Genomic DNA, 57,439 nt, shown 5'->3' with positions numbered 1-57,439 from the left:
TCCGCCGTGCTCGTCATGTTCGAGGGCGTACAGGTCGACAGCTGCAAGCGGGTCGCACAGCATTCCCATATGTCGCCGCCAGTGCACGACGTCGCGCTCGCCGAAGTGGCAGGTGAGCTCGGCGTCCGGTACCGCGGCGCTCACTGGTCTTCCTCCTCGTCGTCGTCGAAGTCGGCGACGACGGCGCCGCGGCGGGTCTGGGCAATGAACTGGCCCCGCTGCAGCAGCGTGACGACCTTCCTTGCCTGCTTGAGCAGGGCGGTGGTGTACGCGTCGGGCAGCCCAGCTTCCACGAAACGCTGCCCGATATCGCCAGCGTCGAGGAACGGTGCGGTGTTTGCGGCTGCAGCGGCCACGGCTTCGGAGAGTTGGGCGAGCGCTCGGTCAAAGGGGTCGCCGGCCGGTGGTGGGGGGGTGTCTCCCCCGCCGCGTGCGGTCCACCCCATCGCCTCGGAGCGCAAGAACCGCTCGGTGACTGTCTTGCGAGTGCGCTCGATCGGCTGCCCTTTGTCGTCATGCTCGACGTAGTCGGGGTCGATCGTGTTGCGGGGAATCTCGCTCGCCAGCGCCGCCCGCGCCATTTCGGCGATCTGGGTCGCGCCATCCTTCTTGTGGTGGGCGAGCACTTGCCGCATGACCAAGTCCGGCGTCGTCATCGTGTTACCGCGGGTGCCGCCCAGGGCGTTGATGGTGAGTTGCCACGGCGTGGCCTGCTCCCCGGGCAGGGTGTCCCGGAAGGCCGGGTTGGTCGCCTGGCCGATGGTGGCCAAGAACAGGAGAGCCCTGCTTGCAGGCCCGAACGTCCCCACGGACTTATCATCTGGGCTGTCATCGGCGCCCATGCCCTCGTCAAACTCCCGGTCGGCCAGCGCGAGCAACTCATCCACGGACCGGTCTAGGTAAGACCACCACGGGTCGGTCGCGCCGTTGGGATGCTTCTTGACCGCCACGAACATGGGGTGGCGGCTGGCCCGGTCGACAGCCGCCCGCGCCCGGTTGTAGTCGCCCTTGTCGTTGACGTTAAGACCGAGGATGGGCATGGCTACCGACGCGGCCACCGATGCCCGGTTCTCTCGGATCTTGGTGGCGTGGGTAGACAGCGAGTGGGCAGTAAGCGAGCGCTTCACATCGCCTTCAGCAGTGGTGTCGTTGCAAACGAACGTGGCGATGGCCTTGGCCGCAAGCCGCAGCGGGTGGCGCGGGTCGTCGCCGTCGGTGCCCAGCCAGTCGGTGACCGTGTTGGCGTAGACCACGTCGAGCTCGGCGCGGCTCAGCGCCATCTTGTAGCCACGCGTCAGGTCGTAGCGCACCTTGATACGCCTGATGCTGTCGAGCGCGACCTGCATGGCTTGCGTTGCTGTCGACCAGTCCCGCTGGGCAGCGGTCTTGATATGGGTGCGGCGGATGTAGCGGTGCACCGCCTCCTTCGCAGCCGAGCGTTCTCCTACAACTCCTTTTAGGTTGAGATTGCGGTAGCCCACCACGAGCCGGGCCGGGATGACGCTGTTGCGGATGACTGTGCGCTGGGCCTTATTCGATGCGTTCAACCAGCCTGCGATGGCCTCACGTGTTGCGCTAGAGGGCCGCCAGTACTTGCCATCCTTGTACAGGGATTTGCGCCTGACAGCGTCGACGTCTTTCGCCGTCCAGTGCCGCAACACTTTGGTGGCGTCGGGTTGGTAGAGGTGATCCGCCCACGCTTCAAGCTCGGATATCGCCAGGCCAGTCGCTTCGCGCAGGCAGCGCCGCTGCATGGCTAGGCGGCGATTACCGTCATCGTCCTCGAGGATCCACGTAGCGTTGCCGTGGTGGTCCTCAACGAGGGTCGGCACAATCAGTGTGGGCTCGTGGACACCCTGCAGCCCAATCCAGTTGATGTCCTGAAGGTCTTTTCCGTCGGTGATGTTCGCCAGGAACCCCAGCGCACCAGCTGTCTCCTCGACGCCGGTGATAAGTTCGACGGCGTCCTTCACGCGCATCACAGGGGCGCCTGTCGGCGGGTCATCACGGACAGCCTCAAGGTAGGGGAATCCTTTGGCCCGGGCATCGGCGATGGTGCGGCCGTTATTTGGGTCGTGGACGAGAGCCAGGGGATTGGCCCAGAAGTCGACGAACACGATCTCGCCGACCTCAGTGGAAATCGAGCGCATCCGGCCACTGGCGAAGTTCTTCACATTCTCGTCCGGCCAGGCATCGGCCGCCTCGACCGCGCGCAGGAGCCCCACCGGAACCTGCTTTGGATCGGCGCCGGTGGCCTCGGCGATGCGGTCGCGCAGCAGCAGCGCCGGCTTGCTCAGCGTGTCCTCGTCCAGCTTCGATTTAGGCACCGTGAACGGGAATCGGTCTGACCCGTAAGTCGGCCGGATTTCGTCCGGGTACTCCGACGGGTCGACCGTCTCCTCGACGAAGGCGAAATCGGTGTGTCGCACTGGCATTTGCGTTTGTCCTTCTGCTCAGGCCAAGCCGGCGGCGGCGGCATCAGCACGACCCTTGCATGGGCAGTGCGTCAGCTCATCGACGGCGACGTGGGCCGATCCGGTTCCGGTGTCCCACATCAGGTTTGCCGCCAGTCGCTGTCGCGACCGGCTGCAGGGCCTCACCGCGGCCCGTGGCTCAAAGGTGGTGGTCACTGCTCGAGGTCCTCCGGGTAGAGAAGTGCAAGAGCATCGCGGAGTTCGCCGTTGCGGCGGTCGTTGAGGCGTTGGTCGACCACGTGCAGGGGCGCATCTGGAGGCAGACCGACAGCAAAAGCCAGTGCGCCGGCGAGCTCAGAGTCGCTGACTGGCTGCCCAGCCCCGTCATACAGACCGGCGCGGGTGATCAGCGTCCGGTAAGGGCTTTCGGGGTTGCGGTTCACGGGCATTGGCGCGATGTGCAATTCCCCAGGCCCGACGACCACGAATCGCACCAGATCCCCATCGGCGAAGCCCAGGTCGTCGAGGACTGGGCGCAATTCCCGGCTGAACAGATACGGCAAATGCAACCAGGTGGCGTGGACGGTGGCTCGACCGACGTTGATCGGCACCCGGCGTGATCCGGGTCCAATCTCCAGCAGCTCGGCCAACGGCGTCGGAATCTGGAGCGATCCGCGGTACAGGCGGTCGTGGTTCACGACCACCATGCATGACCACGAGCCGCGGTGTGGACCCGCCACCACCTGGTAGCAGGCGTCATCGAGGCCAGGTTCGGGCACCGCCGGCGGGTCGTCGGCGCGGCGTCGGCGCAATACGCCCGCGTCTTCGATGATGTCGGGCAGCGCACTGTAGAACCCGATCGAATTGCGGCTGTAGCCGTGCCTCTCGGCAAGGTCCTGCAAGTAGGACACCGCCACCTGTCCGTATAGTTCGATCTCCCTGTACACCAGGTCGCGCAGGAGCGGACGCGCTTCCGCACCCGACTCCGTTAGGTCGAATTCCTCGCGATCGACGCGGACGAACCGCGAGTCACACAGCAGCGCGTTGGCGACGGTCCCTACAGACCGGTCGGGGAAATATTGCACAAGCACCTCGCGCTTCATCGGCGCCTCGTTCGCCCGCAGGATCCGGACCAAACCTTCCACTACACCCGCGCCGCCAAGAAGGGCGTACTGGCCACCGATCTCGGCCAGGCCGAGACCTTCCATCACATCGGCGGCCAGGGCTGCGGCTTCGTCGTCGGACCCGACATGCGCTCGCAGTGCTTCTTCAATGCCGCCCCAAAACTCGATGAGGTCACTGACCACGCCGGCGTTGCGTGCCCCCTCAGTGAGGTTGTGCACAAGCCTTTCCGGCGTGCGGTTCCCGGCGATCAACCATTGCCGGTCACCATGGCGCATAACGCGGGGCCTGCCGCTGCCGAACGCGCCCAACCTCTTCGCGACGGCGAGTAACAATCGCGTGGTTGGGCAGTCAAGCGGCTCAAACCCCACCTCAATGAACCCGGCTTCGGTGATCGGCAGCTCAATCCGCGCCAAACTCGCGACGGCCTCACTCACCGGGTCTGTATCGGCGCTATCCGCGTCGGCGGTTCCCCTGTCGGACGAAACGCTCGGCCGCGACCGGCGGCGACCGGCAGCGCGCTTTCCAACCAAGCTATCGAGAGCCTGCGCTTCGATTTGCCGTACCCGTTCACGGGTCAACCCGTGATCGCTACCCACCTTGTCGAGCGTGGCGGGTTCGGCGTCACAGAAGCGGCGGCGCAGGATGTCCTGCTGCTTGACGCTGAGTTCGCTGAAGCGCGCTTCGACAACGCGGGCGTATGGCGGGCGCGCCGAAACGCCATCGTCGTCATCCTGAGGGGTCGACTCTGCAGGCGCTTCCCGCACTGTTCCTCCTCGCTGAGGCGACCGGAGGAACGACAAGTGCGGATACGACCCGACGGGACCCAAGCAACAGGGACCGCCTAGTCGCCTACCGCCTCGACGTCCAGTTCGCGATGGCTTTGGCCGCTGCCATTGGCTTGGCCGTGCCATACACGCCCGGGCACCTCGGTGATGGGCATCACTTCCGCGTTAAGAGTAGCAGCCCGCAGCGACATGGCGTCGGGCCCGGATCTTTGCTGCCGCGCGGGACGCGTTTCACGCACGGCGGATCGTGCCGTCGCCGACCGCCTCGTACATGTCGAAATTCCGCTCTGCGGTGAGGTCAACTAATTCGTCGAACGCGTCCGCCAGTGGGACGGTAGCGTGCGGATTATTGACCTCGTAACCGGTGACGGCGGGCGCAAATTGATTCGGGTCGACGAGCAGCACGTAGAGCCGTTCGAACTGTTCCTCGCGCCCGGCAGGATCATCGCGCCTGGTGAATAAGCGAAATCGCGGAAATACGTTCTCAAAGGTGCTGTTTCGCTTAGTCGTGCCGTCGGTGGCCGCCGCGGCGTCGAGGAACAAGAATCCGGCGACGACCGCATATGGGAAGCGGCGATGAAGGGTTGTTGATTCGAAAAGCAGGTCACCGCGGCGGTTGGTCAGGTTCTTTTGGAAGTGCCCCTTGGCGTCGCGGAAGAAGATCGTCTTGACCGAGCAAGCCAGCAGAAGGCCAGATTCTTCGGTCGCCCAAGTGACATCGACTTTCTTGGCTCCAATACCGCCAGCCAATCGCCGCTCAGCGCCCGACAATCCCAATTCGCCCGGGAGGCCGGGCCGTGCACCCGCCATGCCTCTCTCTCGAAGCTCCTGCGCGATGGCTCGGGCCAGATTGGCACTTATCGCGTTGGCCCACGGGTTCTTTTGCCCTTGCGGGGCGGAGTCGGGAGGCTTGACCCCGGCCGCCTTTATCGCCGCGATGAGCAGGTCGTCAATACGAGCCACGGCCCCTCGCAGTCCGGCGTGCGGTCAATTCTGCGTGCGCTTCGCGCAGCACACGAACATCGGCGCGCGACATGCCCAGCTCGCCGACAAGGAGGACATCGTCGATCAGCTTTGCAGCGTCCAGCAGACGACCGCCGCGCAGCATTCCGGCCACCTGGGGCCGCACTGAGGTCAGGTGCTCGGCGGCCGACTCAACAATCGGTGGCGCGGGCACGGGGAGCCGATCAGCTTCTCGCGGTTCAAGTTTCAGCATTCCGCCGCCATATGCGCGGCCGACCGTCTCTGCCCCCAGCAGTGTCATCGACGTGAGCGACGCGAGTGGCAACAACCGCTTACCGAGGTGTCGCCGCCCCTTGTGCAGATAAACACCGTGGACGGAATTTAGGTGAAGGGCGCGCGCGACGTTAGTAGACAGGCGGGGGGTGTCGGCATTCATGTAGGTGAGAAGCAAGTCAGCAGGCGGCAGGAGAGGAACCCTCCACCACGGCTTACGGACCCGACACTTATAGGCTGCGTCCACTTTCATCTTCTCGCCAGCTCGAATATAGGCCCACGCTGCGCGCGACGGCTCCCCTGCAGGCCTAAACAACCATGTCGCGGCTCCGTTGCACCCCAATTCATTTAGCGCACCGATGTTGAACGCGAGCCCTCGCAAATGCCTACTACCAGGCGGTGACAGTCGCAACAAATCCGTCGGTGCTAGGCCGAGTTCCGTTGCCCGGGCAGGGGATAGCGCAAAGTACTTGTTGTTGCCGGTAACCATGCCGAGTGTTGTCTCGCCCCAGTTCTGCAATACCGTAAATCCACCCGTTTCGAGTAGGCCGGTGTAGGCATCGAGCGCCTCAGCAGACAGCAGCGACGGAGTCCATTTCTCCTCTGGCCGCGCGGGGCGCCACGTGCGGCTTGCCGCGATGGTGGGCAGCTCGGCAGCGTTGTGCGATTGATAAATGGACGCATGGTCTGTCGGACCCTGCCGGTAGCCGTCGGCGAGCAGTAGTAGTACTTCCTCTTGGACCCCCGGAAACACCCGCTCGGTGAACAGCACTAAGTCAATCTTTGCGAATGATTCCAGCAGAAAGCGGCGCACGTCTGCGGCGTAATTGACGCTCAATAATTCCGCGGGCAGGACGAGACCCATTCGGCCGCCGGGGCGTAGGAACAACGAGGCATGGACGGTGAATGCCGCCCAGCTTGAAGCGAGGTTGGTCAGACCGACGCCTGCGCGAAGCGCCGCTGCGCGCGACCGTGCTCGTGAAGCGCCCGAAAAGTCCTGGTACCTGACATACGGAGGGTTGCCGATGACGACGTCGTAAGAGCCGGTTGGCTCGACGTCGAAGAAGTCCCCCACGGTGATGCGCGCCGATACCCCGGCGGCATGGATGAGTCGACCCGCGGCATCGGCCGACGGCTGGTGCAACTCCACTCCGTCGAGGACGCCGGTATCGCGCGGCGCGGTTGGGTCGTCGCCGCGCAGTGCGGCGAGCCGGTCGACAGCGGCGAGAATGAACGACGCCTCACCGCAGGACGGCTCTAGAACCCGATCAGCAGTGCTGCGGACAGCCCAATCAGTGATGAAGCGGGCGACAAGTTCAGGGGTGAAGAATGCGCCGCGCGATTTACGGCACTCCGCCGAGTCGATTTGGGAGGTGGGCGCCGCCATGTTGAGCATCTTGCCTGGCAACACCGACATTGTGTGTGTGCCACACCGATTCGTGGCGCCCCAGTGCCCTGGGCCCGAGTCCGCCGCGGCAAATCCGTCAGGAATGACGCGGTCGAGTTTGGCAGGTCCCACGGCCGCGCCGTGCGGTTGGAGGAAGTCGAAGGCGGGATGCGCAGCGAAGTCGGAGGCGGGCGCTAGGAACTGTATCGGCTCAGTTAGGAAGAACGCGGGGTGCGACAACTGTCGGCCTGACCAACCTCGCTTCAAGCTGGGCCGCTTTCACCATCCAGGCCCACGGTTGCTTCCTTCACTGTGAGGTGACAGTTGGGCCGGTCGGCGGACACATCTCAGTGGGGGCGATGCCACGTTCCTATCAAGTCACGCCGGGCCGGTCCTTCACACCTGATGCCGGCAAAACTCATGAACGCCAACCCGAAGGCGGCAACGACGCTATGAGCTAAACATCAGGTGATCAGGATCCAACCACCGCACCACGCGGCAACCTCACCCTGACACTGACCGCGACGCTAGCGGAACACCGCGTCTCTGAAAGTAGTACCGCGCAGACGCGCGGCAGCAGCCCCTGCAGCCACGTCGAGGCGCTCCGGTTACAGATAACAGCGCAGTAACGGGCCGCACGCCTACGCCACCGTCACCGCTGCCTGTACTTGCGTTCGATCTCACTGCCCTTCGCGACTAGCGCCCGCAGTCCGGTCAACCAGGTTCTCTCGGCTGCTGGCGTTTTGCGGCGGCGCCGAAAACTGTCGGTCAGCTGGTCGGCTTCGGCGACGAGCGCCCGGGCTTGCGCGGCATCGGCTGCGGTCAGGCCCGGGATCGAGTGGATACTCGCCAGGGCTGATCGGGCTTGTCTGGCGACGGCGACCACGGCTTGTGAGGTCATGAATACCATTCTCGCAGTGCGTGAGCCGCGCTCCTGCATGAATTTTCGCCGCTAGTCCACGTCGCTCGCCAGCCGGCGTTGCGTCAGGGCGCCACGATGTTCAGCGCGGCGAGGACATCGGTGATCGCGCCGTCGATATCGTTTCGGGTGATCGTCCTGATTTTGCCCTCGTCAGCGGTGAGTAGATCGACCGTAGGGTCTGCGGCCATGCGCGCCTTAGCTTTCCGCGTGGCCGCTTCGATCACCGTTCGCACGAAGCGCCCGTTACCGGCGACGTCGATCAGCTTGTTGGGCTCACCGTCGCCCGTGTTTGGCGTGGTGCACAACCATTCCGCTGTCGTGCTGAAGCTGGTCAGGGCGACGGGCTCGATGACGATGTGGAACCGTCTGGCGAACAGCTGGGCAATCTCGACCAGATCTGGCGGCTCGCAGGAACTGAATTCGAGTTGGAACGGAAACCGTGATCGCAGACCAGGATTGGCTCCGAACATTCGGGTCATGGGGGTGGCGTAGCCGGCCATGGCGATCATCGTGTCGTGGCGGTGGTCCTCGGCGAACTTCATGATCGTGTCGAGCGCGATACGGCCGAAATCGCGCTCATTATCGGCGATGTAGAGTTCTGGGGCCTCGTCGACGAATAGTGCGCGGCCGCGCGCGGATTCCAAGACCATCGAGGTTTTGCTCTCTGTGTCTCCGATGTGCGCGCCGACGAGGTCTTTGCGGGACACCTCGATGAATTCTGGGGACTCCAGAATGCCTAAGCCGAAATACATTTCGCAGATCAGCCGTGCGATCGACGTTTTGGCGCTACCGGGGGGGCCGACCAGAGTCATGTGTAGGGTGTCGCGCTCGCCGACCTGCAGTCCGCGTTCGGCCATCTTCTGGTCGTAGATCTTGACGTTTTTGAGTTCGTTGACGTGCTCTTTGACTCGCCGCAGACCGATGAATTCGTCCAGTTCGCGCTCGGCCCGTTCCAGGACCTTGCCAGCCTGTTGCCGCTGTTGGGCTTTGCGTAGATCCGCCACGCTGGGCCCAGATTCTGGATCCCAGCGATCACGGCGCGCGCTGATCGCCTCGGCGGTCGTCACGGTGGCGCCGTAGGTGGGATCGTCAAGTGCGGCGGCGGCATCAGGGCGTAGTTGGCCGTCAATGCTGGCGGCGCTGAATTCCTTGCGGGCCGCCGCCTCGTTGCCAAGCGCTCGCTGGCACAGCCCCCGATAAAGCGCCGCCTCGGCTAATAGCTGCGCGGTGTCGGAGGTCTGGCGATCCAGCATGGCTTGTTCGGCCAGCGTCGAGACGGTGTCCAGGGTGGCCAAAGCCGCGTCGAATTGCCCCAGCCCGGTCTGGGCGATCCCTTTCAGCAGCCGGGTGGCCGCCTCGACGACGGCGTTGTTGGTCGCGGCGGGCCGGGCCGTCCAGGCAAGTACGTCAGGCCAGCGTCTGGTGATGAAATGCAGTGTGGCACCGACGAATCGATGGATCTGTGCTTGCGCGGGTTCATCGTTGGCGTTGATGTCGTCGAGGATGAGCCCGGCTTCGTCGTAGTTGCCCTCCCCGATGAGGGCCGCGGCGTAGGCCAGCGCGATCCCGACCGGGGTGTGCGGGTAGAGGTCGATCAAGAACGGGGTGTGCACGGTCGGCGCCAGCGCAGAATCACTTAGTCCAATGCGTCGGGTTTCACGGTGCAGTGTCGACAATGCGCGGTAGGCCCCGCCGAGGGTTGCCGCGCTCACTTCGCCGGATACCGCCAGCCCCATCCACGCATCGCACATGCCGGGTTCTGCTTCGGTGGCCCGCGTGAAGGCGTCGCGCGCCGACCACTGGTCGCCGGCGGCTCCGCCGCCGCCGAGGTGGTTGATTCCCTGGTCGAAATACTCGCGGGCGGCGGTCACCGGCGGTCATCCCCTCGTGGTCGTGGCGGTGTCTGTAATTCTAGGGCCGCTTCGGCGGGCGGCTGGTCGCTGTCTGCGGTCGCGGCAGCTAGGGCGGGGTCCTGGTCGGGTGACGCGCCCGTGGTGGGCGGGCTTGAGCGCTGTGGGCGCGCAGGGCGTCGCGCCATGCTGGGCAACGCCAGCGGAGCATCCGGTTCTGCGGGCTGGCCAGCGGGGTGGTCGAGCGGTTGTGGTCGCGACGCTTCGTTGCCTGGCTCGCGATCGCGGCTTGTGCGTTGACCGTTGGATGCGCCGTTGGCGTGGTGTCTGCCTAGGTGCTTGGCGCCCTCGCCGACAATGACGGCCGGAATGACCACTTCGGGGGCTGCGACCGCGGCAGCGCCCTCTACGGCTACTGCTGCGCCTCCTTCGGCGCCGACCTCGGCCGCCGTGGCGACGGCCTCGCCCGCTTGTGCGCTGCGAGCGGCCTTCCCGGCGGTCTGTGTCGCTGCGGTGGGCACGCTCTCGGGGCGCATCCGGCTGGGGCGCGGCTTAACGACATCAAACCCGGGCGCGGACTCGCTCGTAGCGTCTTCGCCCGCGTCCCCTCCGGCCTGGGTGTTCGGGTCCTCACCAGCGCCGCGCCGAAAGCGGGCGAACACGTTGCGGGCCTTGCGCCCGGCATCGGCGTAGTTGTTGTATTCATCACGCACCCCGTCACGCGCCGAACCCCATGCGATGGCGAGGTGGTGGCCGATGGTGCCGAAACCGTCGGTGTAGAAGTGCTTGTCGATGTAGCGGAACAACATGATGCCGATCGCGGACCCGATGCTGGCCATCAACAGCCGCGCGACCACGAACGCGCCACCACGTCCCAGTTGCGGTGTCGTCAGTGTCCAGCCCATACCTTCGGCGGCCAACGCCAAGAACACGGTGAAGATGATCATCTCCACACCGTGCAGCAACACTTGTGAGCCGCAGCGGATCGCAAATGCCTTGCCGCGTTGCCATCCGGTCATGCCCATCATGGCCGCGGGAACCACGATGATGCAGTAGTAGGTGGCCTTGGCTCCGACCAGCAGCGTGCTCAGTCCTACGTACCAGACGAACAGCCCAATCCAGAAGGCGGCGAACAGAAATACCAAACCGAGAACGAAGTCGTTGGCGCCCAGTTGTTGTGCGTGGGCCAGGGCTTGAGGTGCCCCGCAGGTCGCCATCGCGTGCGCGGGCCCGTCCCCTGTTCCACGTGCCGCGAGGATGGCCTGGCTCCAGGCGTGCCGGCAGCTGCCGATGTCGTCGACCACCATGCCGAAGTTCTGCAGCTGCAGGGCGGGCCGCGCCGTGGCCGAGATCAGCTGCGCGATCAGCGCGTCGAGCTGCGCGTCGAGCGATCCGCCCGGGGCGTACGATCCCTGCCGGGCGTCCTGGGCAATCTGGAAGCCAGTAGCGCGGGCCATCCCCAACAGTCCATGATCGCTGACCATATCGTCGATCGGGTTGCGAAATACCGTCCACACCAACGCAGTCAGCACTCCAGCGGTACCCAGCAGATTCAGACCCCGCGCAGGTTGCCCAGAGCGGTAGTAGTGGCCCGCCATGATTACGCACACGGCGATCGCCAGTGGCCCCAACCACATCTGGCTGACCAGCAGGTGCACTGCTGCGAAAATGGGGCGGCCGATCTGCGCCAACGCCAGCAGCCACGAGCTTGACAGCGCAAACTTCAACAGCCAGAACGCAATTCCGAGACCGGACACGATCAGCGCGGCCTCGTTGGTCAGCCACCAGGCCACCGTGCCGTGGGTGATCGCGGCGTTGGTCGCCTTGATGACCCACGCCGCCCACGACGCCGGATTCCAGCCGACTCCCTGTCCGTTGTTCAGGGTCGCCTCGGTGGTGTCGACCACCGACAAGAAGTAATCCGCGAGTGGGACACCGTCGCTGTCGTGCAATCCCGTCCAGCCCAGCGCGGCCGACCCGACCGCCGCGCAGGCTCGCGGTGCGGCCACGACGGCCCACAAGCACAGCACATACACCCCGGTCATCGCGCCCACTGCCAGCCGCAGACGAGGGTGGTAGGCCAGCCAGGCCGCTGCGGTGTCCGAGCGTCTCACCTGGCCGCCGCCGTCGAATCGAAGGCGCGGGCCTGCTCTGGGGTCGGGGCGCCGAAGAACTGAACGCGGGCGGGCCGCCCCAGTTCGTCGACCGTGAACCCTTCACCAAGCCGGTGAGGATCCACAGCGCCCGCCTCGATCACGTGGTGGCCCCACTCGTCGCCGGACAACACATCCTCGTCGGCGGTATTACCAGGGCTGGTGTCCTCGCTGAGCGTGCTGACCAGCTGTGGATACATATCGGGGTCGATGCGTGCCCACTTCAACGTGGCATAAGCCAGCTCGGGGTCCTGGACACGGAAGATCCACTTCTGGGTGATGAACTTGTCGCCCATCGGCGCCAGGTCCCGGAAATCCTGTGTAATGAGCCATATTCCGGTGGCATGCTTGCGGCCCCGTCGGGTGATCTTGTGCGCGATGCGCGCAGTGGTGGTGAAGGCACACAGCTCGGCGCACTCCTCGAAAATCATCACGTCGAACACGTCGAGACGGTCGAACATATAACGCTGTTCGAGTTCGATGAGCAGCCCGTAGATGGCCATTCCGGCGCGTTGCGGGCCCGACAGCTTGTGGTACAGCTCCGTGTTGGTCAGGTCATCGGCATCGGGCAGCGCCAGATTCCCGGTCAGATACACCGTGGCTGGGGAGTCCTGCGGGCGATAGGGCTCAAGGGTGTCGTCGAACAGCCCTGGGAAGTCCTCTTCGGCCGTCTCCAGGCGCAGCAGCAGCTCGTCATCGTCGGCACCGGGCTGGGTTCGCAGATAGTCCATCAGCGCCCGGTGGCTGGTGATGCCGTGCGCGGTGCGGGTATCGGATCGCACCAGCCGCCGGTATCGCTTGGCCAGGACGCTGTCGTGGGGCAGCCCGATCCAAGGCAGGATGTGGGCGGCAGCGATCCGGCCAGCGACATTGGCCGGGAAGATGACCAACGGGTCATAGCAGAATTGCGCGATCGTCGGGTCGACGAACCGGACACCCTTGAGTGGTGTGAGCGCGTTTTTCCATTCGGCGATGGTGTCGGGTTCGAAGATCACGGCCCGCCCGCCGCGCAGGATCAGCTCGAACGCCGACAGTTTGGTGCGGTTGGATTTTCCGCCGCCAGGGTCGCCGATCACCGCTAGTCCGGTGTTCTTGTTGCGTCGCGCGGTCCCCTCGGGGTCATGCAGGATGATGGAGGGACGCATCGTCGTCTGGTCGACCGCCAGGGCGCTGCCCCGGATGTTACCGACCCGCCCGGAGATGAGTGGCAGAAACAGCGACCACTTGTCGGCGCTGGTCGGGATGCGGAATTCGTCGAGATAGCAGCGGTTTTCGCTGCCGGTGTTGAACGCCTTCCACAGCAGCGTATGCGAGCCGCGGCGGCGTTTGACCGCGATCCCAACGGTGTCGAGTTCTTGGCGGATCTGCTTGACCGCGTCGTCGAGCACATCGGGGGAGGCCGCGCCTACGGCGATGATTACCGTATGGTCGAGTTCGCGTTCGGCAGGGTTGGCGTTCAAATGCGACGTGTAGGCGCGGGTGCGCGATAGCTTGCGGGGCAGCTCGTCGCTTTCGGCGCCGCGCTTGCCGCGCTGGCGCATTTGGTCCTGAATGTTTTTGGTGTTGCGGTAGTTCAGCGCTTTGGCGTCATCGGGTGTGCGGATGTTGATGTGCTGGGTCCACTCGATGCTGGCCTGGGTGTTGACGTTGAGCAGCGCGTTCAGATACGCCGCGCGCGGGAACGCCACGCCTGATTCGGGGAAGTGTTCGACCGTCAGAAAGGTCTGATAGCTGGCGGGCTGCGCGGGGTTGTCGGGATCGTAAACGCGGACCAGCGGTGCGAAACTGGGCCGCCACCAGGGCCGTTGAGCGTTGTCGCCTTCGTCAAACGCGGTGTGTGCGAAGTCGTGCTCCGACAGGGCGGCTGGCCCCGCACTTGCCGGCGGGATCGGCTCATGGATGGCGCCCAGCATGGTGCGGTGGCGTCGATACCACATGATCTGCGCAGGGGTCGCTGCCCGTATGTTGAAGTCGTTGGGCAGCGCTTGGATGATTTGGCGGGCGGTGGCGGCGTAATAGTGGATCGACCTGTCGGAGTCTTTATCGCGTCCACTGACCCAGTCCCACGCGCGGCGGCCCTGGCCCAATTGTGTGCGGCCTTCGACTCCGGCATCGACGGGTACGGTGAGCCAAAACCTTGGCCGCACAGGGCCGTAGAAGCCATCGCCGTCCCACTTGTTCGGGTTGGCGATGACCGGTATCCAGTGGCGGCATTGCCTGACCCACGCGGAGTTGGTGGCGTGCGAGCCGACCATCGCGCGCAGGATTGCGTGCTGATCCTCAGCCACCAGCAGCCCGCGCAGCTGCGAGCCGGACGGAAGGTAGCGTCCCAGATTGCGGGTGAGCTGGGCGGCGCGGCGGTGCACGTTCAGCGACCGCATGCTGACGGACAAACCGTCGATCAGGAATTCCGCGTAGACCCCGCCGGCGGTGAACACCAAGTTGCCCTCGACGCGCTCGGGCGGATCGAGGCTCGCATCGGTGCGCAATCCTGTATCGCGCCGGTTGGCATGCGAGGTGATGATGTGCGGCGGCCGGATGGTGTTGCGGGCGAACGCGGCTCGCGTGGTCAGCGACGGCCGGCCCTTGGGCAGCAGCATCCGCATCGTGACCACCGTGACAACGCACAACACGACACCGATGCCCAGGGCGTAAAGCGTGGTCCCGGCGGGATGGCTGTCGACCCACCACAACGTCGGGCCGGCGATCACTGCGATCGCTACCCACTCCGCTGTCCGGTACGGCCCGCCGGGCCATTGCTGGCCGGGTGCGGCTTCGCCGATCTGAACGTCGATGTCGCGGATGCCCGACCACGCCTCAGCTTTCTCGGTTGGCCGTGCCGGCGCGGCGGCGGGGGCAGTGGTCACCATCCGCGGTTGCTGACATTCGATGAGCCGACTCCGCCGGGCAGATGCTCAAATTCTTGATTGCCGCGCTGGTAGATGCCGACGATGTGCGCGACGACGACGGCCAGCGCGACGCCGCCGCCGATCGCGGACATCGCCGCTCCGGTGCCCCGCTTGTGATGGTCGCGCATCGCGTTAATGACCCCGCTGCCAAGGAAATAGACGCCGCCGACCCCAAGAATGATGTAGAGGATTTCGTGGGACATATTGATGATTCCGGCGCCCGCGGCCAGGTTTGCGGTGTGGGCTGCTAGCAGCTGGACATTTGCCAGGTGTGTGGATGGGTCGATCATGAGGTGTCCCTCTTTCTTCTTGTGGATGCGGTGGTTAATGCGCCGGCGCTGCGGGCACCGGCACAGGGGTTGGCGTGGCGTCGGACAGCACGGGTACGGCGTCGATCTGGGCGACGAACCAGGTGCCGCCCACCGATCGCAACGTCAAGGGATAGGACAGCGACAGCGACGAGTAGTCGGATCGGCGGGCCGACACCTCGATGTGGGCGGCCAATTCGGCGTTATCCGAAGGGTTGTCGGGCGGATTGCTGTCGAGTTGCGCGGTGGTCAGGGTCGCCGAGGAATAGGCACCGATCGGGGTGATGCCGGAGTCTGTGGTGATGAACCGCTCCAGACCGCCGGTGCTGGTGAGCAACGCCGCCGCGAACCCTGACAGCATCGTGAACAGTGGGCTATTGGCGGCGATGCTCACCGAATAACCCAGGGGCACAGCGGCTCCGGGCGGCGGTGGGTCAGCGCGGCCGATGCGGTCGAGTGCCTGGATGCCTTTGTCACGGTAGACCGCGACGGGAAGCTGGTAGAACGCCGTGACGGGAGGTGCCGAAGGATAGGGCCGTTCGTCGACTTGAACGATCACGCTGTAGACGGTGATGTCGTTAGGCAGTGATCGGGGCTTCGATGAGGTCCAGGCGGTCGGATTGGACACCGTCATCGACGAGGTGGTCGGTAAGGCGTAGGGCCGGCCGTCTGGAAAGCACCGCGTCAAATTCGGTGCACTAGCGGCGGTTGCGGTGAGAAGCCCCTTGACGCAATTCTCCGCGAATGCCTTGACCGGGTCGGTTTCGTTGATCACCGAGCGCGCGACCGCGGCCACCGGGGGCGGGTCGGCAGGAACGACGAGCCGCCACAGCAACGCCAGGCCGTTGATCGCCGAGCTGGCCACCAGGACAACCAGGGCGACCCGGCCACCGCCGTGCCCCAAGGTCGCAAGTCGTCGCTTCCACACATTGCTGATCTGCATCATTTCGCCTTGTGTCCAATGATTTTGATGCCCGAGACGGCGAACGTCCCATCGCTGGGGTCGCGGTCTTGATTGACGCCTGGGCCGTTGGTCGCCGGGCCGGTCGGCGCCCCCGGTGGGCCGCCGAGAATTCCGCTGAACGGTCCGCCGTCCGGTGCCGACGTCGGTGCCGGGGTGGCCGCCACCGGGCGGCTCGTATGGCGAATGATCACCGTGATTTTCGAGGCGCTGATATTGGGCACCGGCTGCACCGCCTCCCCGTGCACGTCGCCGGTGGTCTGGTCGATGTCGGTGTTGGCCACGTCATTGAAGCGCCACGTCAGCAGACTCACGACGCGGTGTTGCAGCCACGGATCACCTCCCGACCCCTGCGCTGGTGCGGTGTCGCCCGGAACAATGCTGACCGCAGTAATGACGTAGGAATGCTCAATTCCGGCCGGACCCAACGTGATATAGAGCGGCTGGCCATCGGTGTGGCGCACGCAGATCCACGGTGAGGGTCGTTCGGGATCGGCGATGGAATTCGCCGATGTCGAACCGCCCGCGCAGTCGGCCCGCGCGGTGAAAGGCAGTGGGCGGTCCTCGGTGTCAGGCGGTGTCGCGGTGGGTGCGGCCGCCAAGCTCGGCGCCGGGGACGGGCGCGATGGATGCACCCGTGGGGGCGGGGAATCCGGTCCGGACAGCGTCACCCCGAGTGTCGTGGCGACCGTCGCCACCACTGCCACGGCGGCGAACACGCCCAGCACCCAGGGGGTGTAGCGGCGCGCCCGCACCTGATTGGCGGCGGGCTCGCCGTTGTCAACCGGACCGCCGATAGCGCGCTCGGGCTGCGGCTCGCTGCTCGGCTTGCTGTCGGCGTCAGTGGGCGGGTCCTTGAATTCGGTGGGCTCGTCGCCTGTTTCGGCGCTCGCTTCGTTGGCGTCGAGTTCGACCGCGTCATCACTGCTGCCGGCATCCTCGTCGTCGGTGCCGGCTGTCACGTCCACGCCGATCTGGCGCAGCCACTGCTGATCGGAGACAGGACTCATGGCCGGCGCCGCACCTCCCGCCGATTCGACGCGCGCCGGGCACCGACGCTGGGCCGGTGCTGGTGGGCAGCGGGGACGCGCGGCACGCGCGGCAAATCCTGCGCCGAGACGTACAGATAGCCGTCCTCGCGATCAGTGAGCAGGCCGCTGTCCTGGCCGCGCACCACGAACGAGCGATGGTGGTGGGCGATCACCGGGGGTAGCGCTGCCGCCGGGCCTGGAGCTGCGCCCGCCGGCGCCGATGCGACCGGACCCACCGGCGGCGACGGGGCGATCTGCGGGACCGCGAGGCCCGATGGCGACCGCTGGGCTGGGTGTTCCCGCTCCCATGGTGCCTCGATATGGGCGCGGCTTTCGCGTCGCTTGCGTCGTGACCGCCATATCTTGATGGCGATCCAGATCCCTGCGGCGAACGCCAGGAGTGGCGCCCATTTGATGACCAGCTCGACGAGCGTGTATGCGACGAGCACACCAACGGTGATCAGCATGCCCAGTGCCGCTATCAGCCCTTTCATCTCGACCTCCCTTCGTCGTCGGGTACCGGCCCCGGCGATAGCTGTCCATAACCGCAACCGTAAGCGGAAATACACAGAGTTGTCCACACTGATAGACGACAATGGTTGAATTTAGGTAGTTTCATGCGCGTGAACGCACCTACCGAAGGGCCCGCCCGGCTCGACTTCTACGTCTCCGAACGGCTGGCCGTCCTGCACATGACCCGCGCCGAACTGGCCCGCCGCGGCGGCCCCAACCGCTCGACCCTGCACAAATCCACCACCGGATCGCGCAGCATGTCCGCGGCGACCCTGGCTCGCCTCGATGAAGCGCTCGGATGGGCGCACGGCTCGGCTCGAGCGATCCTCGACGGCGGCGAGCCGGTCACGCCTCAACACCACGACACCAGCGCGCACACCGTGCTCGTCGCGGCCGAAGGCCTTATCCAGCGCGCCGGCGTCATCCTCGCTGACGCCGGGCTGCTGCTAGCTGAACTGGTCGGCCACGCGGAACCACAGCCCGACCATGCCGGCTGACATCTTTGACGAGCAGCGCCGGGCCTGGATCGCCGCGCACGCCGGCGTCTGCCTGTTTCAAAAGCGCCGCGCAGAACTGTTGGCTAAACAGATCCGCGCCCGCACACGAAGCAAGGTCGGCGCCCGCCCTGACCCCCACGACGACAACGTCACCCCGCCGCTGCTGCTACGCCCCCCTGGAACTGCCAGCGGCACAATGGAAAACGTTCTCGTGCTGGTCTGCGCCGTCGCGGCGCCAGTGGGCTGGCCGTTAGGCAGGCTCGGCTACCAGCTCGTCAAAACTCTCATCCCCGAGCGGCTACGCGCCTATCCGATCCCGGCGCTGATGTGGAGCGCGGCGCTGGCGGCGTCACCGCTGATCTTCTACAGTCCCTCGCCCGGGCTGGACTCCGAACTCATCACCCCGTGGCTGCTGGCTCAAATCCCCGCAACCTTGCTTACGGCGAGCATTTACGGCGTCCTCGAGGGCTGGCTGGCCGTCGAAGGATCAAGCCATTGGTGGCCACTGACACCGCAGGCCCCCGAGGTCGACGACAACCTGCTCCCGGGCGCGGCCCTATTGCCGATGCCCACCCTCCTAGACCCCGCACCCGAACCGCCACCCGCACGCCGACTGCCGCCCTCGCTGCACGTGCGGCGCGCCACTCCCCCACCCATCAAATGGGCGCCGCTGCTCATCGGGGCTGCGATCAACGCCGCCATCGCCTTGTGGTGCCTCATCGCCGCCCTGAGCGCGCTGCTAGGTCCCACCGACCAGCACTTTGCGCCCGAGCCCACCAACGTCACCGCCGCAGCATCCGACCGCAGCTAACGAAAGAGCGACTAATGTCCTCAAATCCCAGCACCGCCCCGCACCGCTGCCACGCGCAACACTGCCCCACCGAGGTGCCGCCGCAGCTGTTCATGTGTCGCAAGCACTGGTCGATGGTGCCCCCTGCGCTGCGCGCTTCGATCAAACAAATCTTCCGCCCGGGCCAGGAAGTCGACAAAAACCCCTCCGCTGAATACCTGGCCTTCGCCACTGCCGCGATCGCCGCGGTCGCCCACAAAGAGGCCCGCCGACGCGGCCGCACACCCCGCACACCGAAAAAACCGGTACAGCTCGCCCTCTTCTGAAATACATCGCGGGGAGACAACATCTCGGCCCACCTTCGCCCGTTAGCGCCCGCACCCGCACTACGGTGAACTGGTGTCCAGTCCGCCACCCGGACCGGGTGACCCCGCCGCCGCCGCGGATGCCCGCGAGCATCCACAACGTCGCCGAATTTGCGTGGCGGCGATGAAGGTTTTTGCCGCCCATGGGTCTGAGGCCGCCTCGCTACGCATGATCGCCGACACCGCTGGCGTCTCCCTGGGCCAGGTGCAACATCACTTCGGCACCAAAGGTGCGCTGATCGAGGCCGTCGACCAAGAATTGATCACGATCCTGATGCAGGCGGCCCCGATGTCGGCGCCGGCACCCGACCCCGTTGCCGATGTCAGTCACCGATTGACCAGGCTGATCGCCGAACACCCGGATGCGATCGACTACCTGGCCCGGCTCTTGATCGACGACCAACAGACCGGCCGCCGGATCTTCGATCTGCTTTTCGACATCGGCCGATCCCAGTGGGATTTCCTTCGCGACCAAGGCAGCCTGCGCCCAGATCTCAACCCCACGTGGGGCGCACTTAATCCGCTAATCCTCGTCCTGGGCACCCTGATCCTGCGATCGCACATAGAGCGGCAGCTGCCCGAACCATTGGGCTCCCCCGATCAGCTCCGAACGTGGGAAGCTGCGGTGGACAACTTGATCCGGGGTGGCCAACTGCGCCACCCGCCCCCAGCACAAGAACACAACCCACCGCCCGCGTGACCATCGCCGTGCAGCACCTGGCCAACAGTGGTTTTGGGCTTTGACCGAGCGCGCAGATCCGCAAGCAAGCTCAAAGAGCCTGCGTCGCAACGCCAACGGCGCCGGTGTCTTTCGACGCGGCTAACTGCGCAGACTCACGCAGTGGCGTTGGTGGCCGAGAGCATCAGTTGGGTGTGATGCAGCATCACGACGTCTCCGGGCAACCCTGGCCGGTGAACTGCCAGAGCGCCAAAGACGTTCGGGGTGTCATCGGCAATAACCACGTCTTGACCGTGGTGCGCCAGTGTCCCGTCACTGAACTCGGCGGGCAGCAGGTAGTCGTCGATGACGAATCCGCAGTCGCTCGGATCATGGATGCGCGCCAATCGATCACGCAGCCCAGTTTGGTCCAGCTGCACTGGCGTTTCCTTATTCGCCGGCATGGCGATCAGGCTATCTGACAGCGCGTCGCGCCTGGATCGTTGGCGACGTGAACACCCGCGGCGATACACCCAGATAAGCCGGCCCCGTAGTCAGCGGACACGTCAAGTGCCGTCGAGCTATTTGTCTCACGACGGCTCGATTGGCGGTTGTCTGATCAACCGCTTCTCCCTTAGCCCGCATGCTCGTCGTGAATAAGCCAGCGAAATTCATACCCTAGCCGCTGCATCCCGGCTAGCTCGCTCGTGGTGTCGAGTCGGGCGAAGTAGGTCCGCCAAGTATTGAGCAGTTCGTTAATCGCGGGCGGTAGTTCGGCATCCGGCAGTTGTGAAACCCGGCCCCACTTCGGCCACACGGTCGGCGCGCCGTATGGGCCGACGGGACCAAGCCGGATGTCGTAGGGCCGCCAAGTGAGGATGTGACCATTCAACGTGGCATCGACGGTGACGATACCGTCCGGATGTTCGCCTGGACCGTAAAGCGAAGCGCGCAGGTCACATTCCTCCCACATGACAACCAGGCGGGACGCGCATAAGGCGGCGGCTGCACAACCGAGGTCGGTTATGGCACCGTAGGCGTCTGCCCCGCGCTGATACCTTCGTGAGATCACATAGCCGACATGCGGCTGCGCGTGATCCTCGAGAATGAAATGGACTTGAGGACGCGGCGCTAACCCATCTTGCTGCAGCCCTTCGGCGGCTCTACCTACCAGCCAGCTCTCGAGCTCTTGGATATAGCCACGGTCCAATTCCATACCAGTCAGTCTTCTACACCGAGCCCGGACCTCGCAGCCTCGGATCGATCGTAGGACCGTAGGGGTTCACGATTCAACGCATACCGGCCCAGCTCGGCGAGGAGCGAGGCTAGCCGACCCCGTGATAGGCACGGATCCACTCGCCTAGGATCTTCACGCACTCCTGAATGCCCGCTTGCCCCAGGCTTTTTAAACCGCCAAGAGCAGCCTTGCCCAGGAATTGGGTCACGTGACGACCAGGCCCATCGTCCGGTGTCGTTTTGTCAGCTTCGTCATCTCGGATCGCCTCCTTTAGTTCGGCGATTTCCTCGGGCTGTAAGCCCAACGCCGCTGCAGCGTGCAGCAAACTCTCAAGATCGCCAAGACGCACATCGGCAAGTCGGACGGTGGCCGATCCGCCGAAGGCTACCGCGGTTCCTGGGGCGCTGAAATAGTTAGTAATGATGTTGTTGATGGGGGCTGGATCAACCGGGACCACTCCGGGCTCACCAGCGTCCGGCATGACCTGCTCAAGGTCCAGCGCGAGGCTCAACACACGCGTTCGGACACTGTCTAAAACCGATGTCAGTAGGGCAGGTGACACTCGTTTATGGGCCGCGACCAGCCCGTGCAAGGGCGCGAGCTGCTGAAGTTCTTTGAGTTGACCTTCTTGCATCATGCCGTTGATCAGTGCGATGACGTCAGTGGGCCAAAAATACGACAGCAGGCCGTCTGTCTTGGCGAGCCGCTCGAGTTCGCTTACCGACTCCCGAAACTCGACCTCGAACGCACCAGCGTCCCGTAACCCCGGGGGGAACGCAGACGGTGCCAGCGGCGCGTTCCGCAGCATCGAGCCACCAAAGCCCGACCATTCGCTCAACACTTCAGTCCGAAAAGGACCGCGATAACCAGGTAGCGATGCTTCTGCCGAGTAGCCCGCCAACTCGTTGTCGACCCAATCGACTACCAGTGGTGTTTGAATGCGCGCCGCGACCACCTTGATCATTCGCAGTAAGGCCGCCACCGATGTCGTGTCTGCGGTGGCCCCGTCGATGATGGCGGAAAGCTTTGACACAGGAAAATCATCCCAGCCGTAGCCGACAGCCTGAGGCAGTCACGTCATTTGAGAACCGACACGTCGCAGTCTTTGCGTGACAGCCTGATCGTAGATGGTCAGGAACTCCGACCAGTCGGGGATGAGTACCCGCTCGCCGGCCGTGCCTTTTTGCAGCAGCTGTGCTTCCTCCCGGCTCTGCGGGAGAAGCTCTTGCCAGCCGATGGCCTGCCCGAATTGCGATGACTGGCTTCGGCCGCCGCCGGCGGCGTCGTAGGACTCGGTGCGCCGGGTGGTTTCACCGAGCCAGTGTGATGCCTGTTCGAGCAGGTAGCGTTCGTGTGCTCCGTACATGATGAGGGTGCCCGGGAACATATCGCGCAGCGCGTCAGCGTATTTGGGGCCGTAAACGACGTCGAAATGCGAGGAGCCTTGCACGGTGGCAAGAATGTTGACGCCCAGCCCGGCTGATTCGCCCACATAGGTCAGTAGCTCTGGCAGCGGGCAGGCGTTGCACACTTCGTCGAGTTCGAGCAGCAGCCGGTGGGTGAGCTGGTGGTTTGCCATCTTGCGGCGAAAGTAGCGGACGATCGAGTCGATGAGCGCGACCGCTGCGCCCGCGACCGTACCCTTGTTAGGGGCGATCACCAGCAGTGTCGCGTCAGGCTCGTCGAGCATGCGGACATCGAACGAGTCGGTGCTGATTCGCTCGGCCGCGCTCAAGTGCCCGGTGTTTTCGTCGGCGCTCAAACCCAGTCGCAGCCAGGGGCTTACGGCCTTGGTGACGGTGATTTTGATGCTGTCGCGCAGCCGTGAATCCATTCCCGCGATGACGGCATACAGCGGGTCGGCCAGTTTGGGTTGGTCGCACAAGCCGAATGCGGTCAACCACGACGGGGCGCCGACCTCGGCGACCGCGTTGTCGTCGTTGGGGTCGACCATGCCGAAGTTCTGCACCGCGTCGAGCACCCAGGGCATTCCCTGTCCGTTGCCCAGTGGACTCACGGCGTACAGCAGGCACGCCAACGGTGGGGCGGCCTGGGTCTCCCACAGGCCGCCTGCGGCGACGTTGCCACCTCCGGCGCCGCTGAACCCGACGCCGGAGGTGGCCAGCATCGTTTCGGCGACGGTGAGCGCTTCGTGGGCGTTGGTGATGGTGCGGGTGGGGTCGGTGACCATGCGCCGCACCCCAGCCGGCCAGACCTCGGTGTGTTCGGGCCGCAGATCAATGACCGCGGTCACACCCAGGCTGCGTTTGGTGATCACGAGTTCGGCCAGGTCCGGTTTGGAGGAGACGCCGACGAAGGGGCCCGGGTGTAAGACGGCCGCTGGCGCCAGAATCCGACGTGTCTTTCCGGTGCGTGTTGGTGCGCTGATCATGATGTGGGGTTGGGTCGCCGCCCGCTGCACCCTGTTGTGCCGATCGTAGGTCAGCCCGCAGTACGGGCTGTAGTCGTCGCTCAACATACGGTGGCCTTTCGGATCGTCGAATCGCATGGCAGGTCAGTAGTTTTCAGCTCAGCGCGGTCTGGCGGTGCATCGCGGTGGCGATGATGCGGGTCACGGTGGTGTGGTGCAGGTTGAGCTGCTCGCAGATATCGTTGGTTTTCGCGCCGTTGGCGTGATGCTCCAGCACCGCCCGCACGACTTCTGGTGGCTGTTTGGTCCGTTTTGACGCCATGACCGCGTGCACCGCGTGCTCGTTGTGGTGAGCGCTACCGCCTGTGGCGCTTGTACGACCGGCGGCTGATTCGCGTCGCGCCCCAACCATGGCGACCACACTGGCCTGCGCCGCCTCATCCTCGTTCGCCGCGTCCTTGCCGACGATCGACTCAGCAGTGTCCCCGGCGTCGGCGTGTGACGGCGTGTCCTGGCACGGGTCTTGGCGGCTCAGCGCCAGCAGCGACACGGTGGCCTGGGTGATCGTGACGTCGACCACCAGCGGCCACAGCCACGCCAAACTCGGCCGAAGACCACACAGAACGGCCAAGTCGCGCAACGCATCAAAAGACAGCCGAAACGCCGCCAACGCCAGCAGCAGAGTCATCGCCAGCGCCGCCCAGTAAGTCAGCGTCGGCCTGCGCCGTACCTTGATCAGCAGCGACAAACCCTCCGTCGACCCGAGCAACACCAGCGGCGGCGCCGTGGCGACCGCGGCAGCCAGCACGGGCGAGACCGAACTTGCGTGCACAACCGCATGCAGTGCGTTGCCAACGATCGACGCGCCGCTGGACGCGATGAGCACGACCCAGAAGAACCGGACCGCCCTGCGCCGCAGCGCCAATTCGGATTCGCTCAGCATCGCCGAACTGTCGAGGGCCATGCTCCGATCGTGCCCGTTCCTAGCGCTGTGCGTCTATCACCACAGCGACATTCGCGCACAAATCAGCATAGGTATGCCTCTTCGTTGCGGAACGAGACCGAACCCACGGTGGTCCGAAAACGCTCGGTCCTGACCGTGATTCGCTCGCCCTGGTGGTCGATACGGATATCGGGGACTGCATTGGACGCGCCCCCGCCGACCCGGACCATGGTACGCGCACGCGGGAACCCGTCCCCACTTCCGTTGTGTACGACCATCGTCGGCCGATTGGGCGGTTTAGCGCTCACGTCGCCGGTGAGCCAGATGCGCGGCGATCGCGACGTCATCGTCCAGGCGCCGGTCGGGTCGTAGACCGCGACGTGTTCACCGCAGGCCGCGGCGCGGCGGATGAACTGCTTGACCGCCTTGTCGTCGTCGGCGCACAACGCGATACGGGTCACCGCGGCCGGATCAGAGATCGGCATCAAGAACATGGCGTTGCGGAATTCTCCGAGCAGCACACCCGATGGCCCCGGCACGACTGCACCGTCGAGGTCGGCGGTGACCGGCGCCGACGGCAATGCCAGGCGCGCCTGTCCGGGCAGCGTCAAGGCCAGAGCCTGCCACTGGCGTCCCGGTAGCGCGTTGAGCGCCAGCGTGGGCGTAGCAGCCAAGGGCTGCACGGTGGTCAACCGCACCATCGCCGAGGCCCGCACCGTTCCAGCAGCATCTCTGCGCAGACCGATCACCAACGTCGTGTGGTCGCTTTGGTAGGTCCACACGTTGTCCAGCGTGGCAGCAACGATATCGTCGCTGCTGAAGAAATAGCTTGTAACATAAGCTTTTCCGGCTCGCTGTAGGTTCGTCCAGCCTTCACGGTAGGACGCGCCGACGTGCTCGGCTCCGCCCAGGCTGGCCGCCGTCGCCGCGTCCATCTGCTCAGCGGTCAACAGCCGCGCACGGCAATTGTGTTGGCACAACTCGCGGGCGATGCGCTGGGTGGCGGCCACCGCGGCTGCAACGGGATCTTTGCGCCACAACAGCCCAGGCAGGGCCTTGGGGCTGCGGGTGTCGAAACGCACCACCAACGTGACCGTGCGTTGCCCAGCGGCCGGGCGGCCGCGCAGCGACGTTTGATACAGCTCCGCGTAGTTGTCGCGGGAAGTGCGGCTTCCTTCGCACACGATATCGACGTCGACAGGCAGGCCAACGCGCTGCATCTGCTCGGCGATCTTGGTGATCGGCAGCATGTTTAGTGTTTTCGTGTGCTGGGAGTACAGCAGCGTCGGAATGTAGGGCTTGCCCAGCACGCCGATCATCGTGCACACCGTGTCGCCCTCGACGATGACTCCCACCTTGCGCTGCGCCACCATCACGCCTCCACCGTCACGTCGACCGGTGCGAGCAGCTCGACGTGGTGCTCGCGGCGGCGCGCCCACACCAGCAGCCGGTGCGCCCACTGCCACGCCGACAGCCCGCCGACCGTCACCACACACGCGGCCAGCGCGAGGAGAGCGCCCACCCCGAACGCGGCCGGCCACGACGTCAGGCACAAGCTCAGCGCCAATCCCGCTGCTGCTGCCGCGATGAGTTCGGCCGCCACGACGGTCTTGGTGTTGATGCGCGCAGAGATCAGTCGTTGTCTCATAGTTCTTCCTCTCGGCGCCGGGCCACCGTAACGCCGGCGGCAAGCCCCAGCACGCTGACCACCGCGAGTCCGGCGATGCCGATCGCCACCCAGCGTGGCCGGGTGTCTGGCGGCGGCGGCGGTGCGGGCAAGTTCAGGCGGACCCGCTGGACTCCCGGCGCAAAGACATCGCCGGCGGGCAGATCCCATGTCAGCGCGGCCACCGGGTCGACCAGGCCGTACCCGACGACATCGTCGCGTCGCCCCGCCGGGGGATGCGCGGTGGCCTCCAGGCGGTGAATGACTTGGTGTGCAGACAGATTCGGGAACTTCGCTCGCACAAGGGCCGCAACACCACCGACGAGGGCCGAACTAAACGAGCTGCCAGCGATCGAATGCAGCTTGTCTTGATCGACCGACCCGTTAATGACCTGCCCGCCGGCGGACAGCCCAACGATGTCCGCACCTGGGGCCGCCAGACCAACCCACGGCCCGCGCAGCGAGGCCCCCTGCCCAGTGGCCGGTACGCCGGTCGAGTCCGTAGCCGCCACCGATAGCACGTAATCGCTGAACCACGCCGGGGTCGCGACCGTTTTCACCGACCCCCAACCCCGCAGCGGGTCAGAGGGCAGCCGGTCAGGGTTTTGCGTGCACCCCTGCGCGCCGGCGTTGCCCGCGGCGGTCACGATTACCACATCGCGGTCGACGGCCGCGTAACGCACCGCGGCACCCAGCGCAGCCTGATCTTGCGGCTTGGATGTCGAAATGCAGGACACCACACTGATATTGATGACTTTCGCACCCAGGTTGGCGGCATGGACGATGGCCCGCGCCAGCGTATTGATGTCTCCGGCGCGGCGCAGATCCTCGGGGTTGTCCGTCATCGGCGGGTCTTTGAGGCCAAACGTTTGTGCGGTTTGGCGGATCGACACCAGCACCGCGTCGGGGGCCACGCCGATCAATCCGTCAGGCCCATCACCAGGCGGGGCCAAAGGGGGTCGCGCCGGTGCGCTCGGTGCGCCTGCACCCGCGCCGCTGACCCATGCGGGGGCATCCTCCGGTGGAGGTGGTGGTGGCGGCGGTGGCGGGGGCGCGACGGTCTGGGTGACAGTGACGGTCGGCGGCGGCGGTGGCGGCGGCAGCGGCTGCGGGGGCGGCGCACCCGGCGGTGGTGGGGCAAGAACTGCCCCAATTGGTTTGGGTGGCAACGGGGCACCAGAAGGCGCCGCGCCGATCAGCGAGGCAACCACAGTGCCGTGCCCGTCGCAATCGGCCAGCCCGTCGCCGTATTGACCCATCACGTAGTCGCCACCGGGTACCAGATGGGGAAGGCGCGGCTGGGCGGCCACTCCGGTGTCGATGACCGCAACGACCACGCCCGCCCCAGTGGACACCTTCCAGGCCGCCGGCATATTGAGCAGTTGCAGGGCGGCCGGTAACTCCCGCAAATCGCTGCCCGGCATCACCCCGGTCTGAGTGCACGGCGCGATCTGACGCATCGGCGCGTCCGGGCCGGGAGCGGGATCAGGAGGCGGTGGACCTACCGGCACCACCGGCGGTTCAATGGCGCCCGCCGCCCCGCCCGACAGGCCGACCAGCGTTGCGGCCAGCCCCAGCGCGCCGAGCGCCCTGGCTACCCGCATCATGATCCGTGCACCGCGTTCCGCACGACCGACAGCAGGTTGAGCAGCCAAATCGACCATGGCACAACAAGAATGAGCAGCACATACTCGCTGACTTCGACGGCCCGGTTGACCGGCGCGTTGATTCGCGCCTTCGGAATGACCATGGCCACCAGCAGCCCGGCGATGCCCAGGCCCAGGCCCGCCCCGACGCACACCAGTGTCACCGGCACCGACGCCGGAACCGGGGCGCTGGCGTAGCGACCCAAAACCATCGCGGTGCCCGCCACCGCGCTCACCACTAAGATGACCGCCTGGTAGCGATCGACATAGGAGCGCGACCGCAGCAGAAAGATCACGCAACTGCCCAACATGAACACCAAAAACCGCCAGCCGCCGCCCGTTTGGGGTTGCACCCCATAGCGGCAGGCGACAACGAACACGACCGCGGTTCCGGCAAGAAGTCCGGTCACGATCGCCGTACCGCGACGTGCCCACTGCGTGATCTGTTCGACCGTTCCGGTGTCAGGTTGCGACACCGGCGACACCGTGTTGCGCTGCCCGCCAGGCGGGGTCTCGAAGATGCCCCGGTTGGTGATCGAGGGAAACCACGGACCCGGCACGCCGGCCGCGATGACACCGATGCTGGGGGCGAAGGTCACCAGCAGCAGGCACACCAGCAGGAACACCACCGCAAGATGGGCGGGTGTGACCTGCCAGCCGGTGGCGTGCACGACCGCCACGGCACCGCCGCACAGCCCGACCACCAGCAGTGCGGCCAGCACCCCGACGTAGCGGCCGGTAAGCATCGCCACGGCCGACAGCCCCGCCAACACCGTCGAGATCGCCGCCACCAGATGCCATCCGCCGGGCGGGCCGGGCACGGCCATCGCCGCGGCGGCCCCGGCAGCGATCAGGGCCGCCCACACCAGCATGATCGCCGTCGAGCGGCGCTGTTCATCGCGGGCTCGGCCAAGACCCCTGGCCGCCACGAGCAGCACGGCGGCCAATGCGCCCGAGACCGCCGCGGGAATCCAGCCGTGGCGCTGCCACCACAGCTGGCCCAGCATCACTTCTGCCCACGCCACCAGCCCGATCGCCAGCCCACCGGCGACCCGGCGGCTCGTTGTCACATCCAGACGCGGGAACTGTTGGCGCGCTGAGCGTGCCAGCGCTGTGGATACTTCTTCGACGACCGGTGCGAACCTCTCGGTGGCATCAGCGGGCAGCAGCCACAGCACGTTGCCGTCGTAGACGCCGCTGTCGTCGAGGGAGCGTTGCACATCCAGTGGGGTCGCATCGGTGCGGCACAACCGGTAAGTCAATTTGTCATCGAGCTCGGGCACGCCACGCTTTTTCAGAATGTCGTTGACGCGCGGGATCAGGTCCTCGATGACCGCGATCAACGCCACTCCGGCGGGCAGAACGTAGTCGATCAGCGTCTCCTCGCCGACCAGCAGCGACACCTTGCCCAGCCGCGGCGCCTCGGCTATCTGGGGACCCGGTGCGGCGGGTGTCATCGGGCTTCGGCCCCAGCGGCGAACCCAGCGGCCAACGCCGCTGCCGCTTCGAGCACCTTGCGCTCGGTGGCCGGGTTCAGCTCGCTGAGTTCCACGATCCCGGCGGTGGCGATGTGGGCGTCGAAGGGCACCTCAATGATGCGCTGCTCGGGCACCCAGTGCTTGAAATGTTCGGTCATTGTGCCCACCAGCCGCGCCCTGGTCTTGCGGTCCTTGCGGTTATGCGGCGGCCGAATGTGGTTGATCAGCAACACTGTTCGCGTCAACAGCTGATGGTAGCCACCGTCGCGCAGCCACTCGAAGTTCGTGCTGGCCCCCTCGGCGCCGTCCGGTACGGCCGAGGCGACCATCATCACCGCGTCGGCGCGGTCGAGCACGCCGGCCATGATCTTGTGGTCAAGATCGACACCGCAGTCGACAAATAACACGCTGTAGAACCGTTGAAGGCGTGTATGCGCCGCGTTGAACTCGTTGGCATCCAGGGCTTCTCCGCGCACCCCGGCGTGGCGTGGTGAAGCGACAACGTCTAGCCCGACCGCGTTTTGCCCTGTCAACGCCCGCACATCGGCGTAGCGGTTCAAGTTCGTGTCGCTGTTGATCTCGCGCATCGAGGCCGCTTTGGGATCCACCCGGGTCGCCAGGTTTGCGGCCTGCGCCGGATCCGCGTCGATGGCCACCACCCGATCATTGCGCCGCAGATTAGCGAAAAGGCTTGCGATAGAAGCTGTCAGGACAGTTTTGCCGACACCGCCCTTACCGCCGAGCACCACGATGCTATAGGTACCACGCACATTCGCGTTCACCGCCGCCTTGAGCGCCCGAACCTTCTGCTCGTCAGCGGACTCACCCACGTTGATCAAACCGAAGGAGATCGCATAAAGGGCCTTGCGCCACCCAGTCGACGACTCGATCTTGCGGGGGGCAATCAGATCCGTGGCTCGTAGCTTGTCCCGCAGCTCATTACCAGAACGGGCCTCACCGTGACGGCGGACCCCGAAGGGCGGTTCCTGCCAGCCCTGAGGGGTCTGCGCGGCCCAGGGGCCGCCGCCGCGGTTGTTGAGCTCTGCCCTCTCGGGGGTCCCGTGCCGTCCCCCGCTCCATCCGGCCGGCAGTGGTGGTGGGAACTGCGGCCGCTCGAGTTGCCGTGTTCCGTGGGAGGTTTCGGACACGTATCGACGTTGCTGATCGACAGCCGGGCGCCGCAATTCGTCACCGGTCGGCGCTTCGCCCGCCCCGCCGAACACCTCTGCGGGTGGAGCAAAGCGGGGCTGTTCGCGCGGGCCGCCGGGTGTCGATGTTGCCGGACGCCCGACCCCGGGGGGCAGTTTGTCGATCGGGATCATTTCGGTCTGCGCCGCGCGGGGGTCGCTGCCCGCCTGCGGTTCCTCGACCTGATCGTCACCTTGGCCGTTGTAGGGCTGCGGCTCCACGGCCCTTTGCGCAGATTCCCCGTCGGACAGGTCGTCGAAAAAGTCGCGTTCTTCACGTTCGTGTGGGCTTGTCATGCCGAGTCCCCTCGTTGCGCAACCGTGTGTGAGTTCCGGTTCGCACCAAACAATTTGGTCACAACGCGAGACTAACAACCACGATTTTGATCCGTCTACAACGCACACCAACTTTGTGCGTATCGAATTTCATGTCCGTTGGTGGGTCGCCCAATCGCGCCCACAGGGAAGGCTTTCGAGCAGCTCGAGCACTGCGCGAGTGATCGCGTCATCGGTGCCGGGCAGCAGCGTGGTCCACTGCCGGCCGTCAGGGCCGATGACATTGCTGACCACGACACGGCCCATGAACGTGTCCGCGACGGTGACCGCGGTGGCGGCCAACTCGGGTCCGTCCAGGGAGAATTGGGCCGCGCAGACCACGGCGCGCGTCGTGCCCCGGTCGGCGACAGCTTGGACAAGCCGGGCCTGGGGAACGGTCAAACCGACCCCGACGAGGTCGGCCACCAGATCGTGGCCGACCGGATTGGCTTGCCAGGCCGCCAGCGCCGAGTTCAGCGCCGCGGCTTCGCTGTTGATGCCGTGAAAGTGTGCCGGCGCTGCGGGGCCGAGCACCTCGACCACCGCCTCGCAGATCGGAGCCGAACCTAGCGGGCTGATCACGACGTCGTCGCTACTGTCGTTGCCCGGCCGCCACAGCCGGGCAGCCCCCACCCAGATGCCGTCGCGACGGCACAACGCGCCCACCCGCTGCGGGGGGCGTTCGGCGTACCACTGGGCCAGCGCGGCGGCGGCCTCGGCGGCGTCATCGGGTGCTACGAACATTGGCGGCGGGCCTAGCAGTCGATCCGAATGTTCGTCGGGCCGAGACACAATGACGTCGATTTCAACATCGGGCCGCCCCAGCGCGCCGACCCACGAGGCAACGTCTGGGTCGACGGCGCCGTCCTCGATGACGCCGGCGGTCTCCAGAACCGCCAAGCCTGGATGGCCGGCCAAGGTGGCCTGTACAGACCCGACCGGTCGAATCTTCAAGGCAGGCGGCAGGTTTGCCACATGGCACAGCGCGGCTGCCAACCACAATCCCTCAGATGTGGTCGCCAGCCGCGCCGCAGTGCCGGTCGTGCTCACAGGCCCCGGAAACCTGCCTGAACCCCGTGGTCGGTGGTCAGGGCGTTGTTTGAGGAAGTGCCGATGGCCGCACCGTGGCGGTCGATGGTGTGGAACACCGCCTGAAACGCCTGGTCGATTTCGTGGAAGCACACCTGGGCGGCATCCGAACCGTGCTGCGTCCAGATCGTGGCCGCGTGAGCGACCGCGTTCATCGCCTGCTGGCGCAGATCGTTCATGTGCGTGGTCAACTGCGCTTGCGCCGACACGTGATCGGCCATCATCGCGTGGTCGTACCGCATTGAATCCATGAGAAGGTCTCCTTGAAAGTTGTTGAAACGCTGAGGATGTGGACTAGGTGGACTGGATACTGCCCAGGGTCGCGCGGTTTTGCACGTTGGTCTCCTGGTACTGCTGGGCAGCGCGCTGCATCATGTGGATGACGTTCTCGAACCGCGTACTGACCTGGGTGCCCGTATGCCGAATCTGCTCAACGCTGTTGAGCGAGGCCAGCGACGCATCCCCGTCGAAACCGGTACCGTGCAGGTTCACGTTCATCGTCTGGTAGCGGCCCAAAGCCGTCAGCACCTCGGTTTGGATGTTCTTCAATTGGCCCGCTGCTGAAAGCATCTGGGCCACATCGGCGTTCAACGCCATGGTGTCTCTCCTCTAACTCGGTTATTGGTTACAGCTGGTCGAACTGGTCAGTCATGGCCCCGCGCCCCTGCCGGGTCTTACCCTCCCTGCCCGACGTGGACCACGCCTTCAGAGGTCAAGACCGGCGCATCACGCGCTGAGCCGCCCAGCGTGATCAACTTGTCCGCTTCGGCAACCTCAGCATGCTGCGCGCCGCGTCCCGAGCGGCCCACCGCACCCATCGGCCCGTACATGCCCGGCACCATCGCTGATCGTCCGGCGCTGGCACCACTACGTAGTCCTGCCGCTGGCCCGGCGCTGTCTTCGCCGCTTGCGGCGGCGTTGGCCCACCAGCCGCCGGGCAGGCCGACAGGGCCGCCCAAGCTGCCAGCAGAGGGCTTGGTCAGCGCTGCGCTGACGTCCGATCCGCCGCCGGCGTAGCCGCCGTTGGCGCCACTGAGCCCCGACCACGGTGCGCTAGCCGCGCTCAGCGGTGGAGGACCACCGCCACCGGGCGGCCCGCCGCCCAGCCCGCCGGTCATGCCGCTTGTCAGCGCCGTCAGCGGACTGGTCAGCCCGCCGAACGAGCCCGCGGCCTGTGCGGGCAGCCCAGCCGCCGACGACAGGGGCGCCTCGGCGGCGCTGAACGCCTGCGGGCCAATTTCGCTCACCTGGTTCAGCAGTCCCTGACCCTCCTCGCCCAGCGGCGGTTGACCGCCTTGACCGGGGGCCTGGCCTGGCGCGCTTGGTGATCCCGGCGTCGCGGGAGAGCTGCTTGGCGATCCTTGCGTGGTGGGGGCCATCGCCGTGGTCGAGGCGCCGAGCAGGCCTGTTCCCGTTGGTGTGCTGGCGGTTCCCTGGCCTGTGCCGCTGGATGCGCCGAGCGCCTGCACACCGGATTCGGCGGACTGGACACCGGCGATGCTGCTGGCCACCGCACCCATTCCCGCGCCCGCCGCTGAGGACACTCCTTGCCCGCCTGCACTTACACCTGAACCCAGGGCCTGCACACCGGCACCGATGCCTTCGCTGACCAGCCCGGCCATTCCGGCTGCCGCGCCGGCAGGGTCGGTCATGTCGGTCAACGGCGCCAGCGGCATCGACAGTGCGTTGACCGCGGTGGTGGTCGAGGCCAGGTAGCCCATCATTGCGCTGGCGTTCTGGGTCCAGTATTCGCCGTACTCGGCGTTGGTTTCCAGAATCGCCGGGGTGTTTTGTCCCAACAGGTTGGTGGCTTCCAGCGCGGTTTCGCGGAGCCGGTTTGCCACCACCACTGGGTACGGGATCGTCGAGGCGACTGCAGCGCTGTATCCGGCCATCGCGCCCTGCACGGTGGCCGCTGCCGCACCAGCGTGCGCCCCTGCCGCCGACATCCACATCGACATCGGTGTCGCCGCTGACACCATGCTGGCCCCACCGAATCCGACAAACGATGGCGCGGTAGCAATCGTCGTCACCGCCTGCTGGGCGGCCTGTTCAAGATGGGTGGCCGCAGCGTCGGTGTAGGCAGCCACCACCGGGACATGGGCGGTAGGACCCGCGCCCATCATCGTCAACCGAAAAGCGTTGATCTCCGGTGGAATGCCCCAGTACATCGCCAGCCCCTATAGGGCCATCACGGCCTGGTCGACCGCTTCCATCGCGGTGTAGGTCGCCGCGGAGGTGGCGACCGTCGCGGCAAACGCTGCGCGCTGCGCCACCCCCACCGCGCCCACGGCAAGGAACTGGGCTCCGTGAGCCATAATCGCCGACACCAGCATCTGCGAGACTTCCTCGCCCCCTTGCGGCACCACGGCGCCCATCGGACCGGCCGCCGCCGCCAGGTTGGCCGCGGTGGTCGCACTGCCGACACCTTCGGCTGCTGCTTGCGCGGCCAACGCCGGCGCTTCAATAAACATCATCTGAATTGCACCCCTGTCTTACAGTCACGTCCGTGAGGCCGACGATAATGCCCCTCACAGACACCAGCAACCAATGCTTCGGAAATTCCACAAAAGGAAACACCCCATGTGGACAACGGGTTACGAATACGCGCGTTTTCGCTACGCTGACCGGCCCGGCCGGGTAATCGATCCGACGACCGATAAATTTGTATCGCCCATCGTTTGCGCTGCTCACGCAGTGCTCTGTGGCGATCCAAACCAACTGATTGAGAATGGTGCGGCTTGCCAATCTTAATAGCCACCTCGGCGCTTCGGTAATCATATCCCGACAGCGCTTCAGGAATGGGCGGCGACGGCGGCCAATACGTTCTTACTGGCGCACCGGGCTCTCGTCGCAGCAGTGCACCAGACCCGGTGCTCGACGACCGGGTCGCTGTGAAATCGCCGGGGTGGCGCACGAGTGCCATTTATACCAGCCGTTACAGACACCCTGCAACGTATATTTGTGTAGATGACATCAGCGGCCGGTAAATCGCCCCCGGTCCTAGGCGCCTTCCGCAGGTCAGCGGCCCCGGCCGCCGCCCGAGCTGGGCCGACGCAATGTAGTAATCTCAGTGCACAGTGTTCGGCCCAGTATGAAACGAGAGTCTATTGAGCAGCTCGCTTGAACCGAAGCCCGCCGCCAGTGACGCTCCATCCCACAAGTCGGAGCTGGCCGCCAAGCTCGACAAGCTCTTCGACACCATGCGCAAGCCCAACAAGCCCCCGCTATCGAATGCGGCTGCAGCCGAAGCCATTACGCGCACGACCGGGGTGTCCATCAGCCCGGCCTACATGTGGCAGCTGCGCACGGGCGCCAAAACCAATCCAACCGTCGCCCATCTGCGCGCGATCGCCGAGTTCTTCGGCATCTCCCCGTCGTATCTCATCGACCCCGACGTCGACCCCAAAATCGAAGCACAACTCGAACTACTCCAAGTCTTGCGCGACGCCGGCATCCGTGACCTGGCGCTACGCGCCTCGGGCGTGAGCGCTCAAGGCCTCACGAGCTTGGCCGCAATGATTGACCACGTGCGCGAACTTGAGCAGTTGCCGCCCATCGCACCACCCGAAGGTTCCGGTACCGATGACCGTCACCAACGCTGAGCTTCTGACCCTGGCGCGCCAACTTCCAATTCCGGTGCCGTGGGACCGCGATGTCTTCGTGTCCAACCTCGCGCAAGCACGCGGACGGCCGATCCGGTTGGTTCCGACCAGCACCGCCGCGCTCACCGACAGCCCGTGTGGCCTGTGGGTGACTCTCGATCACGAAGACCTGATCTTGCATGAGACGGGAACCTCGCAGTATCACATCGACCAAATCGTGTGCCATGAAGTCGGACATATGGTGTTGGGGCACAGCCGCTGTAGGAAATTCGGCGACGACAAGGCCCGCCAAGCACAACTGTGCCTGGCCCTGCTGCCCGACATCAACCCGGCCACCGTGCGCGCGGTCCTGGGCCGGACGAACTATCCCAACGACGAAGAACGCGATGCGGAGATGTTCGCCAACATGCTCATGGTCGCGGCGGCTGAAGCGGCCGCCGACGACTCCATGCTGCGCAGCGTATTTTTCTGGCCCAAATGACCGACACGGTTCCGGCCGCCATCGCCTGGCCCCTGATCATTTTCACCACCGTCATGGCCGCATTCCGCTACAAGTGGGTCAACACCAGCCCGTATGACAAGTACTTCAACAACACTCTGGTCTGGATGCTGGGCACCGTCTTGCTCCGCCAGCGTGCCGTCGAGCAGTTGCTGGCCCAGTCCGCACTCCTGAGCGTCACCTGCGCACAGGAGCTCTCTATGGTCGGCATGGTCGGTGCCTCAACGGAATTCATGGGTTTCGTGTCCATGTGGTCCTCGCGCTCACCCGAGCACACTCGACGCCGCCAACGTCAGTATCGGCTCGCGGCTACCGTGCTCAGTATCGCCTTTCTCGTGTTCGCCACCCGCGCCAGAACTCACGCTCAGCTGCTGGAAGTCTCCGGCGGATGGGACGGCGTCGCGGCGCTATTCGCCCAGTCCACCATGCTGGTCGCCTTGGGGGTCCGGGTGATCCTCATGGCCGCCTCCGAGGGCCGGCGCCCGACCGCGCATCCCCGCGAACGCCACCTGGCCTTGGTCGGGGTGGTGCTCGGCTGCGCCATCACCGCCAGCACCCTGCAGGCCGCCGTCCTCGAATTCGCCCAACAAATGCACTGGGCCGACACCGTGCGGTGGCGACTGTTCAACCACGGCTTCGTCTTCTTCTGGGTCACCGTGGTTGCCACATGCCTGGCCGGCGTGCCCGTCGCCTTGCGCGTCATCGGCCATTTCGGCTGGGACCGCGCCAGCCGAGACTGCCGCAATCTCGCAACATTGCGCCACGACATGGTTGCCGCCGTACCCGAAGTTGCCTTCGAGCTGATCAATCCAAGCACTGGGCGCCGACGCACACGGCTAGAACTGCATCAAACAACGGTGCAGATCCGTGACGCATTGCTACAGCTGCGTCACTACTTTCGCGACCACGATCCCGACCAGATCGATGACTTCTGCCGGCTATGGCGTGTGCCAGCACAGCGGCGCAGCGAAGCTGAACTCGCCCTGGATCTCGCATACGCCGTTCGCGCTAAATCAGCTGGCGCTCAACCAGTCCCAATAGATGTATCAGCCGTTTTCACCTCACGCCCGACCACTCTGGAAGAAGAAGCCACCGACCTCGTGAAACTATCCACCTGGTGGCCGCTCGCGCAGGCCGCCGCCAGGCCAGCCCACGCCGACGATACGAAAGTGGACACCATCTCATGAACCCACCTTCCCGCACCCGCATACGTAGCCCACTATCGTTGCCTCACCCACGCTTTCGTATGCCATTCCTCGGTGACATCTTCACTCTCGACTTCACCAAACCCACCCAGCGCCTCGTCGGCCACACCCGCGACCTCGGCGGAATCTACGAACAACGCGTGTTCGGTTGGCCCGCAATCATCGTCTCCGACACCGCACTCATCAACGAACTCAACGACGAACAGCGCTGGGAAAAAAACGTCGGCCCCATCATCGCCAAGCTGCGGACCATCGGCGGCGACGGTCTTTTCACCGCCTTCAACCACGAACCGAACTGGAGAAAAGCACACAACATCCTCATGCCGGCATTCACCAAGGCCGCCATGATCAACTACCACGACACCATCACCGACACCGTGCACGAACTCATCGAAACCTGGGATGCCGCCGCCGCAGCATCAGCCTGGATCGACATCACCGCAGAGGTCAATCGGCTAACCATCGAAACGATCTCGCGCGCCGGATTCGGATACACCTTCAACAAGCTCAGCGAAAAAGCCGTCGACCCGTTCCTGGCCGCGGTGCTGCGTGAACTCAAATACGCCAGCCGGCGCACCGATGTGCTGCGCCGCTATGAACGGATCTTCAAACGCAAGCGCAGAGCACAGCACTACGCCGACAAACGCTTCATCCACACACAAGTCGCCGAGATCATCGAGACCCGCAGACACAGCGGCCCACGCAGCAACGAACGGCCCGACATGCTCGACATCATGCTGAACGAGACCGACCCCGACAGCGGTGAAGCCCTCGACGACGACAACATCACCAACCAGATCCTCACGATGCTCACCGCCGGCAGCGAAACATCAGCCAACACCATCGCTTTCGCGCTCCACTACCTTTCGACCAACCCCGACCTCTTAGCGTGCGCACAGGCCGAAGTCGACGAACGATGGCCCGAACACACCTACCCTGACATCAAATTCGACGACGTCGCAAAGCTACGTTACCTACGCCGCGTAATCGACGAGACACTGCGACTATGGCCCGTAGCGCCCGGGTATTTCCGGCAAGCCAAGTGCGACACCACCATCGGCGACGGCAAATACCCCTTCAAAGCCAAAGACTGGGTGTTCGTAGTCACCCTCGCCGCGCACCGCGACCCCGCTTGGGGACCCGATGCCGACCAGTTCAACCCCGACCGTTTCCTACCCGAGAACATTCGCGGCCTGCCGCCACACACCTACAAGCCCTTCGGCGTCGGCCCCCGCGCATGCATCGGCCGACAATTCGCCATCCACGAAGTGCTCATCGCCCTTGCGGCGATCGTGCACCGCTACGACATTGAGCCACAGCCGGGCTACCAACTCGACGTGTCAGAAACCATCACCCTCAAACCCGCCGGCTTACGACTACGGCTCACCCGGCGCCGCTAACACGCCTGGCCCTTATTCCGGCGCGGTCCGCAGAGCCAGCTGCGCGGCCGCACGCGCACGCTCCTCAATGCCCTTCAGCCGCGCTGCTGCGTGCGCGATCACGTCGGCGAGGCTGCCGGCCTCCTCGGCGATCTCGGTCAGACGCTGCGCGACCACCTGCGACGACCGACTGACCACCGGCGTCGGTACAGACTGCTGCTGGCCGTCCAGTAGAGCCGCGCACGCTCCAGCCTGCCAGCCCAGCGCTCTTTCGATCCCGCCCAATGTCGAGGCTCGAGCCGGGATCTCGGCGTGGTTGATCAGCCTCGACACCGTAGGGCGCGCCACCCGGGCGATGCGGGCCAGATCATGCTTGGACAACCCCAGTTCCAGGCGCGACTCGTCGATCATGCGGGCCAAACGGCGTGCCGCGTCCGGGTCGTGACTCAAGCCGTCCTCACCGGCAGCGCGACTTGCACGGGTGCCACCACACGATCGGTGACATAGAGTCCGCGTCCTGGTTCGGCCGGCTGGGCTTTGGTGTCGCCGATGATCGGGCCCTCGCCGGGGTCGCCATCCATCACGACTGCCGGCGATTTCGTTTTCACCATCTCCCCCACCGTCGGGTTGGCCATCGTGCGGCCCCACTGCGCAATGCGCCGCGAGACCACCAGGTGAAGGCCGACCTCCCTACCACGGCCGACATACGGTGTCAGCGGGGCCAGCGGGTAGCCGGTACCGGGCACGAATCCGCCGGTGTCCCAGCTCGCGAGCGTCTCTTCGCGGTCAATCAGCACGAAGATGTCCGGCCCGCTCCAGCGCCGGGTCCCGGCCGCCAGCTCCTCCTGGGTTTGATCGCTGCTGGGCATCCGTTCGGCGAACAAGGCGCCCAACAAGTCGCCCACTTCCCTGATTTGCTCCTGTCGGTGCACATAGCGGCCCAAGTGCTCACCCTCAACCACACGCAGCAAGTTGTTGTGCGGGTCGACGACAAAGATCTGGGCCTGATCGGGACGGTAGACCCGCATCACCGACTGCGCGACAGTCGCCAGCCCGCTGGACAATCCGCACTCCGGGCGACCCGTAAACAGCAAGTGCGCGGACTTCGCGAAATCGGCCACCGCCGGCACCAAACCGATTTCAGAAATTCCGAACGGCACCTCCGCGCCGCCGAGCTGCCCGCCCCGCTCCCGCCACCTGTCGAACACCTCGTCGATGCCAATCCGCTTGGGCAGCATCCGCACTCGCGTCGCCGCGCTACCCGGCCCGATCACCTTCGCGATCGCATCAGTTGCCACACCGGCATCCACCCGACGGCCGTAAACCGTCAGCTCCGGCAACCCAGCCTGAAAGTGGTAGCCGTCCATCGAGGTGCCGCGCCCACGGATCTTGACCTCCTCGAATTGTTCGACCTCGCCGCCCTCGCCTTCCTCGTCATCCTCATCGAGAAAGACCCGCTGATCACCAAACGGCACGACCTTGGCTACCTGTCCGTTGTTATGCGTCACGTCGTCGTTTGGATCAAGCTTGAGTTCCACATTGCTCGTCAACCGGCTAAGCATTCCAGAGGGGAACTTGCTTACGGTCCAGCCGTTCGTCGACACAATCACGTGAACCCCGACATCGGGACCCTTGTCCAGAATCCGCTGAATATCGAAAACCAGCGGAACTTCCCAGTTCTTCGCGAACGTCGGCCACCCGTCGATCACCAAATACACATCGCCGAAGGGGTCATCGGGCACCGGTCCCTCGACCCCGCCGAACTTGCGCTCACGCAACCTGCTCAACGTCAACCGCAGCTTACTGAACGCCTGCTCGCGCTCCTCAATCAAAGCCAACATCTCGGCAACAATCCGCTTAACCTGCTCGCGGTCGATCTCGCGGGCAAAACCGCCGACATGCGGCAGCGATTCGACAACGTTGAGATCAGGTCCGCTCAACGCGATCACATAGAACTGCACGCGGCGCGGACTGTACAGCAGCGCGGTCCCGGTAATCATCGTCGCCAGCGCCACCGTTTTACCGGCCGTCGCCTGGCCCACCACCGCGCAGTTGCTGTCCGCCAAATTGGGTGCGTACACAAATTGGCGATGGTCGAATGGCCTGTCCTCCAAGCCAACTGGGAACCGCAACACATCCAGGTTTTGGCCCGAACTGCCGTAATCGACATCCCACGGTTTGCCCCGCAGCCGGCGGACAAGCTCATCAACAGGCAGCGGTTCCAGCGGCGGCAGCCACATCGGCGCCAGCGGCGGCAGACCCAGCCGGTTCAACGCCGCAATGGTGGCCTGCACCTGCTTGACCGTGCGCCCATCCGGGCCGACGATCGCCTGCGGCTCCACCACCGCCACGTCGTCGCCGACATTACGTTGCACCCGCAACGCGGGCATCCCCACCGCGCGGAACTCCTGCGGCTCAACGTAACCGGCCTCCCGGCGGACCGCAGCCGAAGCCGCCTGCCGCGGAGGCACATAGCTCTTCATCGGGAATGCGGTCTGAAACCTCGTCAGCTTCTTACCGCTACCCACCCGCAGCAAGCCAGCGCCAGCAGGCTTGGCCGGCAGATGATTAGCCTCGTCACTCCCCACCATCACGCGCGAATCGGTGGAATCAACAACCGTGCGCAGCGCGATACGGACCTGCACATTGTTCATGATGCCGCCCTGCATCTGATGGCCCAGCTGCTGCGACCCCATCACCAACCGCAGCCCCTGCGAACGGCCTTGGCGCGCAACCTCATCCATCACATCCTTAGCCTCGTCGCTCTCGCGGAACATCTGCGTGAACTCGTCCACGATGAGCAGAAGGTGCGGCATCGGCGGCAGCTTCTTCTTTTTATGGATCCGCAAATACTCATACTCAGCGATATCACTGACCTGAGCGCGATCCAGGCGGCTCTTGCGGCGGTCCATCTCACCGTAAAGCACATCAGCCATCCGTTTGAGCCACAACTTGTCGTTGCGCAGGTTGCTCATCGCGGCGACAGTGTGCGGAAATCCGGCAACCACATGCGCCAGCGCGCTGCCCTTGAAGTCGAACACCGCGACCTTCAACGATTCCGGAGAATGCGTCAAGCACGCTGAGGTGATCAACGCGGTCAACAGCACCGACTTACCGCTACCGGTCGTTCCCACCACCACGACGTGATGGCCCATCCCCTCGAACTCGTGCGTCTCCTTCAAATCGATGGCCACTGGCTGCCCGTTGCGGGGATCGATTCCGATCGGGAACCGCAGCCACTCACGGCCCCAATGGAACTCGCCCTCGTCGTCTTGAATGGGTGGTCCCAAGCGGGTAGCCGCCCAAGCCTCCTCCACGTCGATGTTGCCCGCGTCGGCTATCCCCAGGATCTCGTAGAGGTCCACGATCTTTGATCGACTGACCGTAGTGCCCTGGGTCACCTTGGATTCGGCGTGAAAGCGGGCCATCTTGCGGGCGAATGCCACAGCCGTCGCGGTGTCGAGGTAGTCGGGAACGGCCAGAACACCAGCCTCATCGTAGGCCTGGTCTCGTCTGACGTGCAGCGTGTACTCAGTTGTCATCGCGCTTGTCCTCCTTGACCACCACGCGCACAAACGTCACGCCCGCGACACCGCCAACACCTTTGCGGTTCAATGCTTCCCATTCGCTGTCGACACTGCTCTGGTCGTTGAAGACCAGCCAATGCGGGCGCACGGTGTCTCCTGCGCCGGCATCGCCGTAGTTGCGCCGCACGTTGTGCAACTCGTGCCCGACCGCCGCGTCCATCGCCGACGGCGACGTCCACACCATCCGCATCGGGCCACCGCTGTCCATCAGGGTGTCGTGTTGGCAATGGGGCAGCCATTTCACCCAGTCCCAACGCTCAGCGTTGTCAGTGATGACCATAACTTTCAGATCGCTCGGCGAATGAAAGCACGCCGCTTGGCAGATCATCGCGCGCACCAGGCCGTAGACGCTGTCGGTGTCGTCTTCGCCGATCAGGTTCATCAGCGGAATCTTCCGCAGCGACAACGGTTTTGCGATACCGCTGATTTTCGACTGCTCCCACAAGAACTTGCTCAGGGCGTCATAGCAGACCGGCTCGTAGTCGCCCGACTCCCCCAGCGGAGCTGTCGTCAGCTCTTTTGCTAAATCTGATGTGCCCGTGCCGAGCCGGATGACACCGAAGTGCAGCGCCAAATCCTGTTGGCCGCTGGAGCGTTCCCACATCCGCGGCGACCCGACCAGGCCCCGCAGCATGCCCGGTTCAGGATGCAGGAACTGGTAGTTCGCGAACTGGCGCTCGGCGTCGGTCTGTATCACATCACGGGCCTGATCCAGCCCGTCCATGTAGGAGCGGCGTTCTTCTTCGAGCACCTGCGGTGACATCGCCTTGTTGTCGGCACCACCTAGCCGGCCCTGCATGAACATCGCCGCGAACGAACTCAGCATCATGATCGGCATCAGCAGCGACACGAAACCCATCGGGCCAGAGCGCAACCCCGGCTGAGTCAGCACCATCGCCATCATGCCCAAAAAGGCGGCACCCATCACCGCAGGCCAAATGATCTGACCCTTGGTCATCGGAAGGCGGCGGGGCGCAACCGGACAGTCCTTGACCGGAACCTTGCCGCCGTCGACTCTCGGCGCGCTCAACCGTGCCGGTGGGTTGAAACGAATCGTAGACACCGTGGTATCCCCCCTTTTTCATAGCCGCCGGCCGCGACTTTGGCCTTCGTAGGCAGCACCGCCACAGCGTCATCGGACGGGCTATGCACTGTCAACGCCGCGGCGCGTGACAACTCAGGTCCGGCCGGCCACACCTGAAGCATCGACCACGGCGCCGGTCGAACCTTGGAGACGTCCAGGCCCAACGCCTGCACGCTGTTGTCATCAAACGGCACGCCATAGCGCGAACCCGTAGAGCTGATCAGCCACATCGTTTCGCGGGCAGGCGAATCCAACGCCTGCCCGGTCGTCGTGACGAACGTCGACGGATCGCCGGCGACCAGCACCTCGTTGGCCTGCACGCCGCCGTTACCCGCGCCCACCAACGGGACCACCTTCTGGCGCTGCTCGGCCCGCAACGGCAGACCCCGCCCAGAAATGACCGTCAGAGTCGCCTGGCGCTCACTGACACTCCACTGCCACGCCACACACGTCACCGGTCGACTAGCCGCATCCACAATCCGCACCGGGCGACGCGGGTAGTAATCCACATCCAGCACATGCCGCAGCGGCACGCGGGCCAGCTGATCCGGCGAAATCTGCAGCGGGTTCGCCAGACCGTACGAATCATTTTGCCGCAGAATAGATGCCACCACCGGTGACACTTCCTGAATGCCGTCAGCCAACACCACATAGAAGCGGTCCGAACCGCTCGCCACATCGCGGCTGGCAACCACCGCACCAATCAGCAGTCCCGGTGCCAGCCCCACCGCAGACGGCGTGCCCGCGCCGGCAAAAAGCGGCACAACCAACGGGCCGCCAGCGGGCAGTGCATCGAACAACGCGCGCGACATCGGTGTCGCCGACGTGCCCGCGGTAATGCCCAGCGGCCCCGTCACGGCGGCATGCACCATATCCACCGGCATCCGGTGCCCATTGGCCACCAAATACGTCATCGGCCCATACGACAGCAGCAATGCTTCGCCGCCACCCAGCTCGCCGGCCGGCTCCCCCAAGGTCAACTCGCCGTCGATACCAGTCACCACCGGCGAACCACCGATGGTGTTCGCGGCGGTATCACAGACCGCCCACCGCGACATCTGCGGAGCCGACACCGCCGGCATGTCCACCGGCGCGCCCTCGATGCCCACAGTTGGACCCTTGGGCCACTTCGCGATCTCCGCCGACGACACGAACGTCGGCGCGTCCGGTTCCCCGGCGATCAGCTGCGCCGAAACCAGATTCAACGCCGGATACAGTCGCTTGCCCACCACCGCGTAAATCGCGCCCGAGGAACGGTCGGCGACGACCTTCGACGAGTCCGCGATCACCCCAGCGGGCCGAAACCACCCGTACACGAACGCACCCACGATCAGCACGACCCCGAGCACCGCTGACAACATCAGCAACGTGCGATGCCAACGAACGGGGTTGACCTCCATGCTTACCGATCGCCGCAGAAGCGCAAACGCCAGCCGGCGGCGCACAAAGAAATGACCCGAGACCTGCGTCTTAGACGCCAGCTTCAATGGCACATTCGCACGCTACCGTCACCGGCGACGCCCCCGCTACCACCGCGTGCAAATTGGATGAAATCCGTGTACTAAAAAAGATGCCGTTCCAGCCGAGACCGTGTGAGCAGGACGTTTCGGCCTCGCCGGGCCTCCCCGCTGAGGACGCCCACGCCTTGGACCGTAACTCGCAGAGACTCTCATGCCGTGCCGTCAGGACGGAACCGGCGGCAACCCGGGCTCTAAGTCAGCGGGTAGACATTACTTGGCCAGCGCGGCTTCGGGCGCCCGCAACAGCGGCTCGAACTTCCCCGCGAAATCACCGGGATATGCGACGGCAGCCGCATAAATCATGTCCGCGACATCCGGGGTGGTCCGCTGCCAGCCGCGTAGGAACTCCATCGTCCGCGCGGTCACCCACTGCGCGTGGTAGCGCTCTCGCTCGGCGACGCCGGCATCAAGCGGAAGCCGACTCGCACTAAGGTTGACGTAGAACACCATCGAGGCCATCAGGTACTGCTGCCACTCGTCGTCGGAAATGGGGTCGCCTGTTCCGAGGGCATCCCACATCTGCCGAAGCTCCGGAGGACTTTCCACGCCCGCTGACATCTGCACCGCGTCAATCATTTGCATTGCCAACGGAACACACGCTTGGTTGGCGAACGCGCGCGTCGCCTCCTCAGAGGTTGTGAGCCGCTGCAGCCGCGCGAAAAGATCCGGATATAACACCTCCAGGCGGTGGGCGTGCATGTCGTCGAGGACCGGTTCGCTGTACACCTCGTTCAGATTGCGGGCCGGGCACACTCCGTATTCGACACCGGGGATACGGCTTTGGGCGCTGTCGTGCGTAACACCTAACGCGACAAGATGAGAACCCCGTGCCGCCCGCAGCTTCGCGTATTCGATCATCACTTGGGCGGGATCTTCGCAGCCAAACCAGTGCTCACGAAATCCGTTATCGGCTAGCATGTCTGCACCTAACAGGCGCGCCGGCCGCGGCAGAAAAACGCCCCAAGGGATGAATCCGAAACCTTCGTTGGAGGTCACTACGGACTCGGTGGCGCCGCCAGCTTCGCTGCGGAACACCCCGACTGCCCACTCTATACACGGATATTTTGCGCCGTCGCAGTCCCGGCGCAGCTTGAGCGCCAACGCTTTAGCGCTCGCCAACTCCGGTAAGTCCGTCCGCTGACGTTGACCCGCCCCTGCATTGCCGCTGGCAACAACGCTGGCGGGCACCAACATTGCGCCGTTCGTCCCCGCCGCTGACGGCCCCGCTCCCGCACCTCCCCCTCCCAGCGCGCTGTTCGAGGAGCCCGGATTTCCTGCGGGCATCACCGACGCGCCCGGGCTGCCGGCGCTGGTTCCGGCGGCCACCGGCGCGGCCGGGGCGCCCATACCTGGCGGCGGCACCATCATCGCCCCTGGCCCGGCCGAGGCTCCTGCGTTACCAGCCGAGCCCACCGCCCCCGAACTCGCACCTACTCCCCCAGGTGAGGCGCCGGCCGCGCCAAGCCCCGCCGAGGGCGCGGCACTGTCGGCCAGCCCGGCGGTCGGCGTCGCCGTGGCCGCCGGGCTTGAGGCTGCGGTCGCAGACCCGGTGCCCGTGGCCGGCGGTAACGAAGTCAAAGCCGACCCGGCATTCGACCCCGCCGAAAGACCTTGCGAGAAGGCCCCGGCCGACGTTGCAGCCTGCGGAACCGCCGCCGGCCCGCTGCTCGGCAACCCGCTCAGCCCGGCCGCCTGAGCGCCCGGCAGACCACCGGAGGTCAGGCCTGACAGACCCCCGCCTGAGCCCAGACCACCAAGTCCACCACCGCTCGACAGTGGGCTCAGCCCGCCACCTCCGGACGACAGCGCGCCTGGAAAACCACCGAGAGACTCAAGACCGCTGCCGCCGCCCAGCGGCGACTGGCTCGCACCAGAAAACGGGCCGGTCGCGAGTGCGCTGGGATCCGGTGCACCGCTTGGCGTTCCGTCAGTTCCTTTCTCTTGCCCGCGTTTGTAGGGCGTGTGGCCACTCGTTCGCCCAGCGGCCGCTGCCCCATTGTTGGCGTTACCGTCAGGCTCGTCGTTGGGCGACGTGGCATCGTCGGTTCCTGGTTCCTGCGCTAGATCGGTATGCGGCTTTCCGGCTGGTACGGCGATGCCGTTTCCGCCGCTCCGAGGAAGCGTGGGGGCTTGCGGCGGAGGCGCTTTGGTTCGCGAGTCTAGGGCGATGATGTCGGTTCCGGCCTTGGTTCGGAAATTCGTGGCTTTTTGCTCGGCTTCGGCGATGGCGCTGCTGGTAAGGCTTCGAGCGTGTGAATGCCACCGCCCGATAATGACCAGCTGCTCTGCAGGTGTCTTTGCGTTGGCGAGTTCTTGGTTGGCGCTGTTGATGGCGCTTTGCTGACACCGTTCAGCGGTGCGGTACACCTCGGCAACCGACGAAAAGTACGTTCCAGCGTCGCGATAAACACCGGCCAATCGACCAACCTCGGCCGCTGCCTGGCGGTTTTTTTCGTGACCTTCGTCGAAACCTGGCGATTGCGCGGACTGCTCGCGCATCGCATTGGCGACTTTCAACTGCTGATGGATGACCTCGGCGTCTTCAGCCAGCGCTTTGAAGTACGTCGCTTCTTCCTCGTAGAGGGCCGGATTGGGTGGCGGCATGTCCGGAGTCACGACCATGTTGCCAGCGATGCTGGCTGCTGGCACACCTGCCACTAATCGATCTCCCTTATGCTTTTACCGGCAAGCCGCGGTGACTTTGCCTTCCGCCTCGTTCGCCCGGTCGATTGCGGCGTCACGAGTCTTGCCTTGGCGGTGCGCCGTGGCATTCTCCATATCGATCGAGGCCGCGAGATATTCGTCGATTCCAGCGCGGACATCCGAAGGCGTGGCGGAGGGAAGATGGTGACGAAGGTATGAGCTCTCCACCATGACAATCCGCGCTTCGTCCGTTAATGCCTGCTGGGTTTCTGGAGCATTCCAGTCTTTTGGAGCACGGGCGACCGCCGTGCTCGCTTCATCCATCACGTTCGCGGACGTGCTCCAGAGCTGGCATGCCGTGGTGCGGGCGGCGGCCACCTGACCCGCATCAGGTTTGGACGTCGCCGACGTCGGCGCAGGCTGTGTTGTGCCGGAATGTGCTGATGCCCAGCTGATGCCAGCGACAGTCACAGACGCCCCCGAAGCGATAAGGCTCAACAGCGCTGCCGCGATGACCGCACGACTTGGCCCCGCTACGGTCGGAGGTGGTGGCGGGTAAGGGGATTGCGCCGGGCCTAGTTGTGGCGGGCGGAGGACTGTCGTCATGCTTCCATCACCGGGTGTGCGGTCAGATCTTTGGCGTTCTGCTCGTCGGTCTGGACGGTGTCCCCCAGAGCCTGCTCGTTCTGTTGGCCGACTGCCGCTAGGTGGGGTGCCACCGCCGCGGCGGCCCCGAGGACGTCTGCACGGATAGAGGCGCCAGCCGCAATACTTGGCGCCCACATCGACACTGCCTGGGTGGCATCAGCAGCCGACTTCGCCGCAGCGTGTGCCGGTTGCGCCGGCATCTTCACGGCGAACTGCGTTGCAGCCCCGCTTGTTAGCGCGTTCGCTAACGCCGCGGCGTCAGGTTCAACACGAAGGGAATCGTCTGCTGCCATCGTTACTCACACACCTTGTCAAGTTGTTCACCAGCAGCCCTAACAGCTACTACAAATGGCTGGGCGTCTTGGTCGGATAGCGCACGAGTGTTCGCGTCTACCAGTGCCATTACGGAAGCGATGTAGCTGTTTGTCGCATCCTTAACGTCTTTCGGCACCGCTGGCGCTATATGCCTTTCGAGGTAAGCGGTTTCGACAGACGCGACAAGCTGAAAGTTGGCCAGCGCAGGTCCATACGCCGGAGATTGCCGATCGCGGGCAGTGCTAAAGAAATTGTGCTGCGCGCCGGTGATCGACTTATCCGCGTTGATGCTGGCGTCGCAAACGTCTTTTTTGGCGGCGGCCACCTGGTCAGCGGTGAAGGTCGGCGGTGGCGGTGTGGCGGTCACTGTGGTTGTCGTCGCTGTGTGGGTGGTCAGGCCGTCGACGCTGAGACCGAAAGCCGTGGCGGCGAGCAGGAGCGCGAGGGTGAACATCGTCCACACGGCGATCCAGCGGGCCCGGCGCGGTGTGCGCGGCGCCGGCGGCGGGGCAGGTGCAGGGGGCTGCGGTGGCAGGTAGGCGGATGGCGTGATGACTGTCGCACCCGCGGGCGCTCCGGCCCCCCACGCGGGTGGGGCGCCAGTCGGGTGGCCCGGCACCTGCGGATTCATCCCATCAGGGTATCGCTGTCGCGCGACGAGACGCTACCAATAAAACTGTATTGGAAGCGAAAAGCGGGCCGCATTCTCATTGCGCCGCCCAGATTTCACTGTCCGGATCGATAAATGCCTGCACTGCGTCGTGGAGGGCTTCTTGATCGTCAGTGCCGGTCACTGCTTCGGCCTCGGCGTAGGCGGCGTTAACTGCCTCGTCGATCGTGGTGTTGATCAGTTCAGAAAGGGCGGAATGGGTGTAGCGGGTGGTGCAGCCCTGGGCGAGCGACAGCGAGGTCAGCTGCCCCTGGGAGTTCACCGACAGCACCACGTCTCCGTCTGCGCCGCTGGCCTCGACGTCGACGGCGGCGAAGTCTTCGAGCACTTTGGACAGCATCGCCGATACCCGTTCGACTCGGGCAATGACGCTGGCGGTCAAGTCCTTATCGGCCTGATAACCGGGATATTCGAAAACGGTCATTTACCGCCGCCTTTGTCGTCGCTGTCGGGTTGTTCCACGCGCCGGCTGCGCGATCTGATTTCTACGGGCCGCTTAGCAGCGCCGCCCGTGGGTGGACTGGTCGTGTCCACGGTGGCGGTGTGCCGCAGCGGGTCGCGGGGTTCACCTTTGACCCGTTGCGAGTTAGGTCGCGAGGGCGGCACGATCGTTTTGTCGGGATCTTTGATGGTGCGGGTCGCCCCCCCACCCGCACCGGCACCCATTCCGCCCATCGGGGGCATGAACATCGGTGCGCCGCCCATGCCGGCAGCGGCCGCGGTCGGTGCGCTCGGCGGCGCGCCGCTTAGGCCGGCCATCGGCGGTGGGCTGGGGTCGACCGAGCCCATCGCCGACGCGGCCGGTCTAAGGTCACCGATCCCGCCGTCTGAGGCTGGGGTGGTGGCACCGCCGCCGCCGTCATCGCCTCCGCCGCTGCCCCCGGCGAACGAGTCGGCAAGATCGCCGGGGTGGACGTCGTCGTCGAGCTTATCTTTGCCGCCCAGGCCCGAGGCAAGTCCGGAAACCGCCTGGGTGGCTTGCTGGGCAAATTGCTGAGCTTCTTGACCCAACTTCTCCGGGATGGAGGCCGCCATCCCGACAACGCCACCGAGCAGGCCGGTCATCATCGATGGCAGCGACCCCGCCATGCCCGGCATACCTGCTGCGCCGGCGGGGTTGCCTGCCGCGGCGGCCGGGTCGAGCCCGTCTCCCGGGTCGTCGCCTGTGTCGGCGATGGCGTCGGCGCCATCATCATCGGACCCCTCTGCTGATTTGGGTTTCGCTGCCTGGGGCGGCCCAGATCCGTCCTGCCCGGTCACCGGTGGTGTGTTGCCTTGTCCGCCATCGGGTTCGACGATCGGCACCACAGGAGGCGGGCCAGGTGGTGTGGCGGGTTCCTCGCCGGTGTGATAGGTCGTGGCCGCGATATGGGTGCGGTTGGTCAGCTCGTTGACATTGCTGTGTGCTCTCGACACTGCCTGGGCGGCACCGGGTGTGGGGCGAGAGTTGTACACCGCGATCGCGTTCTGCAATTCCCGATGCCGGTTAGCGAAGTCCGTTGTCGACGGGGTGCTGTGCTGCGCCTGGGCGAAGCGATGCTTGTGGTCGCCGGCCATCTGTCCCAGCAGATGTGCGTAGCGGGTCATGGAGTCTGACCAGTCGGCGTACCCGTTAAGCGCGGCACTGATAGTCGGGCCCGCCTCGCCCTGCAGGTGTTGGCTCACCTCGCCGGCAGCGGTGCGTGCCGAACGTGCGGCATCGCCGAACGCTTCTGCGAGTGCTGTGCACCCCGAGACGAACGGCGCTCCTGCGCCGGCTTGTCCGTCTTCCATGATCGCCGCGGTGGTCTCGGCGGGCCGTGGTATCTGCGGGGCGATCGGAATCTGGGCGGCGGTCAGGTCGGCGGTCACCGCCGAGGTGGGTGACGCCGTGGCCGGCGTGGGGTTGCCCTGTAAGCTGACCACCGTCGCGTTCGTGGCGTCCATCGCCGTATAAGACTGTGCCGCTTGGGTAATGGCGTCGGCTGCGGAGTTGAGGACTGCTGCACCGTCGCTGGAGCGTGAGGCCACCACCGCCCCGTGTTCACTCAGTCGTGCCGCTGCACTCGTTGAGGTTTCATCGCTAGCCAGCGGCGGATGCGCCAGCGGCGTGGCGCCCAACTGGGCCAGGGTGTGGGCGGCGGCGCGCAAACCGGTTGCCACAGCGTGCAGCCCCGCAGTGTCCACTTTCAACGCTGCCACCTCGCTCCTTCCCTGTGCCGCGTCGGCGCGGTGATCAGAAGTCGATCAGCGCTTCGTAGCTGGCGACCTGCTCGGCGGTGGCCAGCGCGCTAGACACGGCGACGTGGGATGCCTCCCACTCCTCGCGCAACGCCAGCTGGGAGCGCAGATGCGCCAGCGTATTCAGTTTGATGATCCGATTGGCCAGCTCGGCGTCGCTGAGTTTCATGGCCTCGGCCAGCAGTTCCACACCCAACGAGTTACCGCTTCGCCCGACCGACACCACGATCGACTCATCGCGGCTGGCGGCCTCGAACACCACGGTATCGAAGTCGGTCGAGGGCGCTTCAGACATGGCGCTAGTCGGTCGAAATCGTCAGCGCGGCCCGGTTCTGGGCGTTCATCTCTTCCATCTGCGCAGCACCTTTGCGCAGCTGCGCGGCCATCGCCCGGTGCCGCTGCTCCTGTGAGACCAGCGTGGCCTCCCGCGCGTTGACAGCGCTAATGGTGGCGCGGCGGGCTTCATGAAACAGCGGCCCCCACGACGCCGCGGCGGCCGCCGTGCGCTGATTATCTGCGCGCGCCGTGGCGCACCCCTCGGCGGCCCGCTCGTGTGCCAGTGCCCATTTGATCAGTTCTGTGGGGCTGACCTGCGTGGTCTGCTCACTCATCGCCATCAGATTACTCTCCTTGTTCGCGCTGGATGGTCGCTCAGCTGGCCGCCGGTGCAGCCGGTGGTGGGGGCGCCGGCAGCGTCGCCGACGCCGCCACGGCCGGTGATGAGGTGGCTGTCGGGTGTGCCCAGCCCAGGAAGTTCGGCCCGGTCTCAAGCTGGTCGATCGGGGTGACCTCACCGTTGATCCACACGGTGTCCTTGCCCAGGGCCATCACCCGGTGATCGGTGTATTGGCCGATGTCGCCGAATTGCAGCCGCGACGGGCTCACCGGTGCGCTCACCGCAGCGCCGACCGGAGGCAATTGCAGTCCCGCTGCGCTGTAGGCCTCGTCGATGTCGCCTCCGCCGAGCACCGCGCGTCCCGCCTGCGCCACCGCCGGGCTATCGGCAGTGCGCACCGAGTTGTCCGGAAGCTGCACGTGGGTGGACGCGGCGGGCACCTGCCCAGCTGCGGCCGCCGCCGGCGGCGCCGACGTGCCGTTCCCGGCGTTCTGCGCGCCACCGTTCGCGGGGTTGTCGCCCTGATTGCCGGCCTGCTGCGTGCCGCTCTGGGATTTATCGCCGCTCGAGGGGGAATCCGAGGGGTCTTTGAGCGGCACGGCGTGCTCGTCGGCGGCCTCCGAGGCGGAGTCGCGGCCCGGATCGCGCAACGCGCTACCGATCGCATCGCCCAAATCACCCAGACCGCCGCCACCGCCTCCCAGCCCGGGAATGGCCGAGCCCAACGCCGAGGGGATCGAGCCCAGCGCGCCCATTGCCGGGCCGAGTGCGCCCAGACCGCCGAGCATTGCATCTGAGGGCAAGCCGCCACTGAGTAACGGATCATCCCCAGTCCCAGCGGGGTCGGCGCCGGGATCGGTGGCCGCGCCCGGTGCGCCCGGCGCTCCTGGTGGCGGTGTGGCGGCGGGATCACCCGGTGTGCCAGCGGGTTTCGACGGGTCATCACCTGACCCCTTGCCGCCGTCATGCACAGCCTGATAGCGCGCCGCCAAACCGTCGAGCACCTTGGCCTGCGAATCAGCGTCCAGGCTGCCGTTTTTGAGCACATCAAGGATGTCGCCGGTTTTGTTTTGCAGGAATTCGGCCAGCTGCTGCTGGCCGCGCGCGGTGTCCAACGTCGAGTCGAGTTTGTTGACCTCGTCGATGATCTCTTGCTGCAACCCTTGCAAGCGCTTACGGCCCTCCTCGCTGGAGCTAGTCGCCTTCAACACGGCATCAGCCAACTCGTCGTCGGCGTCATTGATCGCCGAATGATTCTTGGCCAACGCATCATCAAGACGTTTGGCCGCATCCACCGCAGAACCCGACATCCCCGGCGGTGCCGAACTTGGGTTTGTCGGCAGTGGCGGAGACTTCGGACCATCCGGCGGCGGCGGGGGTGGCGGTGACACCGGCGCGTCGTGCTCCAAGGCCCTATTAATCTGATCCAAAGAGGCGGTGTCGGGGTCGATCCCCATGTATTGCAGCTTGGCCCGATCGTTCATCGTGAGCTGGCCGCGATCAGTGATCGCCCCGCCGTCTTGAGAAGACGGCCCCCCGCCGCGCGGTGCGGATGGAAACCGTGTCCCCAGCACTTCTGAGACGCCACCCAGCAAGTTCGACAGCGCCACATCGGTCCATCCAGTCACGCTCGGAACGATAAGTCCCGTCGCCTGCCGACCGCTACCAGCGGGCCATATATTGGCCGAAAAATTCCTCGCAGCTTGTCCACAGGCAGTGTCGACTTTTGTTGTCTGTCAAAAGGCGCCATACACTTGTGCGGTAGTACCGCGCCTGCGATTTGACACTTGCGCATCTCCATGACACCAAAACGGTGGCCGGCATGGACTGCGCCTCGGCCCATTCGTAGAACGAGCGAATAGCCACAATCTACAAACCCGCGACGCTCTGGCTACGAAGCACACTGCGCCCGTTTAACTTCAGCACAGAAGATGGTCACGGTGCGTCGCGCTACTGACCCTACGTGGCTCGTTCGTACGTCGATCGTAGAAACGCGCCACAAGAAATAGTTTGGGACCCAGCAGCAGTGTCAGGATGCTCGACTTCCGAATCCAGTCACCCCAGTGTCGACTGTCTGATTCGCGATCGCGGACCGGTGTGAATGTTTGAAAAGGACTAGCGCGGTCGCGCTCTCGACGCGGACACAGCCGAGTACGCCCCGATCGCGCGTATCGTTGATAGCCGGGCGTCGTGACCGCGCCATTCACATGAACGCAAACAGGCCGCAATACGCAGCATGAGGATTCACCCGATACGCCATGAAAATTGATCTGCCACCTGATATTTCAGGCGGTGACCCCGCTTGGCTGCTCGACTACCTCGGTTTGAATGTCGTCCAGGCGCCGACGCCGCCGGACACCACTTGGGTCGTCTCGGTCCGCCAGGTCGACCTGGTCGAGGCGAAGACGCTGCACGGGCCTGCGCTGAACCGCAGTAGGTTCGATGTGTCGAGCACCCCAACTCCCCAGGTGCCCGGTGGAATGGCACCTGAGCTGGCGCCGCAGTACCAGCGGCACATCGAAGAGTTGCAAAAGTCGACCACGTTGCCGTCACTGCTGGAGCAGATCACCAGCACCTTGATCGCGGTCCGCGACGATCAAGTCCCCGAGGCGATCCGCTGGGCCAGCGACACGCTCGCCGAAATCCCGCTGTACCACGATGACGGCACCACCGAACCCCTGTTCGCCCGGCACTCTGTGCATGACATCCGCATCGACCCGCTGGCCTACCGGTGGTCCAAACTCCCCCAGGTCATGATTCGGCTCAGACACGAAAGCGTCACCGACGTGATCGCAAGCGCCAAAGGTAATCCAAATGACCTGACGTTCAACTCATCTGGGGCGCTTTTGGAGGGGACGATCTTTGGCGGGCTGTACTTTGCGCCACTGCTGGGCAATATGTCCCCACTGTTGTGGGGCATCGGCGCACCGCGTCTGGGGCAGGTCATCCTGTACACGTTCGGACGTGTGATCCGGGGGGCGCGGCAGGGGCGCCAGCCGCGACCATATAGACAGTCTGAAAATCTTCGATTATCACTGGCCGGCCGAGGAGTTCGATACCGAATCATTCGATGAGGCAACGCTTCATAAGGCTGCCTACTCGGAGGCGGTGGACTGGTGGGCCAGCCGCATCAACAAGATGCTGCGTGACCTGTTCTCCCCTACCACGTATGTTGACGCCAACGGCTTCTACCTGCCTGAGGCGCACCAGATGTGGATGCTTAACGTCGAGCAGCTGCTGTCGCGGGTCGGGGCGATCCTGCGTCGCCCCACCGATCAGGCCGCGCAACTGATGCTGATGTTCCCGGCGTTGGACATTCTTGCCGACAGCTTCGCGGGCGGTAACGGTGCTGGCGCGCTGATGGTGCCGTCGCGGATCCACAAGCGGATCAGCGCGCTCGAAGAGCGTGTGCCAGAACGGATTGCGCCGCTGATCCTGGCGCCGGCCTATCGGGCTATGGCGGCCGCCGAGCGGACCGCCGATGGGTTCTTTGTGTCGAGCCCCAATCCGGATGCGACGACCGAATCGCGGCTGCTGCGGTTGTGGAACGCGCGGCGCAACACCACCCATGGTTTTGGTGGCAATGCTGAGATCCTCGCTGACCATAGCGGGCGGCTGCCCGCCGACGTTGTTTTGGTGCCGATGGTGTATCTGCTTGACCTGCTCACCGACCGAGAGCGGCTGCTGCAACGCATCGCGAATACGAGCAGCTAATGCCCGGATTGCGGGTAGGTGCCCGGATCGCGGGTTTGGTGGGGGTCGGCTGGTTCGGGCAGCAGGTCGCCGTGCCACAGGTAGATCCCTGATCCGGGCAGAAATTCTTCCCACCCATACGGTGGTTTCTCGGTTGATCCCGGCGGATAGAACTTCGCGCCCGGGAAATCCGACTGCGGCGCCCACACTCCGGTGTTGGGGCCTAGCTCGATGTAGGGGTCGGGGTTGCCGTGCTCGTCAGACTTAGTAGAGGGACCCAGTGCTCCAGGTTCGAGCACCTGGACGTGCGGCAGTTCGTCTTCGCGCACAAAATTGCCTGACTGCGAACCGATTTCGAGCCATCCGGGCGCACCCCACGGGTTGGCGGGGCCGATGCCACCGTGTCCGGCGATGACGGGCAGGTGGCGTTTGTCGCCCGGCTTCCACTTCTGGGAGTCCAGCGGGATCGCGGGCGGGGACTGCTTGGCGCCGCCGGTGTTGGTTGCATAGTCGGCGGCCTGGATGGTGCCGGAGAGGTCGACGTCGCGTTGGGTGAAGTTTTCCAGGACGCCTTTGGCTTGGCTGAGTTGGCCGTGCAGGTACTGGGCGAGGGCTTGTTGGCCGCCGGCGGTGCGGGTGTCGGGAGCCAATTGGGCGACACCGTGGCGGGTTTGAGCGATGAGGGTGTCCATGTCTTTGGCGCCGTCGGTCGCGGCGTGGGCCGTATCGTCGAGCGCGGGACGTAAGCGGTTGTCGGCGTCCACGGTGCTTTTCAGCGCATGGATCTGCTCGCCGCTGGTTTGCAGGTACGTCGACTCGCTGGCACCTTGCCACTCGGTGGCGGCGGCCTGGCGGGTCCGTGTCAGCGCGTCTTGGCCGTCGACGAGCTGCTGAGCAGACGGTAACGACTCAGAGTCCGGCGCGGACCCGAATAACCGGCGAGCAGCACTGAGTGCCCGGCCCGCCTCACTGACCAATCCATCAAGGGCCATGGTTCACAGTATCGCGGACGGGTTGAGCGGCCGACCAGTCACGGCGGCGGCGATCGTGCTCAACGCGGACCCGGATTAGACGATGTCGAGGCTGATCCGCAGGGCGTTATCGGTGCGCGGGGGCGCGGGGCTGCGGTCCAGCTCGCCGGCGAGGGCGCGCGCTTGCTTGAGCGCCAGCCGGGCGGCCGACTTCTGTTCGGGCGTGCTGGCCGGGTCCAGCAGGACTTCGCGGGCTCGCCTCTGGGCAGCCATTCCCCTGGCTCGCCGGTCGGGACTGTCGGGCAGCGCTTGGGCGGCCCGGATGTCGTGCTGGGTCTGCGCTATGCGGTTTTCTTCAGGCATGACGCACGGTAACGCCGCACAACGGGCGCTGGCGACCATCGGTGGCCACTTTCACCCAAAGTCAACACCGGGTGGCGACATAGTGCGGCTACCGCGCCGACGTCTAGGTATGGGCAACGGTTAGAGGTCGTGGCCGGGGCCGTCGAGGTCCTGGTCGAGGTCGTGTTGTTCGAGGGTGAGGCGTTCGCGGGCGCGGATGGTTTTGCGCAGGGCGTCAGCGCTGGGGTAGCCGAGTTCTTCGAGTAGGGCCGGGGTGGGGTTGAGCAGCAGGCTCCAGCCGGGTTTGCGGCCGCGCGCTTTGAGGCGTTGGTCGGCTTGGGCGGCTTTGGCTTTGGCCTCGGGGCTTTCGGCGGCCATCCGCAGTTCGAGGGTGAGGGCTTTGAGTTCGGCTTCTTTGGCGGCGAGCTCGTCGGCGTGCTCGAATGGGGCGGGCGGGTTGGCCAGGTAGTCGTCGAGTTCGGCTTGGTCGCGTTCGTGTTCGCGTTGCAGGCGGGCGTGGTGTTCGGGTAGCCCGTGGTAGAGGTTTTCCACGCGGCGCAGCAGGCCGAGTTGTTTGGGGCCGTTGACGTCAGATCCCATCCCGGA

General features: G+C 65.2%; 56 protein-coding genes (2 of these 56 cut by a window edge). 12 read left to right on the top strand and 44 right to left on the bottom strand.

The window, feature by feature from the left end; translation table 11 throughout:
• The 13 genes from OQ968_RS02915 to OQ968_RS02855 all read right to left on the bottom strand — a co-directional run.
• Window positions 1-144 carry the 5' portion of a GIY-YIG nuclease family protein gene (locus OQ968_RS02915; protein ID WP_324674459.1) on the bottom strand. It extends 300 nt beyond the left edge of the window, so only the first 144 of its 444 coding nucleotides appear in the window; it begins with the start codon at window positions 142-144; its stop codon lies off the left edge, out of view.
• On the bottom strand, window positions 141-2,435 hold the full coding sequence (locus tag OQ968_RS02910; RefSeq protein ID WP_324674457.1) for a hypothetical protein: 2,295 nt from the start codon (window positions 2,433-2,435) through the stop codon (window positions 141-143). The genes OQ968_RS02915 and OQ968_RS02910 overlap by 4 nt, the downstream gene beginning before the upstream one ends.
• 191 nt (window positions 2,436-2,626) lie before the next feature.
• On the bottom strand, window positions 2,627-4,303 hold the full coding sequence (locus OQ968_RS02905; RefSeq protein WP_324674455.1) for a sigma factor-like helix-turn-helix DNA-binding protein: 1,677 nt from the start codon (window positions 4,301-4,303) through the stop codon (window positions 2,627-2,629).
• Between the two features lie 252 nt (window positions 4,304-4,555).
• Window positions 4,556-5,287, bottom strand: a complete 732-nt coding sequence (locus OQ968_RS02900) for a hypothetical protein (RefSeq protein ID WP_324674454.1) — start codon at window positions 5,285-5,287, stop codon at window positions 4,556-4,558.
• Complete coding sequence (locus OQ968_RS02895) at window positions 5,274-6,947, bottom strand: N-6 DNA methylase (protein ID WP_420715822.1); 1,674 nt, start codon at window positions 6,945-6,947, stop codon at window positions 5,274-5,276. The genes OQ968_RS02900 and OQ968_RS02895 overlap by 14 nt, the downstream gene beginning before the upstream one ends.
• Window positions 6,948-7,599: 652 nt before the next feature.
• A complete protein-coding gene (locus OQ968_RS02890) occupies window positions 7,600-7,848 on the bottom strand; it encodes a hypothetical protein (RefSeq protein ID WP_324674450.1) in 249 nt (82 codons plus the stop codon).
• Between the two features lie 83 nt (window positions 7,849-7,931).
• Complete coding sequence (locus OQ968_RS02885; RefSeq protein WP_324674448.1) at window positions 7,932-9,740, bottom strand: AAA family ATPase; 1,809 nt, start codon at window positions 9,738-9,740, stop codon at window positions 7,932-7,934.
• A complete protein-coding gene (locus OQ968_RS02880) occupies window positions 9,737-11,632 on the bottom strand; it encodes a hypothetical protein (protein ID WP_324674446.1) in 1,896 nt (631 codons plus the stop codon). Before OQ968_RS02880 ends, OQ968_RS02885 begins: the two co-directional genes overlap by 4 nt.
• A gap of 197 nt (window positions 11,633-11,829) precedes the next feature.
• Window positions 11,830-14,742, bottom strand: a complete 2,913-nt coding sequence (locus OQ968_RS02875; RefSeq protein WP_324674444.1) for an ATP-binding protein — start codon at window positions 14,740-14,742, stop codon at window positions 11,830-11,832.
• Complete coding sequence (locus OQ968_RS02870; RefSeq protein WP_324674442.1) at window positions 14,736-15,071, bottom strand: hypothetical protein; 336 nt, start codon at window positions 15,069-15,071, stop codon at window positions 14,736-14,738. The genes OQ968_RS02875 and OQ968_RS02870 overlap by 7 nt, the downstream gene beginning before the upstream one ends.
• A gap of 34 nt (window positions 15,072-15,105) precedes the next feature.
• Complete coding sequence (locus OQ968_RS02865) at window positions 15,106-15,885, bottom strand: hypothetical protein (RefSeq protein WP_324674440.1); 780 nt, start codon at window positions 15,883-15,885, stop codon at window positions 15,106-15,108.
• Window positions 15,886-16,031: 146 nt separating this feature from the next.
• A complete protein-coding gene (locus OQ968_RS02860) occupies window positions 16,032-17,060 on the bottom strand; it encodes a hypothetical protein (RefSeq protein WP_324674438.1) in 1,029 nt (342 codons plus the stop codon).
• The gene (locus OQ968_RS02855; protein ID WP_324674436.1) at window positions 17,057-17,575 is read right to left on the bottom strand and encodes a hypothetical protein; all 519 of its coding nucleotides are present in this window, start codon (window positions 17,573-17,575) and stop codon (window positions 17,057-17,059) included. Before OQ968_RS02855 ends, OQ968_RS02860 begins: the two co-directional genes overlap by 4 nt.
• A gap of 129 nt (window positions 17,576-17,704) precedes the next feature.
• Between OQ968_RS02855 and OQ968_RS02850 the strand changes: the two genes are divergently transcribed.
• The 4 genes from OQ968_RS02850 to OQ968_RS02835 all read left to right on the top strand — a co-directional run bounded on the left by OQ968_RS02850 (window position 17,705) and on the right by OQ968_RS02835 (window position 19,946).
• The gene (locus tag OQ968_RS02850) at window positions 17,705-18,091 is read left to right on the top strand and encodes a helix-turn-helix transcriptional regulator (RefSeq protein ID WP_324674435.1); all 387 of its coding nucleotides are present in this window, start codon (window positions 17,705-17,707) and stop codon (window positions 18,089-18,091) included.
• Entirely contained in the window at window positions 18,081-18,902 is an 822-nt protein-coding gene (locus OQ968_RS02845) for a hypothetical protein (protein WP_324674432.1), read from the top strand. Before OQ968_RS02850 ends, OQ968_RS02845 begins: the two co-directional genes overlap by 11 nt.
• Window positions 18,903-18,976: 74 nt before the next feature.
• A complete protein-coding gene (locus OQ968_RS02840) occupies window positions 18,977-19,207 on the top strand; it encodes a hypothetical protein (RefSeq protein ID WP_324674430.1) in 231 nt (76 codons plus the stop codon).
• Between the two features lie 73 nt (window positions 19,208-19,280).
• The gene (locus tag OQ968_RS02835) at window positions 19,281-19,946 is read left to right on the top strand and encodes a TetR/AcrR family transcriptional regulator (protein ID WP_324674428.1); all 666 of its coding nucleotides are present in this window, start codon (window positions 19,281-19,283) and stop codon (window positions 19,944-19,946) included.
• 134 nt (window positions 19,947-20,080) lie between these two features.
• Here OQ968_RS02835 and OQ968_RS02830 read toward each other — a convergent pair whose 3' ends face one another.
• The 15 genes from OQ968_RS02830 to OQ968_RS02760 all read right to left on the bottom strand — a co-directional run bounded on the left by OQ968_RS02830 (window position 20,081) and on the right by OQ968_RS02760 (window position 34,310).
• On the bottom strand, window positions 20,081-20,368 hold the full coding sequence (locus OQ968_RS02830; protein ID WP_324674426.1) for a DUF7161 family protein: 288 nt from the start codon (window positions 20,366-20,368) through the stop codon (window positions 20,081-20,083).
• Window positions 20,369-20,538: 170 nt separating this feature from the next.
• Window positions 20,539-21,120, bottom strand: coding sequence for a hypothetical protein (locus OQ968_RS02825; protein ID WP_324674424.1), 582 nt, complete (start codon window positions 21,118-21,120; stop codon window positions 20,539-20,541).
• A 109-nt stretch (window positions 21,121-21,229) separates the two neighbouring features.
• Entirely contained in the window at window positions 21,230-22,174 is a 945-nt protein-coding gene (locus tag OQ968_RS02820; RefSeq protein ID WP_324674422.1) for a hypothetical protein, read from the bottom strand.
• A 39-nt stretch (window positions 22,175-22,213) separates the two neighbouring features.
• Window positions 22,214-23,620: a type IV secretory system conjugative DNA transfer family protein gene (locus OQ968_RS02815; protein ID WP_324674420.1), complete on the bottom strand. Its 1,407-nt coding sequence runs from the start codon at window positions 23,618-23,620 to the stop codon at window positions 22,214-22,216.
• Between the two features lie 46 nt (window positions 23,621-23,666).
• Window positions 23,667-24,476 (bottom strand): DUF2637 domain-containing protein, encoded by an 810-nt coding sequence (locus tag OQ968_RS02810; protein WP_324674418.1) that lies wholly within the window; start codon window positions 24,474-24,476, stop codon window positions 23,667-23,669.
• Between the two features lie 62 nt (window positions 24,477-24,538).
• Window positions 24,539-25,828, bottom strand: coding sequence for a type VII secretion protein EccE (gene eccE, locus OQ968_RS02805; RefSeq protein ID WP_324675033.1), 1,290 nt, complete (start codon window positions 25,826-25,828; stop codon window positions 24,539-24,541).
• Window positions 25,828-26,103: a hypothetical protein gene (locus OQ968_RS02800; protein ID WP_324674416.1), complete on the bottom strand. Its 276-nt coding sequence runs from the start codon at window positions 26,101-26,103 to the stop codon at window positions 25,828-25,830. Before OQ968_RS02800 ends, eccE begins: the two co-directional genes overlap by 1 nt.
• Window positions 26,100-27,728: a S8 family serine peptidase gene (locus OQ968_RS02795; RefSeq protein ID WP_324674414.1), complete on the bottom strand. Its 1,629-nt coding sequence runs from the start codon at window positions 27,726-27,728 to the stop codon at window positions 26,100-26,102. The genes OQ968_RS02800 and OQ968_RS02795 overlap by 4 nt, the downstream gene beginning before the upstream one ends.
• Window positions 27,725-29,224 (bottom strand): type VII secretion integral membrane protein EccD, encoded by a 1,500-nt coding sequence (eccD, locus tag OQ968_RS02790; protein WP_324674412.1) that lies wholly within the window; start codon window positions 29,222-29,224, stop codon window positions 27,725-27,727. Before eccD ends, OQ968_RS02795 begins: the two co-directional genes overlap by 4 nt.
• Window positions 29,221-30,729: an AAA family ATPase gene (locus tag OQ968_RS02785; protein WP_324674410.1), complete on the bottom strand. Its 1,509-nt coding sequence runs from the start codon at window positions 30,727-30,729 to the stop codon at window positions 29,221-29,223. Before OQ968_RS02785 ends, eccD begins: the two co-directional genes overlap by 4 nt.
• 129 nt (window positions 30,730-30,858) lie before the next feature.
• Window positions 30,859-31,797, bottom strand: coding sequence for an ESX secretion-associated protein EspG (locus tag OQ968_RS02780; protein WP_324674408.1), 939 nt, complete (start codon window positions 31,795-31,797; stop codon window positions 30,859-30,861).
• A complete protein-coding gene (locus OQ968_RS02775; RefSeq protein WP_324674406.1) occupies window positions 31,794-32,087 on the bottom strand; it encodes a hypothetical protein in 294 nt (97 codons plus the stop codon). Before OQ968_RS02775 ends, OQ968_RS02780 begins: the two co-directional genes overlap by 4 nt.
• Window positions 32,088-32,130: 43 nt before the next feature.
• Window positions 32,131-32,433 (bottom strand): WXG100 family type VII secretion target, encoded by a 303-nt coding sequence (locus OQ968_RS02770; protein ID WP_324674404.1) that lies wholly within the window; start codon window positions 32,431-32,433, stop codon window positions 32,131-32,133.
• A 77-nt stretch (window positions 32,434-32,510) separates the two neighbouring features.
• Window positions 32,511-34,007: a PPE domain-containing protein gene (locus OQ968_RS02765; RefSeq protein WP_324674402.1), complete on the bottom strand. Its 1,497-nt coding sequence runs from the start codon at window positions 34,005-34,007 to the stop codon at window positions 32,511-32,513.
• A gap of 9 nt (window positions 34,008-34,016) precedes the next feature.
• Complete coding sequence (locus OQ968_RS02760; RefSeq protein ID WP_324674401.1) at window positions 34,017-34,310, bottom strand: PE domain-containing protein; 294 nt, start codon at window positions 34,308-34,310, stop codon at window positions 34,017-34,019.
• Window positions 34,311-34,946: 636 nt separating this feature from the next.
• On the opposite strand from OQ968_RS02760, the gene OQ968_RS02755 reads away from it, so the two are divergent.
• Genes OQ968_RS02755 through OQ968_RS02740 form a run of 4 tightly spaced genes read left to right on the top strand, consistent with a single transcriptional unit; the run spans window position 34,947 to window position 38,545 of the window.
• Window positions 34,947-35,441 (top strand): helix-turn-helix transcriptional regulator, encoded by a 495-nt coding sequence (locus tag OQ968_RS02755; RefSeq protein ID WP_324674399.1) that lies wholly within the window; start codon window positions 34,947-34,949, stop codon window positions 35,439-35,441.
• Window positions 35,422-35,922 carry a hypothetical protein gene (locus OQ968_RS02750; RefSeq protein ID WP_324674397.1) on the top strand — a complete coding sequence of 167 codons (501 nt, stop codon included), beginning with the start codon at window positions 35,422-35,424 and terminating at the stop codon, window positions 35,920-35,922. Before OQ968_RS02755 ends, OQ968_RS02750 begins: the two co-directional genes overlap by 20 nt.
• A complete protein-coding gene (locus OQ968_RS02745) occupies window positions 35,919-37,127 on the top strand; it encodes a DUF6545 domain-containing protein (RefSeq protein WP_324674395.1) in 1,209 nt (402 codons plus the stop codon). The genes OQ968_RS02750 and OQ968_RS02745 overlap by 4 nt, the downstream gene beginning before the upstream one ends.
• On the top strand, window positions 37,124-38,545 hold the full coding sequence (locus OQ968_RS02740; protein ID WP_324674393.1) for a cytochrome P450: 1,422 nt from the start codon (window positions 37,124-37,126) through the stop codon (window positions 38,543-38,545). Before OQ968_RS02745 ends, OQ968_RS02740 begins: the two co-directional genes overlap by 4 nt.
• 12 nt (window positions 38,546-38,557) lie before the next feature.
• On the opposite strand, the gene OQ968_RS02735 is transcribed toward OQ968_RS02740, so the two are convergent.
• From OQ968_RS02735 to OQ968_RS02715, 5 genes are all read right to left on the bottom strand, one after another.
• Window positions 38,558-38,935: a helix-turn-helix transcriptional regulator gene (locus OQ968_RS02735; protein ID WP_324674391.1), complete on the bottom strand. Its 378-nt coding sequence runs from the start codon at window positions 38,933-38,935 to the stop codon at window positions 38,558-38,560.
• A gap of 35 nt (window positions 38,936-38,970) precedes the next feature.
• Window positions 38,971-42,066 carry a type VII secretion protein EccCb gene (gene eccCb, locus OQ968_RS02730; RefSeq protein ID WP_324674389.1) on the bottom strand — a complete coding sequence of 1,032 codons (3,096 nt, stop codon included), beginning with the start codon at window positions 42,064-42,066 and terminating at the stop codon, window positions 38,971-38,973.
• Entirely contained in the window at window positions 42,056-43,174 is a 1,119-nt protein-coding gene (locus OQ968_RS02725; protein WP_324674387.1) for a hypothetical protein, read from the bottom strand. Before OQ968_RS02725 ends, eccCb begins: the two co-directional genes overlap by 11 nt.
• Window positions 43,138-44,688 carry a type VII secretion protein EccB gene (gene eccB, locus OQ968_RS02720; RefSeq protein WP_324674385.1) on the bottom strand — a complete coding sequence of 517 codons (1,551 nt, stop codon included), beginning with the start codon at window positions 44,686-44,688 and terminating at the stop codon, window positions 43,138-43,140. Before eccB ends, OQ968_RS02725 begins: the two co-directional genes overlap by 37 nt.
• Before the next feature lie 237 nt (window positions 44,689-44,925).
• The gene (locus OQ968_RS02715; RefSeq protein ID WP_324674383.1) at window positions 44,926-45,816 is read right to left on the bottom strand and encodes a hypothetical protein; all 891 of its coding nucleotides are present in this window, start codon (window positions 45,814-45,816) and stop codon (window positions 44,926-44,928) included.
• A gap of 58 nt (window positions 45,817-45,874) precedes the next feature.
• On the opposite strand from OQ968_RS02715, the gene OQ968_RS02710 reads away from it, so the two are divergent.
• Complete coding sequence (locus tag OQ968_RS02710) at window positions 45,875-46,411, top strand: hypothetical protein (protein WP_324674381.1); 537 nt, start codon at window positions 45,875-45,877, stop codon at window positions 46,409-46,411.
• Between the two features lie 641 nt (window positions 46,412-47,052).
• Complete coding sequence (locus OQ968_RS02705) at window positions 47,053-47,376, top strand: hypothetical protein (protein WP_324674379.1); 324 nt, start codon at window positions 47,053-47,055, stop codon at window positions 47,374-47,376.
• Between the two features lie 18 nt (window positions 47,377-47,394).
• Here the strand turns inward: OQ968_RS02705 and OQ968_RS02700 are convergent, their stop codons facing one another.
• The 8 genes from OQ968_RS02700 to OQ968_RS02665 form a co-directional block, all read right to left on the bottom strand.
• Complete coding sequence (locus OQ968_RS02700; protein ID WP_324674377.1) at window positions 47,395-47,736, bottom strand: hypothetical protein; 342 nt, start codon at window positions 47,734-47,736, stop codon at window positions 47,395-47,397.
• Window positions 47,737-47,960: 224 nt separating this feature from the next.
• A complete protein-coding gene (locus tag OQ968_RS02695; protein ID WP_324674375.1) occupies window positions 47,961-48,299 on the bottom strand; it encodes a hypothetical protein in 339 nt (112 codons plus the stop codon).
• A gap of 2 nt (window positions 48,300-48,301) precedes the next feature.
• The gene (locus tag OQ968_RS02690) at window positions 48,302-48,775 is read right to left on the bottom strand and encodes a hypothetical protein (protein ID WP_324674373.1); all 474 of its coding nucleotides are present in this window, start codon (window positions 48,773-48,775) and stop codon (window positions 48,302-48,304) included.
• Between the two features lie 253 nt (window positions 48,776-49,028).
• Window positions 49,029-49,415 carry a YbaB/EbfC family nucleoid-associated protein gene (locus OQ968_RS02685; protein WP_324674371.1) on the bottom strand — a complete coding sequence of 129 codons (387 nt, stop codon included), beginning with the start codon at window positions 49,413-49,415 and terminating at the stop codon, window positions 49,029-49,031.
• Window positions 49,412-51,091 (bottom strand): PE family protein, encoded by a 1,680-nt coding sequence (locus OQ968_RS02680; RefSeq protein ID WP_324674369.1) that lies wholly within the window; start codon window positions 51,089-51,091, stop codon window positions 49,412-49,414. Before OQ968_RS02680 ends, OQ968_RS02685 begins: the two co-directional genes overlap by 4 nt.
• A gap of 115 nt (window positions 51,092-51,206) precedes the next feature.
• Window positions 51,207-51,506 carry a DUF2694 domain-containing protein gene (locus OQ968_RS02675; RefSeq protein WP_324674367.1) on the bottom strand — a complete coding sequence of 100 codons (300 nt, stop codon included), beginning with the start codon at window positions 51,504-51,506 and terminating at the stop codon, window positions 51,207-51,209.
• 4 nt (window positions 51,507-51,510) lie between these two features.
• The gene (locus tag OQ968_RS02670) at window positions 51,511-51,822 is read right to left on the bottom strand and encodes a type VII secretion target (protein ID WP_324674365.1); all 312 of its coding nucleotides are present in this window, start codon (window positions 51,820-51,822) and stop codon (window positions 51,511-51,513) included.
• 40 nt (window positions 51,823-51,862) lie between these two features.
• Window positions 51,863-53,455, bottom strand: coding sequence for a DUF4226 domain-containing protein (locus tag OQ968_RS02665; protein WP_324674364.1), 1,593 nt, complete (start codon window positions 53,453-53,455; stop codon window positions 51,863-51,865).
• A 630-nt stretch (window positions 53,456-54,085) separates the two neighbouring features.
• On the opposite strand from OQ968_RS02665, the gene OQ968_RS02660 reads away from it, so the two are divergent.
• Together OQ968_RS02660 and OQ968_RS02655 are read left to right on the top strand one after the other, a co-directional pair.
• Entirely contained in the window at window positions 54,086-54,901 is an 816-nt protein-coding gene (locus OQ968_RS02660) for a hypothetical protein (RefSeq protein WP_324674362.1), read from the top strand.
• Between the two features lie 34 nt (window positions 54,902-54,935).
• Complete coding sequence (locus OQ968_RS02655; RefSeq protein ID WP_324674360.1) at window positions 54,936-55,541, top strand: hypothetical protein; 606 nt, start codon at window positions 54,936-54,938, stop codon at window positions 55,539-55,541.
• Here the strand turns inward: OQ968_RS02655 and OQ968_RS02650 are convergent.
• From OQ968_RS02650 to OQ968_RS02640, 3 genes are all read right to left on the bottom strand, one after another.
• Window positions 55,538-56,512 carry a hypothetical protein gene (locus tag OQ968_RS02650; RefSeq protein WP_324674358.1) on the bottom strand — a complete coding sequence of 325 codons (975 nt, stop codon included), beginning with the start codon at window positions 56,510-56,512 and terminating at the stop codon, window positions 55,538-55,540. The genes OQ968_RS02655 and OQ968_RS02650 overlap by 4 nt on opposite strands.
• A 75-nt stretch (window positions 56,513-56,587) precedes the next feature.
• Window positions 56,588-56,854 carry a hypothetical protein gene (locus OQ968_RS02645; RefSeq protein ID WP_324674356.1) on the bottom strand — a complete coding sequence of 89 codons (267 nt, stop codon included), beginning with the start codon at window positions 56,852-56,854 and terminating at the stop codon, window positions 56,588-56,590.
• A gap of 120 nt (window positions 56,855-56,974) precedes the next feature.
• Window positions 56,975-57,439 carry the 3' end of a helicase-related protein gene (locus OQ968_RS02640; protein WP_324674355.1) on the bottom strand. Its footprint extends 4,884 nt past the window's final position, so only the last 465 of its 5,349 coding nucleotides appear in the window; its start codon lies off the right edge, out of view; it ends in the stop codon at window positions 56,975-56,977.

This window comes from Mycobacterium sp. 663a-19 (assembly GCF_035616495.1).
GTDB lineage: Bacteria > Actinomycetota > Actinomycetes > Mycobacteriales > Mycobacteriaceae > Mycobacterium.
Note: the sequence above shows the minus strand (reverse complement) of the source record. Positions and strands in the feature narration are given on the sequence as shown.

What these genes read in the sequence shown, in the direction of transcription:
- OQ968_RS02910 (WP_324674457.1), bottom strand. Translation starts at nt 2,435, where the DNA reads ATGCCAGTGCGACACACCGATTTCGCCTTCGTCGAGGAGACGGTCGAC.
- OQ968_RS02895 (WP_420715822.1), bottom strand. Translation starts at nt 6,947, where the DNA reads ATGGCGGCGCCCACCTCCCAAATCGACTCGGCGGAGTGCCGTAAATCG.
- OQ968_RS02890 (WP_324674450.1), bottom strand. Translation starts at nt 7,848, where the DNA reads ATGACCTCACAAGCCGTGGTCGCCGTCGCCAGACAAGCCCGATCAGCC.
- OQ968_RS02875 (WP_324674444.1), bottom strand. Translation starts at nt 14,742, where the DNA reads ATGGTGACCACTGCCCCCGCCGCCGCGCCGGCACGGCCAACCGAGAAA.
- OQ968_RS02870 (WP_324674442.1), bottom strand. Translation starts at nt 15,071, where the DNA reads ATGATCGACCCATCCACACACCTGGCAAATGTCCAGCTGCTAGCAGCC.
- OQ968_RS02860 (WP_324674438.1), bottom strand. Translation starts at nt 17,060, where the DNA reads ATGAGTCCTGTCTCCGATCAGCAGTGGCTGCGCCAGATCGGCGTGGAC.
- OQ968_RS02855 (WP_324674436.1), bottom strand. Translation starts at nt 17,575, where the DNA reads ATGAAAGGGCTGATAGCGGCACTGGGCATGCTGATCACCGTTGGTGTG.
- OQ968_RS02845 (WP_324674432.1), top strand. Translation starts at nt 18,081, where the DNA reads ATGCCGGCTGACATCTTTGACGAGCAGCGCCGGGCCTGGATCGCCGCG.
- OQ968_RS02830 (WP_324674426.1), bottom strand. Translation starts at nt 20,368, where the DNA reads ATGCCGGCGAATAAGGAAACGCCAGTGCAGCTGGACCAAACTGGGCTG.
- OQ968_RS02825 (WP_324674424.1), bottom strand. Translation starts at nt 21,120, where the DNA reads ATGGAATTGGACCGTGGCTATATCCAAGAGCTCGAGAGCTGGCTGGTA.
- OQ968_RS02815 (WP_324674420.1), bottom strand. Translation starts at nt 23,620, where the DNA reads ATGTTGAGCGACGACTACAGCCCGTACTGCGGGCTGACCTACGATCGG.
- OQ968_RS02810 (WP_324674418.1), bottom strand. Translation starts at nt 24,476, where the DNA reads ATGGCCCTCGACAGTTCGGCGATGCTGAGCGAATCCGAATTGGCGCTG.
- eccE (WP_324675033.1), bottom strand. Translation starts at nt 25,828, where the DNA reads ATGGTGGCGCAGCGCAAGGTGGGAGTCATCGTCGAGGGCGACACGGTG.
- OQ968_RS02800 (WP_324674416.1), bottom strand. Translation starts at nt 26,103, where the DNA reads ATGAGACAACGACTGATCTCTGCGCGCATCAACACCAAGACCGTCGTG.
- OQ968_RS02795 (WP_324674414.1), bottom strand. Translation starts at nt 27,728, where the DNA reads ATGATGCGGGTAGCCAGGGCGCTCGGCGCGCTGGGGCTGGCCGCAACG.
- eccD (WP_324674412.1), bottom strand. Translation starts at nt 29,224, where the DNA reads ATGACACCCGCCGCACCGGGTCCCCAGATAGCCGAGGCGCCGCGGCTG.
- OQ968_RS02785 (WP_324674410.1), bottom strand. Translation starts at nt 30,729, where the DNA reads ATGACAAGCCCACACGAACGTGAAGAACGCGACTTTTTCGACGACCTG.
- OQ968_RS02775 (WP_324674406.1), bottom strand. Translation starts at nt 32,087, where the DNA reads ATGGATTCAATGCGGTACGACCACGCGATGATGGCCGATCACGTGTCG.
- OQ968_RS02770 (WP_324674404.1), bottom strand. Translation starts at nt 32,433, where the DNA reads ATGGCGTTGAACGCCGATGTGGCCCAGATGCTTTCAGCAGCGGGCCAA.
- OQ968_RS02765 (WP_324674402.1), bottom strand. Translation starts at nt 34,007, where the DNA reads ATGTACTGGGGCATTCCACCGGAGATCAACGCTTTTCGGTTGACGATG.
- OQ968_RS02760 (WP_324674401.1), bottom strand. Translation starts at nt 34,310, where the DNA reads ATGTTTATTGAAGCGCCGGCGTTGGCCGCGCAAGCAGCAGCCGAAGGT.
- OQ968_RS02750 (WP_324674397.1), top strand. Translation starts at nt 35,422, where the DNA reads ATGACCGTCACCAACGCTGAGCTTCTGACCCTGGCGCGCCAACTTCCA.
- OQ968_RS02745 (WP_324674395.1), top strand. Translation starts at nt 35,919, where the DNA reads ATGACCGACACGGTTCCGGCCGCCATCGCCTGGCCCCTGATCATTTTC.
- OQ968_RS02740 (WP_324674393.1), top strand. Translation starts at nt 37,124, where the DNA reads ATGAACCCACCTTCCCGCACCCGCATACGTAGCCCACTATCGTTGCCT.
- OQ968_RS02735 (WP_324674391.1), bottom strand. Translation starts at nt 38,935, where the DNA reads ATGATCGACGAGTCGCGCCTGGAACTGGGGTTGTCCAAGCATGATCTG.
- eccCb (WP_324674389.1), bottom strand. Translation starts at nt 42,066, where the DNA reads ATGACAACTGAGTACACGCTGCACGTCAGACGAGACCAGGCCTACGAT.
- OQ968_RS02695 (WP_324674375.1), bottom strand. Translation starts at nt 48,299, where the DNA reads ATGGCAGCAGACGATTCCCTTCGTGTTGAACCTGACGCCGCGGCGTTA.
- OQ968_RS02690 (WP_324674373.1), bottom strand. Translation starts at nt 48,775, where the DNA reads ATGTTCACCCTCGCGCTCCTGCTCGCCGCCACGGCTTTCGGTCTCAGC.
- OQ968_RS02685 (WP_324674371.1), bottom strand. Translation starts at nt 49,415, where the DNA reads ATGACCGTTTTCGAATATCCCGGTTATCAGGCCGATAAGGACTTGACC.
- OQ968_RS02675 (WP_324674367.1), bottom strand. Translation starts at nt 51,506, where the DNA reads ATGTCTGAAGCGCCCTCGACCGACTTCGATACCGTGGTGTTCGAGGCC.
- OQ968_RS02670 (WP_324674365.1), bottom strand. Translation starts at nt 51,822, where the DNA reads ATGAGTGAGCAGACCACGCAGGTCAGCCCCACAGAACTGATCAAATGG.
- OQ968_RS02660 (WP_324674362.1), top strand. Translation starts at nt 54,086, where the DNA reads ATGAAAATTGATCTGCCACCTGATATTTCAGGCGGTGACCCCGCTTGG.
- OQ968_RS02650 (WP_324674358.1), bottom strand. Translation starts at nt 56,512, where the DNA reads ATGGCCCTTGATGGATTGGTCAGTGAGGCGGGCCGGGCACTCAGTGCT.
- OQ968_RS02645 (WP_324674356.1), bottom strand. Translation starts at nt 56,854, where the DNA reads ATGCCTGAAGAAAACCGCATAGCGCAGACCCAGCACGACATCCGGGCC.